36 protein-coding genes and 2 pseudogenes are annotated in these 50,021 nt (G+C 64.2%); 25 read left to right on the forward strand and 13 right to left on the reverse strand.

Annotation, left to right across the window (positions count from 1 at the left end; all coding sequences use genetic code 11):
* Window positions 1-115 precede the first annotated feature (115 nt).
* Window positions 116-991, reverse strand: coding sequence for an SDR family oxidoreductase (locus AAFX91_RS07595; protein WP_282529257.1), 876 nt, complete (start codon window positions 989-991; stop codon window positions 116-118).
* A gap of 100 nt (window positions 992-1,091) precedes the next feature.
* Here AAFX91_RS07595 and AAFX91_RS07600 point away from each other — a divergent pair, with 100 nt between their 5' ends.
* From AAFX91_RS07600 to ppc, 3 genes are all read left to right on the forward strand, one after another.
* Window positions 1,092-1,904: a crotonase/enoyl-CoA hydratase family protein gene (locus tag AAFX91_RS07600; RefSeq protein WP_130577154.1), complete on the forward strand. Its 813-nt coding sequence runs from the start codon at window positions 1,092-1,094 to the stop codon at window positions 1,902-1,904.
* A 172-nt stretch (window positions 1,905-2,076) separates the two neighbouring features.
* The gene (locus AAFX91_RS07605) at window positions 2,077-3,624 is read left to right on the forward strand and encodes an acyl-CoA synthetase (RefSeq protein WP_394566042.1); all 1,548 of its coding nucleotides are present in this window, start codon (window positions 2,077-2,079) and stop codon (window positions 3,622-3,624) included.
* A 254-nt stretch (window positions 3,625-3,878) separates the two neighbouring features.
* Complete coding sequence (gene ppc / locus AAFX91_RS07610) at window positions 3,879-6,668, forward strand: phosphoenolpyruvate carboxylase (RefSeq protein ID WP_394566043.1); 2,790 nt, start codon at window positions 3,879-3,881, stop codon at window positions 6,666-6,668.
* 65 nt (window positions 6,669-6,733) lie between these two features.
* Here ppc and AAFX91_RS07615 read toward each other — a convergent pair whose 3' ends face one another.
* The 4 genes from AAFX91_RS07615 to AAFX91_RS07630 all read right to left on the reverse strand — a co-directional run bounded on the left by AAFX91_RS07615 (window position 6,734) and on the right by AAFX91_RS07630 (window position 10,702).
* A complete protein-coding gene (locus AAFX91_RS07615; protein ID WP_130577152.1) occupies window positions 6,734-7,846 on the reverse strand; it encodes an SMP-30/gluconolactonase/LRE family protein in 1,113 nt (370 codons plus the stop codon).
* Window positions 7,847-8,098: 252 nt separating this feature from the next.
* Entirely contained in the window at window positions 8,099-9,013 is a 915-nt protein-coding gene (locus tag AAFX91_RS07620; protein ID WP_282529260.1) for an SDR family oxidoreductase, read from the reverse strand.
* Between the two features lie 131 nt (window positions 9,014-9,144).
* Window positions 9,145-10,284 (reverse strand): thiolase, encoded by a 1,140-nt coding sequence (locus AAFX91_RS07625; protein WP_130577150.1) that lies wholly within the window; start codon window positions 10,282-10,284, stop codon window positions 9,145-9,147.
* A 4-nt stretch (window positions 10,285-10,288) separates the two neighbouring features.
* Window positions 10,289-10,702 carry a Zn-ribbon domain-containing OB-fold protein gene (locus tag AAFX91_RS07630; protein ID WP_130577149.1) on the reverse strand — a complete coding sequence of 138 codons (414 nt, stop codon included), beginning with the start codon at window positions 10,700-10,702 and terminating at the stop codon, window positions 10,289-10,291.
* Between the two features lie 227 nt (window positions 10,703-10,929).
* On the opposite strand from AAFX91_RS07630, the gene AAFX91_RS07635 reads away from it, so the two are divergent.
* From AAFX91_RS07635 to alkB, 3 genes are all read left to right on the forward strand, one after another.
* A complete protein-coding gene (locus AAFX91_RS07635) occupies window positions 10,930-12,279 on the forward strand; it encodes an amidase (protein WP_394566044.1) in 1,350 nt (449 codons plus the stop codon).
* Complete coding sequence (locus AAFX91_RS07640) at window positions 12,272-12,958, forward strand: DUF2848 domain-containing protein (RefSeq protein ID WP_394566045.1); 687 nt, start codon at window positions 12,272-12,274, stop codon at window positions 12,956-12,958. The genes AAFX91_RS07635 and AAFX91_RS07640 overlap by 8 nt, the downstream gene beginning before the upstream one ends.
* A gap of 166 nt (window positions 12,959-13,124) precedes the next feature.
* Entirely contained in the window at window positions 13,125-13,775 is a 651-nt protein-coding gene (alkB, locus tag AAFX91_RS07645) for a DNA oxidative demethylase AlkB (RefSeq protein WP_394566046.1), read from the forward strand.
* 116 nt (window positions 13,776-13,891) lie between these two features.
* Here alkB and AAFX91_RS07650 read toward each other — a convergent pair whose 3' ends face one another.
* From AAFX91_RS07650 to AAFX91_RS07665, 4 genes are all read right to left on the reverse strand, one after another.
* Window positions 13,892-15,520 (reverse strand): thiamine pyrophosphate-dependent enzyme, encoded by a 1,629-nt coding sequence (locus tag AAFX91_RS07650; RefSeq protein WP_394566047.1) that lies wholly within the window; start codon window positions 15,518-15,520, stop codon window positions 13,892-13,894.
* A gap of 117 nt (window positions 15,521-15,637) precedes the next feature.
* Window positions 15,638-16,621 carry a 3,4-dihydroxyphenylacetate 2,3-dioxygenase gene (gene hpaD / locus AAFX91_RS07655; RefSeq protein WP_394566048.1) on the reverse strand — a complete coding sequence of 328 codons (984 nt, stop codon included), beginning with the start codon at window positions 16,619-16,621 and terminating at the stop codon, window positions 15,638-15,640.
* A 108-nt stretch (window positions 16,622-16,729) separates the two neighbouring features.
* Entirely contained in the window at window positions 16,730-18,271 is a 1,542-nt protein-coding gene (gene hpaE, locus AAFX91_RS07660; RefSeq protein ID WP_394566049.1) for a 5-carboxymethyl-2-hydroxymuconate semialdehyde dehydrogenase, read from the reverse strand.
* A complete protein-coding gene (locus AAFX91_RS07665) occupies window positions 18,264-18,647 on the reverse strand; it encodes a 5-carboxymethyl-2-hydroxymuconate Delta-isomerase (protein WP_394566057.1) in 384 nt (127 codons plus the stop codon). Before AAFX91_RS07665 ends, hpaE begins: the two co-directional genes overlap by 8 nt.
* A 179-nt stretch (window positions 18,648-18,826) precedes the next feature.
* Between AAFX91_RS07665 and hpaR the strand changes: the two genes are divergently transcribed.
* The 11 genes and pseudogenes from hpaR (at window position 18,827) to AAFX91_RS07720 (ending at window position 34,760) form a co-directional block, all read left to right on the forward strand.
* Window positions 18,827-19,291, forward strand: coding sequence for a homoprotocatechuate degradation operon regulator HpaR (gene hpaR / locus AAFX91_RS07670; protein WP_282529270.1), 465 nt, complete (start codon window positions 18,827-18,829; stop codon window positions 19,289-19,291).
* A gap of 298 nt (window positions 19,292-19,589) precedes the next feature.
* The gene (locus AAFX91_RS07675; protein ID WP_394566050.1) at window positions 19,590-20,735 is read left to right on the forward strand and encodes an ABC transporter substrate-binding protein; all 1,146 of its coding nucleotides are present in this window, start codon (window positions 19,590-19,592) and stop codon (window positions 20,733-20,735) included.
* An 86-nt stretch (window positions 20,736-20,821) separates the two neighbouring features.
* Window positions 20,822-21,697, forward strand: coding sequence for a branched-chain amino acid ABC transporter permease (locus tag AAFX91_RS07680; protein WP_394566051.1), 876 nt, complete (start codon window positions 20,822-20,824; stop codon window positions 21,695-21,697).
* Window positions 21,694-23,472, forward strand: coding sequence for an ATP-binding cassette domain-containing protein (locus AAFX91_RS07685; protein ID WP_394566052.1), 1,779 nt, complete (start codon window positions 21,694-21,696; stop codon window positions 23,470-23,472). Before AAFX91_RS07680 ends, AAFX91_RS07685 begins: the two co-directional genes overlap by 4 nt.
* Window positions 23,472-24,200 (forward strand): ABC transporter ATP-binding protein, encoded by a 729-nt coding sequence (locus AAFX91_RS07690; RefSeq protein ID WP_130577138.1) that lies wholly within the window; start codon window positions 23,472-23,474, stop codon window positions 24,198-24,200. The genes AAFX91_RS07685 and AAFX91_RS07690 overlap by 1 nt, the downstream gene beginning before the upstream one ends.
* Window positions 24,201-24,270: 70 nt before the next feature.
* Window positions 24,271-25,357: pseudogene (locus AAFX91_RS07695) on the forward strand (malate/lactate/ureidoglycolate dehydrogenase).
* A gap of 131 nt (window positions 25,358-25,488) precedes the next feature.
* A complete protein-coding gene (locus tag AAFX91_RS07700) occupies window positions 25,489-26,268 on the forward strand; it encodes an HpcH/HpaI aldolase/citrate lyase family protein (protein ID WP_394566053.1) in 780 nt (259 codons plus the stop codon).
* 114 nt (window positions 26,269-26,382) lie between these two features.
* Window positions 26,383-27,906 carry a UxaA family hydrolase gene (locus AAFX91_RS07705; protein WP_282529277.1) on the forward strand — a complete coding sequence of 508 codons (1,524 nt, stop codon included), beginning with the start codon at window positions 26,383-26,385 and terminating at the stop codon, window positions 27,904-27,906.
* Between the two features lie 164 nt (window positions 27,907-28,070).
* Complete coding sequence (locus AAFX91_RS07710; RefSeq protein ID WP_130577134.1) at window positions 28,071-31,337, forward strand: DUF2126 domain-containing protein; 3,267 nt, start codon at window positions 28,071-28,073, stop codon at window positions 31,335-31,337.
* A 25-nt stretch (window positions 31,338-31,362) separates the two neighbouring features.
* Entirely contained in the window at window positions 31,363-33,885 is a 2,523-nt protein-coding gene (locus AAFX91_RS07715) for a circularly permuted type 2 ATP-grasp protein (protein ID WP_130577133.1), read from the forward strand.
* Window positions 33,882-34,760 (forward strand): transglutaminase family protein, encoded by an 879-nt coding sequence (locus AAFX91_RS07720; protein ID WP_130577132.1) that lies wholly within the window; start codon window positions 33,882-33,884, stop codon window positions 34,758-34,760. Before AAFX91_RS07715 ends, AAFX91_RS07720 begins: the two co-directional genes overlap by 4 nt.
* Window positions 34,761-34,888: 128 nt before the next feature.
* On the opposite strand, the gene AAFX91_RS07725 is transcribed toward AAFX91_RS07720, so the two are convergent.
* Window positions 34,889-35,878 (reverse strand): helix-turn-helix domain-containing protein, encoded by a 990-nt coding sequence (locus AAFX91_RS07725; protein ID WP_130577131.1) that lies wholly within the window; start codon window positions 35,876-35,878, stop codon window positions 34,889-34,891.
* Window positions 35,879-36,332: 454 nt separating this feature from the next.
* Between AAFX91_RS07725 and AAFX91_RS07730 the strand changes: the two genes are divergently transcribed.
* Window positions 36,333-37,325 (forward strand): formylglycine-generating enzyme family protein, encoded by a 993-nt coding sequence (locus AAFX91_RS07730; protein ID WP_394566054.1) that lies wholly within the window; start codon window positions 36,333-36,335, stop codon window positions 37,323-37,325.
* A gap of 133 nt (window positions 37,326-37,458) precedes the next feature.
* Complete coding sequence (locus AAFX91_RS07735; RefSeq protein ID WP_245475658.1) at window positions 37,459-38,727, forward strand: sensor histidine kinase; 1,269 nt, start codon at window positions 37,459-37,461, stop codon at window positions 38,725-38,727.
* On the opposite strand, the gene AAFX91_RS07740 is transcribed toward AAFX91_RS07735, so the two are convergent.
* Complete coding sequence (locus AAFX91_RS07740; protein ID WP_245475657.1) at window positions 38,728-40,476, reverse strand: methyl-accepting chemotaxis protein; 1,749 nt, start codon at window positions 40,474-40,476, stop codon at window positions 38,728-38,730. It abuts the gene before it with no gap.
* Window positions 40,477-40,689: 213 nt separating this feature from the next.
* Here AAFX91_RS07740 and AAFX91_RS07745 point away from each other — a divergent pair.
* The 6 genes and pseudogenes from AAFX91_RS07745 (at window position 40,690) to AAFX91_RS07770 (ending at window position 48,157) form a co-directional block, all read left to right on the forward strand.
* Window positions 40,690-42,071, forward strand: a pseudogene (locus tag AAFX91_RS07745) (ethanolamine ammonia-lyase subunit EutB).
* Window positions 42,072-42,212: 141 nt separating this feature from the next.
* Window positions 42,213-43,799, forward strand: coding sequence for a B12-binding domain-containing radical SAM protein (locus AAFX91_RS07750; RefSeq protein WP_130577128.1), 1,587 nt, complete (start codon window positions 42,213-42,215; stop codon window positions 43,797-43,799).
* Between the two features lie 6 nt (window positions 43,800-43,805).
* Complete coding sequence (gene eutC / locus AAFX91_RS07755) at window positions 43,806-44,573, forward strand: ethanolamine ammonia-lyase subunit EutC (protein WP_130577127.1); 768 nt, start codon at window positions 43,806-43,808, stop codon at window positions 44,571-44,573.
* 317 nt (window positions 44,574-44,890) lie between these two features.
* Complete coding sequence (locus tag AAFX91_RS07760; protein ID WP_130577126.1) at window positions 44,891-47,275, forward strand: RND family transporter; 2,385 nt, start codon at window positions 44,891-44,893, stop codon at window positions 47,273-47,275.
* A gap of 117 nt (window positions 47,276-47,392) precedes the next feature.
* Window positions 47,393-47,656, forward strand: coding sequence for a DUF1778 domain-containing protein (locus AAFX91_RS07765; protein WP_394566055.1), 264 nt, complete (start codon window positions 47,393-47,395; stop codon window positions 47,654-47,656).
* A gap of 3 nt (window positions 47,657-47,659) precedes the next feature.
* Window positions 47,660-48,157: a GNAT family N-acetyltransferase gene (locus AAFX91_RS07770; protein ID WP_130577124.1), complete on the forward strand. Its 498-nt coding sequence runs from the start codon at window positions 47,660-47,662 to the stop codon at window positions 48,155-48,157.
* 78 nt (window positions 48,158-48,235) lie between these two features.
* Here the strand turns inward: AAFX91_RS07770 and AAFX91_RS07775 are convergent, their stop codons facing one another.
* Both AAFX91_RS07775 and AAFX91_RS07780 read right to left on the reverse strand, forming a co-directional pair.
* Entirely contained in the window at window positions 48,236-49,060 is an 825-nt protein-coding gene (locus AAFX91_RS07775) for a phosphodiesterase (RefSeq protein WP_394566056.1), read from the reverse strand.
* On the reverse strand, window positions 49,057-49,881 hold the full coding sequence (locus tag AAFX91_RS07780) for a phosphodiesterase (protein WP_130577122.1): 825 nt from the start codon (window positions 49,879-49,881) through the stop codon (window positions 49,057-49,059). Before AAFX91_RS07780 ends, AAFX91_RS07775 begins: the two co-directional genes overlap by 4 nt.
* Window positions 49,882-50,021 lie beyond the last annotated feature (140 nt).

A 50,021-nucleotide genomic window follows, 5' to 3' on the forward strand; every position in this document is an offset into this window, starting at 1 on the left:
GGACATATGGATGCAGCGATCCGATCACCTCAAAAGCTCTTGTGCCACGGGGGCCGTCCACATATGGGTCCCGGGTCGCGCTTCGCTTGCCCGGGGACGACGGCCACCGCGCGGGTCACCCCCGCGCCGCGCGATCCTTCTCGTTCTGCGCCTTGATCGAGTCGCGGGCCTGGGTCCAGTCGTCGTCGCTCCATTCGCGGAGCTGATAGAAATTGCCGCCCATGGCGAGCGCCTGGGCGCCGTCCATTGCGATGGTCTCGCCGTTGATCCAGTCGCAACCGCCGGAGATCAGGAACACGGCGAGGTTCTGCAATTCCTCCATGGTGCCGACGCGGCCCATCGGGTTCATCGCTTTGGTCCGCGCGCCGGCTTCGTCGCCCGGCTTGATGCGCTTGCTCATGCCTTCGGTTGGGATCTCGCCGGGCGCGATGGTGTTGAGGCGGATGCCGTGTTTGCCCCATTCGATCGCAAGCGACATGGTCATGGCGTGGATCGCAGACTTGCTCATCGCCGACGGCACCACATAGGGCGAGCCGTTGCGCACCCAAGTGACGCTGATCGACACCACATTGCCGCGCTGCTTGCCGGCGATCCAGCGTCGCCCGACCGCATGGGTGACGTAGAACGTGCCGTGCATCACGATATTGGCGACCGCATCGAAGCCGCGCGGCGAGAGCTCTTCGGAGCGCGAGATGAAATTGCCGGCGGCGTTGTTGATGAGGTCGGTGAGGGGGCCGCTGGTCGTCCAGATCGCCTCGACCATCTCGTCGACGGCCAGTGCATTGCGGATATCGACGCCGTGGCTGACCACGCGCCCGCCATACTGGTCCATCAACTCGGTCGCGGTCTCGTCGCAGACGATCTTGCGGCGGCCGCAGATATGCACTTCGGCCCCCAACTGCAGGAATTTGGCGGCCATGGACTTGCCGAGACCGGTACCACCCCCGGTCACGAGGATACGCCGTCCGGCGAGAAGCTGATCTGTGAACATGGTTTCCACCCAAAGGGGATTGTCAGTTAATTGGTCGATTGACTAAAACCGGCAACGGCCCTTCTGTAAAGCGCCATCAAGAACAGCGGAGGACAATTCCATGGAGCAACGCGTCACGATCTCGGTTTCCGACGGGATCGCCGATGTCCGGCTGGTGCGCGCGGACAAGATGAATGCGCTGGATGCCCCGATGTTCGAGGCGCTGGTGGCCGCGACCGAGCGCCTTTCGACCGAAAAAGGCGTCCGGGTGGTAGTATTGTCCGGGGAGGGGCGGGCGTTCTGCGCCGGCCTCGACATGGGACGTTTCGCCGCGATGAAGGAGAAGGGCGGCAACGGGATCGCCGGCGGCGAAACGCGCGACCTGACCGTCCGGACCCACGGCGAGGCCAATTTCCCGCAACAGGCGGTGTGGGGCTGGCGGCAGCTCCCGGTGCCGGTCATCGCCGCGGTTCACGGCGTAGCCTTCGGCGGCGGCTTCCAGCTCGCGCTCGGCGCCGACATGCGGTTCCTCAGCGCTGATGCGCGGATGTCGATCATGGAGATCAAATGGGGCCTGGTGCCCGACATGGCGGGCACGCCGATCCTCGCCACGCTGGTGCGCGACGACATCTTGCGCGAGCTCACCTATACGGGGCGCATCTTCTCGGCCCAGGAGGCGCTGAGCTATGGACTTGCGACCCGGGTGTGCGACGATCCGCGCGCCGCGGCCTTCGATGTCGCGCGTGAGATCGCCGGCAAGAGCCCGGATGCGGTCCGCGCGGCCAAGCGCCTGCTGAACAAACTGTCGGTCGATCCGGGTCCTGCGCTACTCGCCGAGTCCGTCGAGCAGCAGAAGCTGTTGGGCAGCCCGAACCAGACGGAAGCGGTCCGGGCCAACATCGACAAGCGCCCGCCGCGCTTTGTGGATGCGTGAGCCGCCACGCACCGCCCTCATCCCGAGGAGCCGCGCAAGCGGCGTCTCGAGGGATGGGCCGCGGGTGGGACATCCGGGGCCTCATGGTTCGAGACGGCGCTGCGCGCCTCCTCACCATGAGGGGTCATCGTCGGAGCAAGTCGACACAAGCACGCAGCAAAGAACAATAACAATGAGCGAAACCTCCCAACTCTTCCTCGGCATCATCAGCGGCGATCATAGGCGCACGCATCAGGAAGTCGCCGAGCGCACTGAGCGCATCGCCAGCGGCTTGCGGAAGCTCGGCGTCCGCGAGGGCAACAGCGTGTGCATGTTGATGCGCAACGACATCGCCTTCATCGAGGCCGCCTATGCCGCAATGCGGCTCGGAGCCTATGGCGTGCCGATCAACTGGCATTTCAAGCCGGAAGAGATCAATTACGTGCTGACGGATTCCGGCACGAAGGTGCTGATCGCGCATGCCGATATGCTGCATCCGCTGCGGGATGCTATCCCTGCCGGCGTCACCGTGCTGAGCGTGCCGACGCCGCCGGAAATCCTGGCGAATTACAAGATCAATCCCGATCATCTCGGCGTGCCGGATTTCGCTATTGATTTCGAGCCCTGGCTCGCGAAGCACCCGCGCTATGACGGCCCGGTGGTGCCGCAGCCGCAGAACATGATCTACACCTCGGGCACGACAGGCCATCCCAAGGGCGTGCGCCGCTTCGCGCCGACACCGGAGCAGGCGGCCAATGCGGAAGCGATGCGCGCCATGATCTATGGCCTCAGGCCTGGCGTCCGCGCGCTGCTGCCGGGTCCGCTCTATCATTCCGCGCCGAATTCCTTCGGCCTCCGTTCCGGTCGGCTCGGCGGCGCGCTGCTGATGATGCCGCGCTTCGATGCGGAAGATTTCCTGGCTCTGGTCGAGGAGCAGCGGGTCGACACCGTCTTCATGGTGCCGACCATGTTCATCCGCCTGATGAAGCTGCCCGAGAAGGTGCGCAGGAAATATGACGTATCCTCGCTGCGCCATGTCATCCATGCCGCGGCGCCCTGTCCGGCCGATATCAAGCGCGCGATGATCGAGTGGTGGGGGCCGGTGATCTATGAGTTCTACGGCTCGACCGAATCAGGTGCGGTGACATTCGCGAATTCCGAGGACGCGCTGAACAAGCCCGGCACCGTCGGCAAGATCTCGCCCGGTGCCGAGCTGCGCTTCATCGGCGAGGACGGAAAGGTGCTGCCGCCGGGCGAGATCGGCGAGATCTATTCGCGCATCGCGGGCAATCCGGACTTCACCTACCACAACAAGCCGGACAAGCGCGTCGAGATCGACCGCGACGGGTTCGTCACATCAGGCGACGTCGGCTATATCGACGAGGACGGTTACGTCTTCATCTGCGACCGCAAGCGCGACATGGTGATCTCGGGCGGGGTCAACATCTATCCGGCAGAGATCGAGGCGGTGCTGCATGCCGTTCCCGGCGTGCATGATTGCGCGGTGTTCGGCATCCCCGATGCCGAATTCGGCGAGGCGCTGATGGCGGTGGTCGAGCCGCAAACAGGGGCCAAGCTGGACGTCGCCTCGGTCCGCGCCCAGCTCAAGGCGTCGCTCGCCGATTACAAGGTGCCCAAGCACATCGAAATCGCGACCAACCTGCCGCGCGAGGATTCCGGAAAGATCTTCAAGCGCCGCCTCCGCGATCCCTATTGGGAACAGGCAGGCAGGAGGATTTGACTTTCCGTCGTCCCGGGCTTGACCCTCCCGACCCTCATGGTGAGGAGGCGCGCAGCGCCGTCTGGAACCATGAGGCCACGATCGTACCCGCGGCCCATCCTTCGAGACGCCGCTTACGCGGCTCCTCAGGATGAGGATGGAGATGGGGCGGGCGGCGCAACATCTCGTGTGCGCCGCCCCCAACTTCGTCTTGCGCTGCGGCAAAAAAGTTGCACACTCCGCACCTGCCGGGCAGTTGCTGGAGCGATCAGCCAATGTCTCCCCAGACCACGTCTTCCAAGACCGATGTCCGCGCCAATCGCGCTGAGGACAGCCAGGCGATCGAGGAGGATGCGCGACTGCGCAATGACATCCGCCTGCTCGGGCGCGTCCTTGGCGACACCGTGCGCGACCAGGAGGGCGCCAATGTCTTCGACCTGGTCGAACGCATCCGGCAGACCTCGATCCGGTTCCATCGGGATGAAGACCGGCAGGCGCGGGGGGAACTGGAAACCATCCTCGACAGCATGTCGATCTCGGAAACGGTGCGGATCGTCCGCGCCTTCAGCTATTTCTCCCACCTCGCCAACATCGCCGAGGACCAGAACAACATTCGCCAGATGCGGGGGCGGGGAGCAGCCGCGCCGCGTCCGAGCCTGCTGGCGCAGGCCGTGGACCATGCGCAGCGGGCCGGCTTCAGCCCGGACGATTTGCGCCGCTTCTTCAAGGGTGCCCTGGTCAGCCCCGTTCTGACCGCTCATCCGACCGAGGTCCGGCGCAAGAGCACGATGGACCGCGAGATGGAAGTTGCACGCCTGCTCGACCGGCGCGAGCGGTTGCAGATGACGCCGGAAGAGAGCGAGGCCAGCGACGAGCAGCTTCGCCGCGCCGTGGTGACGCTATGGCAGACCAATCTGTTGCGCCGGACCAAGCTTACGGTGCTGGACGAGGTCACCAACGGATTGTCGTTCTACGACTACACGTTCCTCCACGAGGTGCCGCGGCTGCATTGCGCGCTGGAGGACCGGCTCAACAAGGAAGGCGGCGAGCCCGGCGAACTCGCATCCTTCCTGAGGATGGGAAGCTGGATCGGCGGCGACCGCGACGGCAACCCGTTCGTCACCGCCGACGTCATGCGCGGCACGCTGCGGCTGCAGTCGAGCCGGATATTGAGCTTCTATCTGGAAGAGCTGCACGTACTCGGCGCCGAATTGTCGTTGGCCAAGAACCTCGCCGATGTTTCTGACGAACTGCGTGTGCTCGCCGAGCGCTCGCCCGATCCTTCGCCGCACCGGAGCGGCGAGCCGTATCGGCTCGCGGTATCCGGCATCTACGCCCGGCTGACCGCGACCGCCGAGAAGCTGCAGGTCGAGATCACGCGCCGGCCGGTCGGCAGGGCCGAGCCCTATACAAACGTCAACGAGATCAAGGCCGATCTCGACGTGCTCGACCGTTCGCTGATCGCAAACAACTCCGCCGTCATCGCGCGCGGACGCTTGCGGCTGCTGCGGCGCGCGGTGGATTGCTTCGGTTTCCATCTCGCCCGCCTCGACATCAGGCAAAACTCCGCGGTGCATGAGCGCACCGTCGCCGAACTGCTCGATACCGCGATCCCCGGCATGTCCTACATGGCGCTCAGCGAGGACGCCCGCATCAACCTGTTGCTCGGCGAGCTTCGCAGCGCGCGTCCGCTGTCGTCGCCCTTCGTGAAATACAGCGAGGAGACGCACGGCGAGCTCGCCGTGTTCCGGGCAGCCGCCGAAGCGCATGCGACCTTCGGCTCGGAGGCGATTTCCCAATGCATCATCTCGATGTGCAAAGGCATGTCCGACATGCTTGAGGTCGCCGTGCTGCTGAAGGAGGTCGGGCTCATCAACCCCTCCGGCCGCAGCGCCATCAACATCGTGCCGCTGTTCGAGACCATCGAGGATCTGCAGGCCTCGAGCGGCATCATGGACCGCATGCTGGCGCTGCACGATTATCGCCGATTGGTGGACAGCCGCGGCGGCGTGCAGGAGGTGATGCTCGGCTATTCCGACAGCAACAAGGACGGCGGGTTCGTCACTTCCGGCTGGGAGCTCTACAAGGCGGAAATCGGCCTCGTCGAGGTATTTGAGCGCCATCACGTGCGCCTGCGCCTGTTCCATGGCCGCGGCGGCTCGGTCGGCCGCGGCGGCGGCCCGAGCTACGACGCCATCATCGCCCAGCCCGGCGGCGCCGTGAACGGCCAGATCAGGATCACCGAGCAGGGCGAGATCATATCGAGCAAATATTCCAACGCCGAAGTCGGCCGCAACAATCTGGAGATCCTTGCCGCCGCGACGCTCGAGACCAGCCTGCTGCAGCCCAGGCAAAGCGCGCCGCGCGCCGAATATCTGAAGGCGATGGAGCAGCTTTCGGCGCTCGCCTTCAAGGCCTATCGCGGTCTGGTCTACGAGACCGAGGGCTTTGCCGATTATTTCTGGGGCTCGACCGTCATCAACGAGATCGCGACGCTCAACATCGGCAGCCGACCGGCGTCGCGCAAGAAGACCCGCGAGATCGAGGACCTCCGCGCCATTCCCTGGGTGTTCTCCTGGGCGCAGTGCCGGCTGATGCTGCCGGGCTGGTATGGCTTCGGCAGCGCGGTTGAGGCCTGGATCGCGGAGCATCCGGAGCAGGGCATGCCATTCCTGCAGGAGCTCTACCGGGAGTGGCCGTTCTTTCGCACGCTGCTCTCCAACATGGACATGGTGCTGGCAAAGAGCTCGATCGCGATCGCCTCGCGCTACGCCGAACTGGTGCCGGATGCCGAATTGCGTGAGAAGATTTTCGGCCGCATCCGCCGCGAATGGCATCTCTCGATCGAGACGCTGCTGGACATCATGGGCCATGAGCGGCTGTTGCAGGGCAACCCGCTGCTCGAACGCTCGATCCGCAACCGCTTCCCCTATCTCGACCCGCTCAACCACGTACAGGTGGAGCTGTTGAAGGAGCATCGCGCGCAGAACCCGGACGAGCAGGTGCTGCGCGGCATCCAGCTCACGATCAACGGGATATCCGCGGGGTTGAGGAATAGCGGGTAGCGAATGGCGAGCAGCGAATAGACGTCTCCTATTCGCTATTCGCCACTCCCTATTCGCCGACTGCGTCAGCAGTTATGCGCGCCTTGCGTCTCCACATAGACCGCATAGAGCGACTGGCTCGCGGTCATGAACAGGCGGTTGCGCTTCTTGCCGCCGAAGCAGACGTTGGCGCAGGTCTCCGGCAGCAGGATCTGGCCGATGCGTGTGCCGTCGGGCGCGAACACCTGCACACCGTCATAGCCCGGACCGACCCAGCCGGCGCCGACCCAGATGTTGCCGTCGATGTCGACCCGCAGGCCGTCGGGGAAGCCTGACTTGCCGTCGAGCTTCATGTCGATCAATTGCTTCGGATTGGACAGCTTGTCGCCATTGATGTCGTAGCTCCAGACCACGTTGTTGGCATTCGGATAGTGCGTGATGCCGGTATCGCAGACATAGAGCTTCTTGTAGTCATGGCTGAAGGCGATGCCGTTCGGCTTGAACGGCTCGTCGGCAACCTTGGTGATCTGACCGGACTGGCCGTCGACCCGGTACACCGCCTCCTTCTGGTAGGGCTGCACCGAATTGGTGTTGGCGCGCTGCCCCTCATAGATCGAGATCGCGCCATAGCCGGGATCGGTGAACCAGATCGACTTGTCGTTGGGGTGGGCCACCATGTCGTTCGGCCCGTTCAGCGGCTTGCCGTTGGCTTCCTGGGCCAGCACCGTCACCGTGCCGTTGTGCTCGAAACGCACCAGCCGCGTACGTTCGGCCGAAATCTGCCGTCCCTCGAAATCGAAGGAGTTGCCGTTGGCCTCGTTCGACGGTTTGCGGAATTGCTCGGAGATGTGGCCGTCGTCGTCGAGATAGCGAAGCTGCCGGTTGGCGGGGATGTCACTCCAGACCAGATATTGCCCCTGCGCGTTCCAGGCGGGCCCCTCGGCCCACAGGCAGCCCGTATAGAGACGCTTGATCGCGGTGTTGCCGACCTTGGCTTTGAAGCGCTTCGGATCGATCACGACGATATCAGGGTCGGGATAGCGCTGCGGCTCCGCATTGCGACCGAAATCGCGGGCGAAGGCTTCCGGCGCCACCGCCGCAGTTGCAGCAATCGCCGTTGCACTGCGCAAAAGCGTCCGGCGGTCGAGCCCGATCGAGCCGCCGTCCTGCAGGTTGGGTGAATTGTTTGGATTGTTCATGACTTCCTCCCAGGCTTTTTTGTTGTTGGGAAGGAACTCATGCGCCCGCAATCCGGCATAATGCGGGCAGCCGTGATGGATCAACCAGAGATAGGCGTCGTCCCGGCAGCGAGCCGGGACGACGTTGTCATGAAAGTATCAGCGTAGGCGGCGGCCGGTAGGGTGGGCAAAGCGAAGCGTGCCCACCATCTAACGGCGTGCTCGGAATGGTGGGCACGCTTCGCTTTGCCCACCCTGCGTCTTACCCAAGCTTCAGATCGGGTCCCAGCCGAAGATGTCGGCGGAGCGGTCGAGGTTGTAGAACGAGCCCTTGAGCGCCGGCATGCCGTGTTCGGCGATGGTCTGCGGCGTCCAGCCTTCGCCGCGGTGCACCGAGCGCAGCGGCCGCGACTGGCCCATCAGGAAGATCTCGTTCATGCGGACCGCAAAGATCTGCCCGGTGACCTCCTTGGCGGCGTCGCTGAGCAAATAGGCGCAGACCGGTGCGACCTTCTCTGGCCCCATCTGCTTCATCCTCTCCACGCGCGCCTTCTCGGCGTCGGTCTCGGTTGGAATGGTGCCGATCATGCGGGTCCAGGCGAACGGGGAGACGCAGTTGGAGCGCACGTTGAAGCGGCTCATGTCGAGCGCGATCGACTTCGACAGGCCGACGATACCGAGCTTGGCGGCGGCGTAGTTGGCCTGGCCAAAATTGCCGATCAGGCCCGAGGTCGAGGTGAAGTGCACGAAGGAGCCGCTCTCCTGCTCGCGGAACAGCCGCGCCGCGGCGTGGCTGACGTAGAAAGAGCCCATCAGATGGACCTTGATGACGGCCTCGAACGCTTCCACGCTCATGCGGTGGAAGATCATGTCGCGCAGGATGCCGGCATTGTTGACGACGCCGTCGAGCCGGCCGAAATGATCGGTCGCGGTCTTCACGATCTTGCTGGCCGGGATCGCTTCCGCAACCGACTCGAAATTGGCGACCGCGGTGCCACCGCGCTTCTTGATTTCCTCGACCACCTCCTCGGCTGGGGCGGCGCTCGATCCCGCGCCGTCGGACGTGCCGCCGGGATCGTTGACCACGACCTTGGCGCCTTCAGCGGCGCAGAGCAGCGCGATCTCGCGCCCGATGCCCCGGCCCGCGCCGGTGACGATGATGACCTTGTCCTGCAGTGATTTTGTCATGTGGGTTCTCCGCTATCTGTTTCGCTTCAAGCCGTCATTCCGGGGCGCGCGAAGCGCGAACCCGGAATCCATTTTGCCGCGCGATGGATTCCGGGCCTGCGCCTATCGGCGCATCCCGGAATGACGGGCTGTTACTTCTCGTTCGTGAAGATGATCGTGCCTGATGCCGCGAACATGCCGCCGACGCCATGGCAGACCGAGATCTTCGCGTCCTTGACCTGCGCCGGCGCAATCCCGCGCATCTGGCGCACGCTCTCCTGCAGCGCGTACATGCCGTACATGCCCGAATGCATGTAGGAGAGGCCGCCGCCATTGGTGTTGAGTGGCAGCTTGCCGCCGGGGCGCGTGTTGCCGTCCGCGATGAACTTGCCGGTCTCCTCGTGCGGCATGAAGCCGAGATCGCCGAGGCCAAAGAGCGGCAGGTGCGCAAAGGCGTCGTAGATCATGAGATGGTCGACGTCCTTGTGGGTGATGCCGGCCTCCTTGAAGGCGAGGGGGCCTGCGACCTTGAAGGCGCGCGAGGAGTTGAAGGTCTCCATCTGGCTGACCATCGGCGTTTCCACGCTCTCGCCGGTGCCGAGGATGTAGACCGGCTTCTGCGGGAAATCCTTGGCCCGATCGGCTGATGTCAGGATGAGCGCGCCGCCGCCATCGGTGACGAGGCAGCACTGCAGGAGGCGGAACGGATAGGCGATCATCCGCGAGTTCAGGACGTCGGCAACCGTGATCGGGTCCTTCATGGTCGCGCGCGGATTCTTCGCGGCCCATTCGCGCTGCACGACGGCGACCATGGCGATCTGCTCATGGGTGATGCCGTAGGTCTTCATGAAGCGCAGTACCGGGATCGGGAACATGCTCGGCGGCCCGTACACGCCGAACGGCGCCTCGAACTGGCCGTTGAGGCTGTCCGGCGGCGTGGAGCGCGGCTGCTTGCCGATCATCGACTTGCCGCTCTCGGCGTGCGTGATCAGCACGGTCTTGCACAGGCCGGCCTCGATCGCGGCCGCGGCATGGCGGACATGCAGCATGAACGAGCAGCCGCCGACCGAGGTGCCGTCGACCCAGGTCGGCTTGATGCCGAGATAGTGGCAGACCTGCTGTGGCGTCTCGACCGCGGTGGCGAAACCGTCGATGTCGGACAGCTTCAGCCCCGCATCGGCGATGGCATTGAGCGCCGCATCCGCGTGCAACTGGAGCTGCGACATATTGGGGATGACGCCGAGCTCGGTGGTCTCGGCCGCGCCGACGACGGCAACCTGGTTCCTGCGCATCTCTTTAACCCTTCGCCGGACGGAACAAAGGAAGCGTGATCTTGTCGTCGAGCTTCTCGAACGCGACTTCCAGCTTCATGTCGAGCTCGAGCGCTTCCGGCGTCTGCGGGCAGTCGATGATATTGCTCATCATGCGCGGGCCCTCATCGAGTTCGACCACCGCAATGGCGTAAGGCGGCGTGAAGCCGGGCGCGGCGGGACGGTGGTTGATGACGTAGCTGTAGAGTGTGCCCTTGCCGCTAGCCTTGAACATGCTGACCTTGCGCGAGGCGCAGGACGGGCAGAACGGGCGCGGCGGGAAATAGACATGCGAGCAGGCGTCGCAGCGCTGCAGGCGCAATTCGCCGACCTGCGTGCCATCCCAGAAATGCTGGGTTTCCGGCGTCGGTTTCGGTTTTGCGCGTGCAGCTTCGGCCATTCGGCATCCTCCCTGGATCAGGCCGTCAGGCCTCGTTCAAAAACGTGATGCGACAATTGACTATCGGTCGTCAACGGTCCAGCGTTTGCAATCGCATGGCGGTATTCCGAAGACGACAGCGCGCTTGTATGCCAGCCTGTCTCAGGCAATAGTCCGCCACGCGGCAAATCCGCCGCGCCGCGCCTTAAACAACGTTCGACGCCAGAAGAGATCTGAAATCGAAAGCCATGCCTGACAATCCGACCCTTGCCTCACTCGCCGCAGACCTCGAGAGCGGCCGCCTCACGGCCCGCCAACTGGTTGAGCAGTGCCTCGCCAAGATCGCCGATCCCGCGGGCGAGGGGCAGCGCGCCTTCATCCACGTCGACAAGGAGGCCGCGCTCGAGGCTGCCGATGCGATGGACCGCCTGCGCAAGGCGCATGCGGCGCCGTCGCCCTTCGCCGGCATCCCGGTTTCGATCAAGGACCTCTTCGACATCAAGGGGCAGGTGACCCGCGCCGGCTCCCGCGCGCTGGAGGATTCCGCGCCGGCGGAAGCCGACGCGCCGGTGGTGGCGCGGCTTCGCGCGGCCGGCTTTGTCGTGATCGGCCGCACCAACATGACCGAATTTGCCTATTCCGGCATCGGCATCAATCCGCATTACGGCACGCCGAAGAGCGCCTACAACCGCAGTGTCGGCCATGTGCCCGGCGGCTCGTCGTCGGGTGCGGCGGTCTCGATCGCCGACGGCATGGCCTTTGGCGCGCTCGGCACCGATACCGGCGGCTCCTGCCGCATCCCTGCGGCCTTCAACGGCATCGTTGGCTACAAGCCGACGCAGCGGCGCATCCCGCTCGATGGCGGTGTGCCGCTGTCGTTCTCGCTCGACAGCTATGGGCCGCTCGCCAATTCCGTCGCCTGCTGCGCAACGCTCGATGCGGTGCTCGCGAGCGAGCCGGTGACGCCGCTGCAGCCGCGGCCGGTGAAGGGCCTGCGGTTCGCGGTGCCGACCACGGTTGCCCTCGATGACCTCGATGATGCCGTGGCAAAGACGTTCGACCGAGCGCTCGCGGCGCTGTCGAAGGCGGGTGCGCTGATCGAGAAGATCGAGGTGCCGGAGTTCCTCGATGTCGGCATCATGAACGCCAAGGGCGGCTTTGCGGCTTCCGAGAGCTATGCCTGGCACCGCTATCTGCTCGCCAGCAAGGGCGACATCTATGACCCCCGCGTCGCCACGCGCATCATGCGCGGCGAGGGATATCTGGCCGCCGACTACATCGATCTGCTCAATGCGCGAAAATCCTTCATCGCACGCACCGAGAAGCGCGTCGCGCCCTATGATGCGCTGCTGCTGCCGACCACGGCCAATGCGCCGCCGAAGATCGCCGACCTCGATGACGACAAGGCGTTCACCGCGGAGAATCTGCGCGCGTTGCGTAACTGCACGTTGATCAACGTGCTCGACGGCTGCGCGATCTCGCTGCCGGCCCATCGTGAGGATGATGTGCCGGTCGGTCTGATGGTCGCGGCGGCAGGCGGATCGGATCGCCGCATCTTCGAGATCGCGGCCGCAATGGAGACCATCATCCGTGTATGACCTCGCTTTCACCATCGACGACAAGGGCATGGCGACGCCACTGACGCTCGCCATCGACCAGGCCGTGATCGCCGGCTGGACCGGCCGCGATCCGGTGGCGCGCGACAAGCATATCGCCGAGCTTGAAGCGATCGGCATTGCAAGGCCGGCCACGACGCCGATCTATTACCGCTGCTCGGCGCGGCGGCTGACCACCGAGGACACGATCGAAGTCTGCGGCGAAGATTCCAGCGGCGAGGTCGAGTTCGTCTTGATCGGCTGGCAGGGCCGCATCTTCGTCGGCTGCGGCTCCGATCACACCGACCGCAAAGTCGAGAGCTACAGCGTCACCGTCTCAAAACAGATGTGCGACAAGCCGATCGCCTCCGAACTGTGGGAGCTGGAGGATGTCATCGACCACTGGGACCAGATGATCCTGCGCTCCTGGGCCTGGATCGACGGCAAGCGCGTGATCTACCAGGAAGGCACGCTCGACGGCATGCTGCCGGTGAAGGAACTGATCGCGCGCGGCTTCGGTGACAAGGGCCTGCCCGACGGCTGCGCCATGTTTGGCGGCACGTTTGCCGCCAAGGGCGGCATCCGCCCGGCGAGCCGGTTCGAATTCGAGCTGGAAGATCCAGTGCTGAAGCGAACGATCCGCCACGCGTATGACGTGGTGACGCTGCCGGTGCGGGGGTAGATAGTCGCCCCATCGTCATTGCGAGCGCAGCGAAGCAATCCATGCCGCAGCGGGCGGAGAGATGGATTGCTTTGCTGCGCTCGCAATGACGCCGCAATATCGGAAATCGGGTGGTTGATTGTGCGCGGATCTGCCACCACCTCGGGACCAAAGCGAGCATTGTGGTTTGACGGCTGATTTATTCGATAGCGTTGCCGAGCGTCCGGCGCGGGAGGTGATCGCGGAAGGCGCGATGATCCTGCGCGGATTTGCGCTTGCGGTTGAGCCCGAGCTGATCCCGGCGTTGCGCGAGATCCTCGCGCAGGCGCCGTTTCGGCGCATGTTTACGCCCGGCGGTTATCAGATGTCGGTGGCGATGACCAATTGCGGCACGGTCGGCTGGGTCACCGATCGCAGCGGCTATCGCTACGACTGCATCGATCCGGAATCCGGAAAGCCGTGGCCGGCAATGCCGCCGGTGCTCGTGCGCCTGGCGCGCGAGGCGGCGGCGGAAGGCGGCTTTGACGGTTTTGCGCCGGATGCCTGCCTGGTCAATCGTTACGAACCGGGCGCAAGACTGTCGCTGCACCAGGACAAGGACGAGACGGATTTTGCCGCGCCGATCGTCTCGGTGTCGCTCGGCCTGCCCGCGATCTTTCTGTTCGGCGGCCCAAAGCGCAGCGACAAGACGGCTCGATATCGGCTGACGCATGGGGATGTCGTGGTGTGGGGCGGGCCGTCGCGATTGTTCTTCCACGGCGTCGCGCCGCTCGCCGACGGTGAGCACGCGGTGCTCGGCCGTCAGCGGATCAATCTGACCTTCCGCAAGACGCGATAGCTTCCCCCGTCATTCCGGGGCGCGCGTAGCGCGAGCCCGGAATCCATTTCACCGCGTTACCCGGTGGCGCCATGGATTCCGGGCCTGCGCCTTCGGCGCATCCCGGAATGACAGTGTCAGGGTTTGGCCGGATGAATAAACGCCCACGGGCTCACTTCCGAATCCGTCGGCACCTCGATCGCGATCACATAGGGCCCGCCGTCGGCCAGCGCCTTTTCCAGCGCGGGACGGAAATGATCGGGCGAGGTGACGCGCGCAGCTCCGGCACCAAAGGACTCCGCGAGCTTGACGAAATCCGGATTGACGAGGTCCGACGCCACCACGCGGCCGTCAAAGCGCTCGCGCTGGTCGCGCCGCACATTGCCATAGGAATTGTTGTTGAACACCAGCGTCACCACGCCGATGCGATACTGCACGGCGGTGGAAAGCTCTTGCACACCGAACATGAAACCGCCGTCGCCCGTGATCGCCACCGCCGGCTTGTCGGGATTGGCGACTTTGGCGCCGAGCGCGGTCGGAAAGCCGGAGCCGAGTGTGCCCTGATAGCCCGAGGTGATGAAGGTGCGCGGCTCGTAGACGGGAAAGCCATACCAGGAGGCGAAACCGACCTGCGAGAGCTCGTCGGTGACGACAGCATTCGACGGCAGCACCTCGCGGAGAATCTTCAGGTAAGCCATCTGCGGCTGGATGCGCTGGATTTCGCGCGCGGCTGCCGCGGTTGCTTCGCGAATCGCGGCGCGCCGGCCGGTGCTCTTGCCAAAACCAGTTTTGCGTACGGCCGCCAGCAACTCGGCGGTGCCGGCCTTGGCATCGCTCACGATGGCGGCATCAGGCGTGAGCCGGCGCATCTCGACCGGATCGATGTCGATGCGGATCGATTTGATGCCGTCGGGCTGGTATGGCCAGCGGAATCCTGAGGCCGGCAATTCCATGCGGGTGCCGATCCCGATCATCAGGTCGGTCGTCGGCCACAATTTATAAGCGGCCGCCATGGTCAGCCCGAGTTCATGCGCATTGGAGACGATGCCGCGGCCGCTGCGGAAGGCGACGACGGGCGCATCGATCATTTCCGCAAGCTCGAGAATTTCCTCGCCCGCGTCGATCGCGCCGCTGCCGACAAAGATCATCGGTGTCTTGCTCGCCGCGATCAGAGCGGCCGCCGCCTTGATCCTGTCGGGGTCGGGCAGTGGCGCCGGAAACGGCCCGAACGGCTCTGATGGCGCGACTGCGGCACGCTGGGTGAAGACGTCCCAGGGCATCTCGAGCGACGCCGGTCCACGCCGGCCCGACAGCATTTCCTGGAATGCGCGCGACACCATCGCCGGCGCCGCATCGGGATATTCGATGCGATCGGCCCATTTCACGAAGGTACGCAGTGTCGCGAGCTGGTCCGGCATCTCATGCAGATGGCCGCGGCCCTTGCCGAGGAACGCGGTCGGCACCTGGCCGGTGAGGCAGAGCACCGGCTCGTTGCAGCCGAAGGCGGTGAGCAGCGCCGCGCTGGCGTTGAGCACGCCGGGGCCGGGCACCACGCTGAACACGCCCGGGCGGCCGCTCGAACGCGCATAGCCGAACGCCATGTAGCCGCAGGCCTGCTCGTGCCGCGCGCCGATCACCTTGAGCTGCGCCTGATGGAAGGCGTCGAACAGGCCATAGATTTGCGCGCCGGGCAGGCCGAACACCGTGTCGACGCCGTGGGCGACGAGGCCGTTGACGATCGCTTCGCCGCCGCTGGCTGAACTCATCTTGCTATCCATCTGCTTCTTATGCTTCGTCGACAACGGCGTTGCGCAACACGCCGACGCCTTCGGCCTCGATGCCGATCGCATAGGTGGCGAGACGAGGTGGAGACATCGGCTCGCTCAATCTGCAATCGTGACGTCGGCAACGAACAGTGGCTCGCGCACCGCCTGTCCGGCGAATGGCGACCCCTGCTCGAACCAGGAGCGTGGAGCGGGCGCGCCCCACAACGTCTGCCGCCGCGGGTCCTTCAGCGACCAACGCAGTGGCTCATGGTCGTGATCTCCCGTGAAATAGTCGCTGGTGTAAAGCTCGAGCCGATGGCCGTCGGGATCCCTGACATAGAGAAAGAACGCATTGGAAATGCCGTGGCGGCCGGGGCCGCGTTCCATGTTCTTCAGGAAGCCGCTCGACGCCATAACGTCGCAGAGATGCAGGACATTCATCGCGGTCGGCACCCAATAGGCGAAATGGTGCAGGCGAGGGCCTTTGCCGTTGGTGAAGGCGAGGTCGTGCACATTGCCCTTGCGATGCATCCATGCCGCGGCGATGCGTCCGTTCGGGCCGTCTTCCTCGCCATATTCGGTGAGACGAAAGCCGAGCCGTGCGTAGAACTCGATGCTGTCCTGCAGCTCGGCGGCAAAGACATTAAAGTGATCGAGCCGTTGCGGATGGCAACCCTTATAGAGGTCGTAGCGGCGGAGCAGGTGTGGGCGCTTGTCCATCGTCGCGTAGAGCTCAAGCTGGAAGCCGAATGGATCGGAGAACTGCAAGGTGCGGCCCTGGAACGGCTGATCCGAGAAGCGATAATCGACGCCGTGCTCGGAGAAGAACGCCGCCGCCTTGTCGAGGTCGCCGTCGTTGCCGACCTTGAAGCCGAGCCGGCTGCAGGCTGCTACAGGCGCCTTGCGCAGCACCAGCGAGTGATGCTGATGCTCTTCGGAGCCGCGCAGATAAACCGTCTTGTCGTCCGCGTCCTCGACATGTAGCCCAACGGTGGTCTCATAGAACGCGCGGCTGGCGGCGAGGTCGGTCACGTCGAGCACGACGTGGCTGCAGCGGATGATGTTGAACGGCGGATCAAAGACGTGCTGCGGAACAGGCATCGATGTTTCCCTGCTTGAGGTCGTCATTCCGGGGCAGCCCGCAGGGCTGAACCCGGAATCTCGAAATTCCGGGCTCGATGCTTCGCATCGCCCCGGAATGACGGCGTACTACACTCCCAGTTTCTGTATCTTATGCGTCCCGCGTGCCAGCGAGACGTGCTTGGTTTCCATGTAGAAGTCGAACGAATAATCGCCGCCGTCGCGGCCGATGCCTGACGATTTCATGCCGCCGAACGGCGTCGGCAGGTGCCGGACATTTTCCGAGTTGAGCCAGATCATGCCGGCTTCGAGCGCATCCGCTACCCGCAGAGCACGCCCCATGTCACCGGTCCAGACATAGCCGGTGAGGCCATACTGCACGCCGTTGGCGATTTCGACCGCATCGGTCTCGTCGCCGAACGGGATGACGGTGAGGAACGGCCCGAACACCTCTTCCTGCGCCACCCGCATCTTGGAATGTGCAGCCGTAACGAGCGTCGGCTGCACGTAATGTCCGCCGCCGGGACCATCATGCGCTTTGCCGCCAACCGCGATCGTCGCGCCTTCCCGCCGTGCCACGTCGAAATAGGAGCAGACCTTCGCCAGATGTCGTTCATGGATAAGCGGTCCGATCTCGGTTGCGGGATCGAGGGGATGGCCGACCTTCAGCGCCTTGACCCGCGCGGTGAGCTTCTCGACGAATTTTTCCGCGATGCTCTCTTGCACCAGGAGACGGCTTGAGGAGGTGCAGCGCTCGCCGTTCAGCGAGTAGATCATGAACACGACGGCATCGAGCGCGCGCTCGAGATCGGCATCCTCGAACACGATCACCGGATTCTTGCCGCCGAGTTCGAAATGCACGCGCTTCAGCGTCGGCGCGCCCTGGGCCATGATCGCGGACCCGGTCGCGCTCTCGCCGACAAAGCCGATCGCCTTGATCGCGGGATGCTCGGTCAGCGCCTTGCCGGCCTCCTCGCCGAAACCGTGCACGGTGTTGAGCACGCCGTCGGGCACGCCCGCGTGCTTCGCCAGCTTTGCCAGGAGATCGGCCGTCACCGGTGACCATTCCGCGGGCTTGTGCACCACCGTGCAGCCGGCGGCGAGCGCGGGCGTGATCTTCCAGGTCGACAGCATGAACGGCGTGTTCCACGGCGTGATCACGCCGACCGGACCGATCGGCACCCGCGTGGAGATGTTCCAGTGCTCTTCGCTCGGCATGTTGAGGCCGTCTCGCGCCTCGGCGCATTTGTCGGCGAAGAAGCGGAAATTCTCGGCCGCGCGGATCGCGGCTTTCGCCATGAAGCGATGGGCCTGTCCGGTGTCGATGCATTCGAGCACCGCGATATCGTCGGCATGATCCTCGATCGTATCGGCGACGCGATTGAGCAGCTTGCGCCGCATCGAGGCCGACATCTCGCGCCACGACTTGAAGGCGAGGGCGGCCGCGGTCGCTGCGCGATCGATGTCCTCGGCATTGCCGCGCGCCACCGTTGCCAGCACGGCGCCGTCGATCGGCGACTTTGTCTCGAAGGTCTGCCCGGAGATCGATGGCACGACCTTGCCATCGATCATGTGGCCGATTCCCTCCGCCTTCAGCTTCGCCAGCAGCGGCGCGGCGCGGTCGCGGTTGGCCTGGAATAATTCGGCCGATTTCGGCCTCGCTTTATCCATGGACAGTCTCCACCTTCAGCGCATCGTGGATATTGTTGCGCTTCCAGCTCGTCTCCTTGTCGTTGATCTGCATGTCGAACGACAGCGCGAATTTACTGCTCGCGAATACCGGGTCGAGATAAGTCGATAGCGCTCTGAAGATATCTTCTCCCGCCTTCTTGCGGGTTGCGAGATCGCGGCCTTCGCCGAGCCGCAGCACCACGTCGAGAAAGCCGTAAACGTTTCGTCCGTCGGCGATCGCGTAGTGCTCGCATCTGATGGCGCGAACGCGGATGCCGCCGAGCGGGAAGATGCCGGTCTCGACCGCCGCCTTGCGCACGAGTTCGACGACTTCGCCCATGTCGAGGTGGGAATCCAGGTTGGCCGAATATTCGATGGTGAAATGCGGCGTGGCGGATCACTCATGGTGCGCTGGAATGATTAACATGTTAAGTGTATCGGCGTAAATTGATTTGCGCTTTGTTGCGCCGCAAAAGATTGGCGATGGCACGGAAGAAATCATCATTGAACGGTTCGCGGCCGCGCGCGGCGGCAGAGACGAGGCGGCGTGGGCCGATGCGTGAATTTTCCCGCTCGTTGCCGATGTCGCTCTTGCGCGCGCGTGAGGCCGTGATGCGGCAGTTCCGTCCCTCCCTGCGCTATCACGGGCTGACTGAGCAGCAATGGCGCATCCTGCGCGCGCTGACGTCGGTGGAGGCGATCGAGGTCACCGATCTCGCGCGGCTCGCCTTCCTGCTCGGGCCGAGCCTGTCGCGCATCCTGCGTGACCTCGAGGCGCGCGGGCTGATCGAGCGCCGTTCGGCGGAGGCGGACCTGCGGCGCGCCGTGGTGTCGATCTCGCCGAAGGGATTGAAGCTGATCGAAGCGGTCGCGCCGACATCGGAAGCGATCTACGCCGCCATTACAAAACGTTACGGCGCGCGCAAGCTTGCTGAACTGCAGGCCATGCTGGGCGCGCTCGAAGAAAGCCTTGCCGGCTTTTCAGGCGCGGAAGAGGAAATGGCCGAGGTCGATCAGTAAATGCAAAATTTGCATGATGATATGTGCTGGGATGCATAGCTCGCCTTTCCTGCACATCGTTTGAGCACAAAGGAATTGGCAGGTTCGCGGAATTTGCCGGAATAGTCATGATCTCGTCGGCATTAATCCTTCTTGATGCGCGCGGATAACGATGCATCTCCATCGTTAGTCGAAAACACCGCAATATCAATTTACTCCGAGACGGAGAGTCCGTAAGTACGCATGCGGTTCGCGCCCCGTCGGGGATCGCCAACAGCAAGAAGGGCCGACGAAGAAGCCCGGCCTCAGGGAGAAACCAATGAAACTGACGAGACGCGATTTCGCGGCTGGTGTCGTCGCCGGCCTTGCCGCCCCCCACATCATCACGAGCGCGAGAGCGCAGGGCGCCACGATCAAGATCGGCATGTGCGCGCCTGTGACCGGTCCCGCCGCCGAATCCGGCCGCTACGCCATCCAGGGTGCGAAGCTTGCACTCGAAGCCGTCAACAAGGCTGGCGGCATCCTCGGCAAGCAGGCCGAGTTGATCATCGAAGACGATCAGACCACCAATCCCGGCATCGTGCTGGCATTCTCCAAGCTCGCTGCGCAATCCGACATCGTCGGTTTCCTTGGTTCGATCCGGTCGACCCAGGTGCACGCCATGGCGCCCGACGTGCTCAAGCTCGGCAAGCCCGTGATGATCGGGGGAACCGATCCGAACCTCACTCACATGGGCAATCAGTGGCTGTTCCGCTTCCGTCCGAATGACAGCTATTCCGGGCGCGTCATCGCCGAGTATGGGGTCAACACGCTCGGCAAGAAGAAATGGGCCGTGCTGCATTCGACCGACGCGTTCGGCACCGCAGGCGGCAAGGCCCTGACCGCTGCGTTGGAAAAGCTCGGCTGTGCGCCCGTGCTCGACCAGGGTTATGCCAACCAGAGTCAGGACTTCACCCCGGTCGTGCTCGCGATCAAGCAATCCGGCGCAGACATTCTTGGCTCCTACTTCACCTTCGAGAACGATCTCGGCATCTTTGCCCGGCAGTTGCGCCAGCTCGGCGTCAACATTCCCTGGGTCGGTTCGCCCTCGATCGTCAATATCACCGCGCTGAAACTCGCCGGGCCTGCGCTGTACAACACCTATGGTGTCGCGGACTACGCGGAAGATTCCAGCGAAGCCTCCAAGGCGTTCGGCAAGCTCTATCGTGATGCGGTCAAGGTCGCGCCGGATAACCAGAGCTCCTGGCCCTATGACGCGGTCACTGTGCTGTCGGCGGCGATCAACAAAGCCGGCTCGACCGAGCCTGCAAAAATCCGTGAGGCGATCCTGTCGATCAAGAAATTCCCCGGCGCCGAAGGCGAGTATAATTTCGACCAGAACGGCGATGGTTTGCACGGCTACAACATCGTGAAAAACGAGAAGGGCAATATTGTCTTCGACAAGCACATTGAATTCAACGATTGACCACTTTTTCGGCCTCTTCGTTCTCCACGAAGAGGCCGAAAACCTTTCGGCGAATTCCTCAGCTCTCCTCCTAACCGAAGCTTGTCATGGATCTCGTCCTTCAACTGCTGTTTACCGGCATCGGCATCGGCGCCGTCTACGCGCTGGTCGCGCTCGGTTTCGTGCTGATCTTCCGCGCCACCAATGTGGTGAATTTCGCGCAAGGCGAATTCTCCATGGTCGCGGCCTATCTGATGGTGGTGTTCGCCGTCGATCTCGGCTGGCCATACTGGCTGTCATTCCTGATCGCGCTCGGCGGCATGGCGCTGCTCGGCGTCATCTTCAATCTCGGCGTCTATTATCCGCTGCGCCACCGCACGTTCCTGCCGGTCATCATCGCCACCATCGGCGCCTCGATCCTGCTGTCGAATTCGGTGCTGGCGATCTACGGCCCGCAGCCGCAGGTGCTGCAGGGATGGTTCGAGACGCCCGGCATCCAGTTCGGCCCGGTCTATCTCGACAGCCAGTATCTGCTGATCATCGCGGTGACGATCGCGCTCGTGATCTTCAACTATTGGTTCTTCGAGAAGACGCTGCTCGGCAAGAAGCTGCAGGCGACCTCGCAGGACAAGGAAATGGCCTCGCTGCTCGGCATTTCCGTCTCGACCATGATCATGATCACCTTCATCTATTCCGCCGTGCTCGGCGGCTTGGCCGGCATCCTGGTCGCACCGGTGCTGTTCGTCTCGATCCAGATGGGCTCGACGATCGCGCTGAAGGCATTCGCAGCCACCATCATCGGCGGCTTCGGCGACGTCGCCGGCGCCATCATCGGCGGGCTCGCGCTCGGCGTCATCGAGACTTTTGGCGCGGCCTACATCTCGGTTCCCTACAAGGACGGCTTCGCCTTCCTGGTCCTGGTCGCTTTCCTGATCTTCCGGCCGCAGGGCATCTTCGGCGAACGCGTGGCGGAGAAAGCATGAGCGCCCCCAGCGACAACATGCCGATTCCGGCACCCGCCGTCCGCTCGAGACCGCTTCTGCTCCGCCATCTGCCGTACTTCATCGGCGCGGCGATCCTGGTGGCGCTTGCCGCAGGATTGCGGTTCGACGGCTACATCCTCAACATCCTGCTGCAAGCGACGACGTTCTCGATTGCAGTGTTCGGCCTGTCGGTCGTGCTCGGCCTGTGCGGGCAGATCAATCTGGCGCAGGCGGCGTTCTTCGGGCTCGGCGCCTATGCGGTCGGCCTCGGAACGAACGACCTGCATCTCAGCTTCTGGCTGTGCCTTGTCGGTGGCTGCGTGGTCGCGCTGCTTGCCGGCGCGCTCCTGGGGATGTCGACCTTGCGGCTCGGCGGGCATTACCTCGCGATGGTGACGATCTCGTTCCAGCAGATCGTTACGCTTGTCATGATCAACGCGATCTGGCTGACGCATGGCCCCGACGGCGTCTCCAATATCCGCCGTCCCGAACTGTTCCAGACGTCGCAGAGCTATCTCGCCTTCTGCGTCGCCATGCTCGCGATCGTCGGCTATCTGGTCTGGCATCTCTCCGACACCAAGCTCGGCCGCGCAATGCGGGCCGTGCGCGACAACGAACTCGCGGCCGGCGTCAACGGCATCGACGTGTTCCGCACCAAGATCTACGCCTTCGCGCTCTGTGCGCTGCTCGGCGGCCTGGCGGGCGGCCTGTTTGCCGGCGGCTTCGCCTATGTCAGTCCCGATCAATTCTCGTTCGCGGAATCGATCGTGTTCCTGACGATGTCGTTGCTTGGCGGCGTCGCTTCGCCGATCGGCTCGGCGATCGGCACGGGGCTGCTGATCCTGATTCCGGAATGGCTGCGTTTCCTCAAGAGCGTGCCCGGGCTTTATCTGGCCATTTACGGCCTGTTCGTGATCCTGATCATTCGCTTCATGCCAGACGGCATCTGGGGCTTCGTCGCCGATGCCTTCAGCCGCTGGCGCGCGCACATCAAGGCGCCGCCTGTGGCGGCTGCGCTGCAGTTGAAGCCTGCGACCGTCGGCGGCGAGTTCGTGCTTGAGGTGACCGGCCTGTCGAAGCATTTCGGCGGCCTCAAAGCCGTCGATGGCGTCGACATCGCGGTGAGGCGCGGCGGCGTCCACGCGCTGATCGGGCCGAACGGCTCCGGCAAGACCACGACGCTCAACGTGCTCTCCGGCCTCTACGAGGCGACCTCGGGCAAGATCGTGCTCGACGGCACCGACATCACCCACATGCCGCCGCATCAGCGCACGGCCGCGGGACTCGGCCGCACCTTCCAGAACATCCGTCTGTTCCGTTCGATGACGGCGCTCGAGAATGTCGAGATCGGCGCCGAGCGGCCCGGCAACGCGATGATCGGGAAGGGCGAGGACGCGCTGACCGAGCGGGCGATGGAGGCGTTGACCTTCGTCGGCCTCGGCCACCGCGCCAACGAGCTGATCTCGAGCTTCTCCTACGGCCACCAGCGCCTGATCGAGATTGCGCGCGCGCTGGCCGCCAATCCGACGCTGTTGCTGCTCGACGAGCCGGCCGCGGGATTGAATTCGACCGAGAAGCTCGAACTGCATGAACTGCTCAAGCGCATCGCGGCGCAGGGCCTCACCATCCTCATCATCGATCACGACATGACGCTCGTCTCCGAAGCCGCCCAGCACATCACCGTGCTCAATTTCGGTCGCCGCATCGCGGACGGCGAATCCATGGCGGTGCTGCGCCATCCCGATGTCGTCTCCGCCTATCTCGGGAGCGAATGATGCCGCTGCTCGAAATCCGCAATCTCGTGGTCCGCTACGGCGAGATCGAAGCGCTGCGCGGCGTCACCATCGCCGTCGAGGCGGGGCAGGTGGTGACTTTGCTCGGCGCCAACGGCGCCGGCAAGTCCACCACGCTCCGCGCCATCTCGGGGCTCGCCAAGCCCACGTCCGGCGAAATCCTGTTCGACGGCGAGTCGATCGCCGGCCTTGGGCCGGAAGCGATCGTCCGGCTCGGCATCTCGCATGTGCCGGAGGGCAGGCGGGTGTTCCCGGGCCTCACGGTCAAGGAAAACATCATGCTCGGCGCGTCGAACCGGAAGGCTTCGTCCGCGCAGATCTCGCGCGAGGCGGATGCGATGTTCGACCTGTTCCCGGACATTCGCGCCTTCGCCGATGCGCTGGGCTGGACGCTGTCCGGTGGCCAGTTGCAGATGGTCGCCGTTGCCCGTGGGTTGATGGCGAAGCCGCGGCTGCTCTTGCTGGACGAGCCTTCGTTGGGACTGGCGCCCGTCATCGTGCAGGCGGTGTTCCGCATCATTTCGCAGATCAGGAAAGACACCACGGTCTTGCTTGTTGAGCAAAATGCGCGCATGGGACTTTCGGTCGCCGATCACGGCTTCGTCCTGGAAACGGGGCGGATCGTGCTCGGCGGCAAGCCCGACGAATTGTGGGGCAATGAGGCCATCGCCGCGGCCTATCTCGGCGGTCACGCCAAGGCCAGCGCATAAGAAGCATGATCCGGAGGTGCCGGTTTCCCGGAAGGATCATGCTCCAAACCAAGGAGCGAGTGACATATCCATGGTGACGATCAAGGTCGATAATCTCATCAATTTTGTCGCTGAAGTCTTTATCCCACGCCGAATCCTCGCCCGAAGAAGCCCGTCGCATTGCAACATATTTGACGACCGCCAATCTCACCGGGCACGACAGCCACGGCGTGATCCGCGTACCCGTCTATATCCGCTGGAAGAAGATGGGCTCCGTGGTTCCGAACCAGACCGCCGAGGTCGTGGTTGATACGCCTTCGCTGGCGGTCGTCGACGGCAAGTTCGGTTACGGGCAGACGGTTGCGCCGGTCGCCGTCAGGATCGGCATCGAAAAGTGCAAGAAGGCAGGACTTGCCGCGGTTGCGCTGCGCAATGCCGGCCATATCGGCCGCGTCGGCGATTGGGCGGAGATGGCCGCCGCCGAAGGGCTGGTGTCGGTGCATTTCGTCAATGCCGCGGGTTCGCTCCTGGTTGCGCCGTTCGGCGGCGTCGAGAAACGGCTGTCGACCGCGCCCTATTGCGTCGGCATTCCGCGCGAAGGCCAGGACCCGATCGTGCTCGATTTCGCCACCTCGATCGTCGCCGAGGGCAAGGTGCTGGTCGCAAGCCGCGGCGGCAAGAAACTGCCTGTTGGCGCGCTGGTCGATTCCGACGGTACCTTGAGTGAAGATCCGCACGTGCTGTATGGGCCATACACGCCGGACGGGCCGCGCGATCACACCAAGGGCACCGGCGCGATCCGTGCGTTCGGCGAGCACAAGGGCTCAGGCCTGGCATTCATCTGCGAACTGCTCGGCGGCGCGCTGACCGGAACGGGCGCGACCGCGCCGGACCGCCGGTTCGCCAACGGCATGCTGGCCTTCTACATCGATCCCAAGGTGGTCGATTCCGCCAATTTCTTCGACGGCGAAATCTCGCGCTATGTTGACTTCATCCGCGAGACCAAGCCGATTGCCGGTACCGATAACGTGCTGATCCCGGGCGATCCCGAAAGAAAGACCCGCGCCGAGCGCACCAGGAACGGCATCCCCTTGCCTGACGACACCTGGGCGGCGATAGTGAACACCGCGCGCGAAGTCGGCGTCAGCGAAGTCAGCATCCAGCGGGCAACAGGCTAACGAGCACCCATCATCGCGAACGGAGTGAGGCAATCCATGTCGTCACAAGCGAAGTATGGATTGCTTCGTCGCTATCGCTCCTCGCAATGACGGCATGGCCATGACGGTGAGAACAAGGGAAGGACGGCAAAGTGGCAAATAACAAGGTCAAGCAAATCTGGGCGTCGGGCAAGGCCGTGGTGAACGCGTGGCTGGCGATCCCGTCGGGCTTTTCGGCCGAAGTGATCGCGCAATGCGGTTTCGACAGCGTCACCGTCGACATGCAGCACGGCGTGCAGGATTATCTCTCGATGGTGCAATGCTTCCAGGCGATGAACGGCCACCCGGTGACGCCGATGGTGCGCGTGCCCTGGAACGAGCCCGGGATCATCGGCAAGGTGCTCGACGGCGGCGCCTATGGCGTGATCTGCCCGATGGTCAACACGCCCGAGGAAGCCAAGAACCTCGTCTCTTATGCGAAGTATCCGCCGAAGGGCACGCGCTCCAACGGCCCGATCCGCTCCGGCATGTATGGCTCGGCCGGCACCTATCAGCAGACCGCCAATGATGAGATCGTGCTGTTGCCGATGATGGAAACCAGGATCGCGGTCGAGAACATGGAAGCGATCCTCGACGTCGAGGGCATCGACGGCGTCTATATCGGTCCGTCCGACCTCGGCTTCTCCTACGGCCTGGTGCCGAAGCTCGATCGCGACGAGCCGGAGATCCTCAAAATCTACGAGAAGATCGTCAAGGAATGCGGCAAGCGCGGCCTCAACCCCGGCATCCACTGCAGCGGCGCCGAAGGCGCGGTCCGTGCGATCAACATGGGCTTCAAGCTCGTCACGCTCTCGAACGAGAGCGGCTTAATGATGACCTACGCCAAAATGCAGGTGAACCAGACCCGCAAAGAGTCTGGCGGAAAAGCGTGAGAAGCGAATAGCGAGTAGGGAATGGCGAATAGGGATAGCGAGCGCAGCAATCCTATTCGCTACTCGCCATTCGCTATTCGCCCCTCGCAGCCATTCGCCCCAAAGGAGACCCCCATGGCCCCGGCACCCGTGATCCGCCTGCATCCCGATGACAGCGTGCTGATCGCGCGCGCCAGCCTGCCGCCGGGGCTTGAGGTCGCCAACGGCGTCACCACGGTTGACCGCATTCCGGCCGGCCACAAGGTCGCGATCAAGCCGATCGCGGAGGGCGAGCCGATCAAGCGCTATGGCCAGATCATCGGCTTTGCCACAGCGCCGATCGCGCCGGGCCAGCATGTCCACACCCAGAATTGCGGCATGGGCGATTTCGCTAAGGACTATGCCTATGGCGTCGACGTCAAGCCGGTGCCGAATTTCGATCTGCCGGCCACCTTCGACGGCATCCGCCGTCCCGACGGACGCGTCGCGACGCGCAACTATATCGGCATCCTCACCTCCGTGAATTGCAGCGCCCATGTGGCGGGCCTCGTCGCCGACGTCTTCAAGAAGAATCCGTTCACCGGCGAAAATCCGCTCGCCGATTTTCCGAATGTCGACGGCGTCGTCGCGCTGACCCACAAGACCGGCTGCGGTATGACGCAGGACGAGCCATTGGCGCTGCTTCGCCGCACGCTCGGCGGCTATGCGCGGCACGCGAATTTCTCTGCGGTGATCGTGCTCGGCCTCGGCTGCGAAGTGAACCAGATCGGCGGCCTGATGCAGGAGCAGAAGCTCGCCGGCCGCCTGCGCGCGATGGACATCCAGGAAGTCGGCGGCACCCGCAAGACCGTGGAAGCCGGCGTCGCCTTCGTGCGCGAAGCACTCGCCGACGCCAACAAGGTCAAGCGCGAGAAGGTCGCGGCGAGCGAGCTCACGGTGGCGCTGCAATGCGGCGGCTCCGACGGCTATTCCGGCGTCTCCGCCAATCCCGCGCTCGGCGCCGCCAGCGATCTCCTCGTGCGGCACGGCGGCACCGTGATCTTGTCCGAGACTCCGGAGACCTATGGCGCCGAGCATCTGCTGACACGCCGCGCCGTCAGCCGCGAGGTCGGCGAGAAGCTGGTCGGCCTGATGCGCTGGTGGGAAGAATACACGCAGCGCGAAGGCGCCGAGATGAACGCCAATCCGAGCCCCGGCAACAAGGCCGGCGGCCTCACCACGATCCTCGAGAAATCGCTTGGCGCGATGGCGAAGGCCGGCAGCACCAATCTCGTTGACGTGCTGCACTACGCCGAGCCGGTGACCAAGCGCGGCTTCGTGTTCATGGACACGCCCGGCTACGATCCGGTTGCGGCGACCGGGCAGGTCGCGGGTGGCGCCAATCTGGTCTGCTTCACCACGGGACGCGGCAGCGTGTTCGGCTGCAAGCCCGCGCCCTCGATCAAGCTCGCCACCAACACACCCATGTACAAGCGCATGGAAGACGACATGGACGTCAATTGCGGCACCATCCTCGACGGCGAGGAGAGCGTGCAGGAATGCGGCCAGCGCATTTTTGATCTCATGCTGAAGACGGCATCCGGCCAGCCCACCAAGAGCGAGAGCTTCGATTTCGGCGGCGCCGAGTTCGCGCCGTGGGTGCTCGGCGCGACGATGTGAGAAGGCGAATGGTGAGTGGCGAGTAGCGAATAGGGCCGTTCCGTTCTATTTGCCACTCGCTATTCGCCACTCGCCCGCCTGCTAGGCAGGCGTGCCCGTTGTTAGTGCTTGCCGTCGGCCGGAACCAGTGTTCTGCTCAAAAAAGCTGCTGGAGTCCGCCATCCGTGTCGATCTTCGTCGCACTGCATCACGTCACGCATTACAAGTACGACCGACCGATCGACCTCGGGCCCCAGACCGTTCGCCTGCGTCCGGCGCCGCATACGCGCACGCCGATCCTGAGCTATTCGCTCAAGGTCACGCCAGCCAATCATTTCGTGAACTGGCAGCAGGACCCTCAGGGCAACTGGCTGGCGCGCCTGGTGTTTCCGGAGAAGGCAACCGAGCTCAAGATCGAAGTCGATTTCACGGCGCAGATGACCGTGATCAATCCGTTCGACTTCTTCGTCGAGTCATACGCCACCTCCTATCCGTTCCAATACACGAGCGATCTCAAGAACGAGCTCGCGCCTTATCTCGCAACCATCGAGCCGGGCCCGCTGTTTGCCGACTATCTGAAAGAGATTCCGCGCGAGGCAGACGGCACCGTCAATTTCCTGGTCGACCTCAACGCAAAGCTGCGCGAGAAAATCCGCTACGTCATCCGCATGGAGCCCGGCGTGCAGACGCCGGAGCAGACGCTGGCCGCCGGCGCGGGCTCCTGCCGTGACTCGGCATGGCTGTTGATCCAAATTCTGCGCCATCTCGGTTTCGCCGCACGCTTCGTCTCCGGCTATCTGATCCAGCTTCGTCCCGATATCGATCCGGTCGAGGGCCCGCGCGAGGTCGATAACGACTTCACCGACCTGCATGCCTGGGCCGAAGTCTATTTGCCCGGTGCGGGGTGGATCGGCTTCGACGTCACCTCGGGCATGCTGACGGGCGAGGGGCACATCCCCGTTGCAGCCACGCCGCACTACCGCTCGGCAGCGCCGATCTCCGGCACTGCCGGCTTCGCCAATGTCGATTTTGCCTTCGAGATGAGCGTCAAGCGCATCCGCGAGGCGCCGCGGATCACGCGTCCGTTCTCGGATGAATCCTGGGCGCGGCTCGACGCGCTCGGCGAGCAGGTCGACGCCGATTTGAAGACGGAAGACGTGCGGCTCACCATGGGCGGCGAGCCGACCTTCGTGTCGGTCGATGATCTCGAAGCGCCGGAATGGAACATCGCCGCCGTCGGTCCGACCAAGCGTGCGCTCGCCGATGATCTGATCCGCCGCCTGCGCGATCGTTTTGCGCCCGGCGGTTTACTGCACTACGGCCAGGGCAAATGGTATCCGGGCGAAAGCCTGCCGCGCTGGGCCTTCGGCCTCTACTGGCGCAAGGACGGCGTGCCGATCTGGAAGAATGCCGATCTGATCGCGAAGATCGAAAACCCGTACAAGGCAGAGATCAAAGACGCCGAGCGCTTCGCCGTGACCATGGCGCAGAAGCTCGAGCTGGCGGCCGACTACGTCATGCCGGCCTTCGAGGATCCCGCCTACTGGCTCCAGCGCGAAGCCGCGCTTCCGGCCAATGTCAGCCCTGAGAATTCCAAACTATCCGATCCGGAAGAGCGCTCGCGTCTCGCGCGGGTGTTCGACCACGGGCTGACGACGCCGAAGGGCTATGTGCTGCCGATCCAACGCTTCACCCCACTTGCCGGCCGCGTTCCCGCCCGCTGGCGTAGCGAGCACTGGAAGATCCGGCGCAGCCACCTGTTCCTGTCGCCGGGCGATTCTCCGCTGGGACTGCGGTTGCCGATCTCCTCGCTCGAATACGTCCCGCCGGAAGATTATCCCTACATCATCGAGACCGATCCGATGGCGCCGCGCAGCGGCCTGCCGGATTTCGACGAGGAATTGAAGCGGCTGCTTGAGGACCTCCCAGAGCCGCCGCCGGTGCGCACGGCGATGTCGATCGAAATCCGGGACGGCACCTTGTGCGCCTTCATGCCGCCGGTCGAGAAGGCCGAAGACTATCTCGAACTGGTGGCGGCGATCGAGGCGACAGCCGAAGACTTGCAGATGCCTGTGCATGTCGAGGGCTATGCGCCACCGTTCGATCCCCGCATCGAGGTCATCAAGGTCACGCCCGATCCCGGCGTGATCGAGATCAACATCCAGCCGGCGCAAAGCTGGCGCGAGGCGGTCGATATCACTTTCGGCCTCTACGAGGACGCCGCGAAAGTGCGCCTCGGCGCCAACCGTTTCCTGATCGATGGTCGCCACACCGGCACCGGCGGCGGCAACCACGTTGTGGTCGGCGGCAGCAATCCGCAGGATTCGCCGTTCCTGCGCCGTCCCGATCTGTTGAAGAGCCTCGTGCTGTATTGGCAACGGCATCCGTCGCTGTCCTATCTGTTCTCCGGCATGTTCATCGGCCCGACCAGCCAGGCGCCGCGGATCGATGAAGCGCGCCATGACGGGCTCTATGAACTCGAGATCGCGCTCGCCCATGTGCCGCCTGCGGGCGTCGAAGCGCCGCTGTGGCTGGCGGACCGACTGTTCCGGCACATCCTGGTCGATATCACCGGCAATACCCATCGCGCCGAAATCTGTATCGACAAGCTCTACTCGCCCGATGGCCCGACCGGCCGGCTCGGCCTGGTCGAATTCCGCGCGCTCGAAATGCCGCCCGATCCCAGGATGTCGCTGGCGCAGCAGCTCCTGATCCGCGCGCTGATCGCAAAATTCTGGCGCGAGCCGCAGCAGGGCAAGTTCGTGCGCTGGGGTACGACGCTGCATGACCGCTTCATGCTGCCGCATTTCCTCTGGGAAGACTTTTTGGACGTGCTCGCCGACCTCAGGCTGTCCGGCTACGATTTCTCGCCGGAGTGGTACACGGCGCAGCTCGAATTCCGTTTCCCGATGTTCGGCCATGTCCACCATGGCGGCGTTGCGCTGGAACTGCGGCAAGCGCTCGAGCCATGGCATGTGCTGGGCGAGGAGGGATCTGCCGGCGGCACGGTCCGCTATGTCGATTCTTCGGTTGAGCGGCTCCAGGTCAAGGCATCAAGCTTTGTCGAGGGCCGCCACGTCATCACCTGCAATGGCAGGCGGATGCCGATGACGGGGACCGGACGTTCGGGGGAGGCGGTCGCGGGCGTCCGCTTCAAGGCCTGGCAGCCGGCTTCCGGCCTGCATCCGACCATCCCGGTGCATGCGCCACTGACCTTTGACCTGATCGACACCTGGAACGGCCGCTCGCTCGGCGGCTGCGTCTACCATGTCGCCCATCCCGGCGGCCGCAACTACGAGACCAAGCCGGTCAATTCCTACGAGGCCGAGGCGCGGCGGCTGGCCCGCTTCCAGGACCACGGCCATACCCCCGGCAGGATCGAGCCGCCGCCGGAAGAACGCACAATTGAATTCCCGCTGACCCTCGACTTGCGGACGCCGCTCCTGCATTGATACGCATCTCGTTTCGGGAAGCGGAATGGCGACCGGCCAGGAACACAGCCAGGAGAACAAGGCCCGCCCGGGCCAGCGCCGCATGGCGCAGTGGTCGCGCGACTATGCGCGGCTGCCCGGCATTCCCGATGAATATATCGGCCCGGACGGCACCCCGCGCCCGGTCTGGACCCGCTTCTTCGATGCGTTTTCCGCCCTATCGCCGGCGGAGATCGAGCGTCGCTTCGCCGCCGCCGACCGGCATTTGCGCGACGCCGGCGTCACCTATCGTGCGCCCGGCGAGACTTCCGACCGGCTGTGGCCGCTGAGCCACCTGCCGCTGATCATCGATGACGCCGACTGGCAGCAGCTTGTTTCCGGCATCACGCAGCGCGCGCAACTGCTCGAAATGATCCTGCGCGACATCTATGGCGATGGTCGCCTTGTCACTGATGGCGCGATCCCCGCCGCCGCGATCGCCGGCAGCAGCGAATATCTGCGCGCCGTCAGCGGCATCAAGCCGCCGGGCGGGCGCTACCTCCACCTTTATGCCGCCGATGTCGGCCGCGGCCCTGACGGCCGCTGGTGGGTGCTCGGCGATCGCACGCAGGCGCCCTCGGGCGCGGGCTACGCGCTGGAAAACCGCCTGGTGCTCTCGCGCGCGTTCGCCGGCCTCTACAAGTCGATGAATGTCGAGCGCGTTGCGCCGTTCTTCGAAGCGTTCCGCGACGCCTTACGCGCCAGCGCCGACCGCGACGAGCCGCGCATTGGTCTGTTGACCCCGGGCTCGTTCAACGAGACCTATTTCGAGCACGCGACGCTGGCGCGCTATCTCGGCTTCCTGCTGGTCGAAGGCGACGATCTCGCCGTCAGCGGCGACCGCGTCCACATTCGCACAGTTGCCGGGCTGAAGCGGCTCGACGTGCTGCTGCGCCGGGTCGATTCCAATTGGCTCGATCCGCTGGAGCTCAACGCCTCCTCGCATCTCGGCGTGCCCGGCCTGATCGAGGTGCTGCGCAAGAGCGGTGTCGTCATCGCCAACATGCCCGGTTCGGGCGTGCTGGAAGCGCGGGCGCTGCTCGGCTTCCTGCCGAGCCTGTGCCGACGGCTGCTCGGCGAAGAACTGGAAATGCCGCATATCGCGACCTGGTGGTGCGGTCAGAAGGCCGCGCGCGAACAGGTATTGTCGCGGCTCGATGATTTCGCGATCGAAAGCGCCTATGGCCGGGGTGTCCCGGGCTTTGCCAGCCATGGTCCCGTGCTCGCGGGCGAGTTGTCGCCGAGCGAACGCGAGCGGCTGAAGATTGCCATCACCGAGCGTGGCATCGACTTTGTCGGCCAGGAATTGGTGCGGCTGTCGACCACGCCGGTGTGGGAGAACGGCCAGCTCACGCCGCGCCCCTTTGTGCTGCGCGTTTTCGCCGCGGCCACGCCGCACGGCTGGACGATCCTGCCCGGCGGCTTCTGCCGAATCGCCGAACAGGCGGATGCCCGCGCGGTGTCGATGGGCGACGGCGCACGCGCCGCGGATGTCTGGGTGGTGTCGGAAAAAGCAGTCTCGACCGCGAGCCTGTTGCCCGCCGGCGATACCGTGCGCATCCGCCGCATCGCCGGCGTGTTGCCGAGCCGCGCCGCCGACAATCTGTTCTGGCTCGGCCGCTATCTCGAACGTGCCGAAGCGACGCTGCGATTGATCCGCGCGCTCGGCTCGCCGATGCGCGATCCCGCGAGGTCGAATGCGAGCGGCGCGTCCAACCTGCATTCGGTCGAGCGCATCCAGCGCATGCTGGTGGCCTGGGGCGCGACCTCGCAGACGGCGCGGGCGAACCCGGCCAAGGTCGTCGCCGAAGCGTTGCAGAGCGAGGAACGTTTCGGTTCGGCGCTCTCGCTGGTGCGCTCGGCACAGCGCACCGCCACCTCGCTGCGCGAGAGGCTGTCGCCGGACGCGTGGCAGGTCATCACCGAGATAGTGGACCGGCTCGGCGAGGAGGTCGAGGATGACGATGGCGTCATCAGCGCGGCCGAATTGACGCTGCAGGAGCTGGCGAGCTTTGCGGGACTTGCGCAGGAGAACATGAACCGCGCCGCGGGCTGGCGCTTTCTTGACATGGGCCGCCGCGCCGAGCGCGCCATCAACACCACCCGCTTCGCGCGGCAGTTCGCTTTTGACGAGGCTGGTGATGAAGATCTCGACATCCTGCTGACGCTCGTCGATTGCCAGATCACCTATCGTTCCCGCTATCTGGTGACGCCTATCCTTGCGCCGGTGCGCGATCTCGCGGTGCTCGACCCTTACAACCCGCGCTCGGTCGCGTTCCAGGTCGAAAGCCTCAACGAACACATCGCGGCACTGCCGAGCCTGAAGGAATACGGGATGATCGAGCGCCCGCAGCGGCTCGCGGTTGCGCTGCAGGCGATGCTGGCGACGGCGGAAGCGGAAACTCTTGATGTCAAGACGTTGTTCTCGCTGGAGCAGGACCTGCTCAATCTCGCCGACGCTATCGGGCTGCATTATTTCCCGCACGGGCCCAATGCGAGCCGGCCGGAGAAGCTAACAGGCCTCGCGTGATCTACGATATCAGGCACGTCACGACCTACTCCTACGAAAGCCCCGTGAGTTTCGCGCGATGCTCGCTACGGCTGGAGCCGCAAAGCGGCGACGGGCAGGAGCTGATCTCCCACAGCGTCGAGATCAGGCCGCGGCCAGCAGAGCGCACGGCGCGGCGCGACTTCTTCGGCACCTTGACCGAAAGCGTCCTGATCGAGACCGCGCACCGTAATCTGCGCGTCGACTCGCGCTCGCGCGTCGCGGTCTCGCGCCATGCGCCCGGCCGCAGCTCGCCGAGCCCGCCCTGGGAGAGCGTGCGCGACGTTGCGTTCGAGGCGACGAGTCTCGGACCATCATCGCCGGTCGGCTATGTCTTCGCGAGCGCGCTGGTGCCGGTGCTCGGGCCGCTTACGGCCTACGCGTCCGCAAGCTTTCCGCGAGGAGGCGGCATCCTTGCCGGTGCCGCCGACCTGATGCGCCGCATCCGCAGCGACTTCAGGTACGATTCCAAGGCCACCGTGATCTCGACGCCGCTAACGGAAGTGTTCGAGAAACGCCACGGCGTCTGCCAGGACTTTGCCCATGTGATGATCGCAGGGCTCCGCGGCCTCGGCCTGCCGGCCGCCTATGTCAGCGGCTATTTGCGCACCATCCCGCCGCCGGGACAGCCGCGCTTGCAAGGGGCTGACGCGACCCACGCCTGGGTCTCAGTGTGGTGCGGCGCCGAGCTCGGATGGATCGGTTTCGATCCGACCAACGATCTCCTGGTCGAGAACGATCACATTATCCTCGCGGTGGGCCGCGATTTCTCCGACGTCTCGCCGGTCGACGGCATCATCGTCGGCTCGCGCAAGCAGAAGCTGAACGTCGCCGTCGACGTGCTGCTGGTGGAGTGACGCCGTCGCGCACATCCTGCCGTAGCCCGGGTGAAGCGTCAGCGTAACCCGGGTCCGCGCCAGATGTTGATCCGCTTGTCCCGGGTTGCGCTGCGCTCCACCCGGGCTACGGATTTACTGCCGATGGCTCAGCGAAATGCGGCGGCGGACGGCGGCAGTCCGCCCGCGCGCTTGCCGCGCAGCGTCTCGGACGGGTACTCGCCGAACAGGTTTCTGTAATATTGGGCGAACCGTCCGAGTTCGATGAAGCCCTGCTGCATCGCGATTTCGCCGACGGTGACCTCTCCGGGCACGCTTTCCCTCAGCATGGAATGGATGGCGCAAAGGCGTTTGTGGCGTAGGAATGTTACGGGGCCGATGCCGAACACTTCCTGAAAGGCACGGTGAAGTCCGCGCCGCGACAGGCTGAATTCGGCGCAGATTTCGGAGATATGTACCGGCCTCGGGCCCACTCTATCGAGATAGTCCTCGACGCGGCGAACGAGCTTCATCGCCGATGGCAGATGGCCGCGGTCATCGGGCGGCAGCGAATTGACGATCGTACCCGTCATGCAGTCGACGATGGCGCGCTTCCAGAATTCCGCCGCATCGTCCGAAAGCACCGACTCGTGTCGTGCGAGACCTGAAATGATCTGGGGCAGGCGGCGGGCTGCGACCATGCCGATCGCATCGTCTGTGCGATAGTAACTCTTTTCCAGCCAATGGGCGGGATCGCTGAGCCGCGCGTCGCCGCCGAACACGGAGCCGAGATGAGCGAGATCGAGCCGGACCGCTGCATAAGTGGACGCGCCGTGGAAGATCCCATCATGCTCGACCAGCGGCGGGATCACCAGGACGTCGGACGGACGCATGTCGAACGACCAGTGCGTGACACGATCTTCGGCATCCAGCAGCATGCCGACGATCAGCCGGTCATCGGTCGAAATACGCTGCGTGCGCAGGCCGAGACTGAACGAGCCGATGCTCAGCGAGAAATCCCCGATGCCGACATGAGACAGGGTCCCGCGCAGCCTGCCACGTCCGATCTGCATGACGTCGACATGGCTGCCCTTGACGCCCTGATGCATGCCCTCGAAGCCATCGAGGTTGGAGATGTTGACCGAAAGACGTTGCGCCATCTTCGCCTCCCCCACGCACGGTGGGGCAGTGCCGGTCCCGACAACAAGTCGGGGACGGTGAAGTTCCTGCCACACCATGACACCGATTTGTTGCAGCGATTCGGGTTTCGTGATGGCGCGCGTGCGGCAGCAATTGTCCCTGAATTTTCGTCAAAGCCTTCGCAACTCCCCGAGGGATCGACCACATCCGGTGCATTCGCGCGACGGCTGTGAGCAAGCTTGCCGAAAATTGGCACACTCTGCACATCACAGGCCTGCGGAGTTGGTCTATCGTTCGGTCCTCAACCGGAGCAGGCACGTGATCAGGTCGTATTGGACCGCGTCACGCGCCGCGGGAGTGGCTGCGCTTATTGCAGCCTGCGCACACGGCAAGATAGAGGGGCTAACCTGTTGTTGCCGCTGGGCTGGCGGCGCTTGAACCGGAAGGGGCGCGACACCGCGCAAAGTTGGCGCCATGTTTCGGGCAGAAACCGAGTGCAGCAGCTATCAGCCGGATGATATCAGGACCGAGGACATGGTCTGGATTCCTGGCGGCGCGTTCCGGATGGGATCGGACCATCACTACCCCGAAGAAGCGCCAGCGCATCGCGTGACGGTCGACGGTTTCTGGATCGACCGAACACCCGTCACCAATTGGCAGTTCCGCGAGTTCGTCCTCGCCACCGGCCACATCACCGCGGCGGAGATCCCGCCCAGTCCCGCGAACGATCCGGACGCGCCGCCGGACATGCGCCAAGCCGGCTCGCTCGTCTTCACCGCGCCGCGGCGGGTGCGCGATTTGCGCGACACAAGCCAGTGGTGGACGTTCACGCCCGGCGCCAACTGGCGCCATCCATATGGCCCCGAGACCCACATCAATGTGCTCGGCAGTCATCCGGTCGTGCACATCACTTACGCTGACGCATTGGCTTACGCGAAATGGGTCGGAAAGGAATTGCCGACGGAAGCGGAGTGGGAATTCGCTGCGCGCGGCGGGCTCGAGGATGAGGAATACGCCTGGGGCAACGCCTTGATGCCCGGCGGCGTCCACATGGCCAATACCTGGCAGGGCAATTTCCCGGTCCAGAATCTCTGCGAGGACGGCTATGACCGCACCTCGCCGGTGACGGCGTTCCCGCCGAACGGCTATGGCGTCTCCGACATGATCGGCAACGTCTGGGAGTGGACGACCGATTGGTGGTCGGCACGCCACGAGGCCGACGCGCAGCACGGCGTCCCGCATAATCCCGTCGGCGGCCGCAAGGAGGCCAGCTACGATCCGGCGCGACCGCGGGCTCGCATTCCACGCAAGGTGCTCAAGGGCGGTTCGCATCTCTCTGCGCCGAACTACAGCCGCCGCTATCGTCCCGCCGCGCGGCACGCGGAGGCGGTTGATGCCTCGACGAGCCATGTCGGCTTCCGGTGCGTGTTGCGCTCACCCGTTTCTCCATCTCGCCACCATTCATGATGCGCGGTCATCCTGCTGGTTGCACACCGCTGAACGTGCTACCGAGCTAGGAAAGCGTCATTGAATCGGTTCCGATGATGGGAACAAGTCTGTGCTTCCGGCAATTAGCCCACTCGGCAGCAGGGGAGGCGTGGTGTCGAATACTGCGAATGCGAGGCCGGGGGGCGAACCAGCGGCCGTCATGTTGTTCCCGCAGCCGGCGCTGCAACTGGTCTATGACACAGCGCCGATCGGGCTCGCATGCCTGTCTCCAGACTGCCGGTATCTGCAGATCAATCAACGTCTTACCGAGATATGCGGATTGTCCGTCGAGTACCATCTCGGACGCTCCGTCAGGGATTGCGTGCCGGCGCTGGCCGACTCGGTCGAGCAGATCGTGCGGTCGATCATGGAGACCGGCGAACCGGTGATCGGCGTTGAAGTCGCCGGTCAACGGGCCGATCGGGTCGATGAGCGTTTCTGGGTAACGTATTGGCACCCGTTGCGCGCCCCAAGCGGCCAGATCGTTGCCATCAATGTCGCGGCGGAGGAGATCACCGAACGGAAGCGCAGCGAGCAGGCGCTTCGCCAGGCCCGCGATGCTGCCGAGGCCGCGCTGCAAGATCTGCGTGAGGCCCAGGCGTCGCTGGTTGAAGCCGAGAAGCTTGCCGCGCTTGGTCGGATGGTCGCGGGCGTTGCCCATGAGGTCAACAATCCCGTCGGCATCAGCCTGACGGTTGCCTCGTCACTTCAGCGCAGGACCGAGCGCTTTGCGGCCGAAGCCGCGCGCGGCGGGCTCCGCCGGTCGACGCTGACCGAGTTCGTCGCCGCGATCAACGATGCATCGAACCAACTCGTGACGAACCTCAATCGCGCGGCCGAACTGGTGAGCGCGTTCAAGCAGGTCGCAGCCGACGACGATCAATCCGAGCGGCGAGAATTTGATGTTGGCGAATTGACCGGACGGATCCTCCTCAACCTGCGTCCCGAGTTTCAGGAGCGCGGCATCACGTTGAATGGATGGTGTGAGCCAAATCTTCGGATGAACAGCTATCCTGGCCCTTATGGTCAGGTCCTGACCAATCTGGCGTTCAATGTCATCGCGCACGCGTTTCCGGACGACCGCCGCGGTGCCGTCGACCTGACCGTGCGCGGCGCAGGGCCCGATCATATCGAGGTGGTGTTTGCCGACAACGGTTCAGGGATGAGTGCCGAGACCAGGCGTCGGGCGTTCGATCCCTTCTTCACGACCCGCCGCCATGAAGGCGCGACCGGTCTCGGTCTGCATATCGTCCACAACATCGTAACCGAGCGCCTGGGAGGGCGCATCAGGCTGGATAGCGAGCCCGGCAGCGGCACGCGCGTTCAACTGCTGTTGCCCAGGATCGTGGGCGAGCAGAGCGCGCACCGAAGCGCGGACTGATCACGCGCTCTTCCGCGCGCCCTCAATCGGATCGGCGCGCAAATTACCGAAAAACTTCTCGACCTCGCGCGATAGCGTCTCCGCCGTCGCAGTCAATTCGCCGGACGCGGCAAGCACGGATTCCGCGGCGACGGATGTCTTGCCCATCGCGTCGCTGAGTGAGCCGATATTGACCACCAGCGTGTCATTGCCTTGCGCGGCCGCCTGCGCATTGATCGAGATCTCGCGCGTCGCGGCATCCTGCTCGCCGACTGCGCTTGCGATATTCGATGTCACCACGTTGATCTCGCGCACGGCGTTGCCGATCTCGCGCACTGCTTCGACCGAATTGCGCGTCGAGGCCTGGATCGTGCCGATATTCTCGCCGATGTCGACGGTGGCTTTCGCGGTCTGCTCCGCCAGCGCCTTGACCTCATGGGCGACGACCGCAAAGCCGCGGCCGGCGTCACCGGCGCGCGCGGCCTCGATGGTGGCGTTGAGCGCGAGCAGGTTGGTCTGCTCGGCGATGGCCCGGATCAGCGTGAGCACGCCGTCGATGCGCTGGGTCGCGGCGGCAAGCCCTTCGATCTCGGCGACCGACCTGTCGGTGCGCTGGCCGGCCTCTTCGACCGCGCCGGCGGACTGGCGGATCTGGCGGCCGATCTCCTGCACCGAGGCCGAGAGTTCTTCGGCCGCGCTGGCGACGGCGGAGACATTATCGGCGGCCTGCGTGGTGGCGCCGGCGGCCGTCACCGCGCGATCGCTGGCATCGGATGCCACGCTGGCAATGGCCTGCGCGGTATCGCGCATCGAGGCCGCATTGTCGTTGACCGCGCGCAGCACCGCGCCGATCGCCTCGCGGAATGCTTCCACCGAGGCTTCGATGTGCCTGGTGCGCTCGTCGCGTGCCTTCGATTCCTGCAGCACCTGTGAATTGAGGTTGCGGTTGCGCTGCATCGCCTCCCGGAAGATCTCGATTGCGCGCGCCAGCGCGCCGATCTCGTCGCCGCGCCCAGTGTGAGGAACCGCGACGTTCTCCTCGCCTTCCGCGACCTGCCTGATCGTGGTGGTGATCGCGGACAGCGGGCGGGCGACCGAGCGCGAGATGATCAGCACGCCGAGCACCACCAGAACCAGCGCCAGGCCGCCGAGGCCGGTCAGGACGAGCGCCAGGGTGCGGTTGGTGTCGGTCTCCTGCGCCAGCTTCTTGCTGCGCTCGGCATAGACCTTCGACAGCGCCTCCAGATCCTTGTTCAGCGCCGTGCGCACGTCGCGATTGGCGTCGTTGTCACCCCATTCGCGGCCCGCGGCGGCGCCGATCTCGACGCCGCGGCGCACGAGCTCCTTGCGGAAATCAACGAACTGCTCGATGCGCTTCTTGAATTTGGCGAACTGCTCGGCATCGTCGGCCCGGACGATCTGCTCCCAGTTCTTGACCACGGCGAGGATGCGCTCGTTGAACTTGAGCAGCCCATCGCCGTATTTCTTCACCGTGGCCGGATCCGTCGACATGTAGATGCCGCGGGATTCCATCACCACCGCATAGACGAGCGAATTGACCCGCTCGACGTTCAGCGCCGCGTGGCTTGCCGTCTCCACAGCCTCCGTGAGCTCCGCGTTCCGGCGGCTGTTGTAGTCGGACAGGAAGGTGATGGCCGCGGTCAGCACCGCGAACAGTGCAAAGATCGCATACAGCTTGGCAGCAAGCGAAAGCCGGGACGCCATGGCGCGGACAGGGATGGGGCGGGGAGAGGTCGTGATTTCAGCCATTCGCGGCACTCCAGATGGGCCGGGGAGCACCGACGGCCGGTAAAATCATCTAGAATCTTGATGGACAATTTCTTAATGCGCGAAGTTTTCCGCATTGCAACCAAAGGCAAGCGACCCAGGCGGCGTCCGGCCCGGATAACCGATCGGCACCGGTTCTTGCATGGTGATAGGCTGTTGATCCAATGAAGCGCGGCCAGCGCGCGGGAACTCGTCATGGTCTATCGCCACGTCATCGGTGCCACTTCTTACGTATTCGGCGATCTGCGCGACCTGCTCGCCAAGGCCACGCCGCCGCGCTCCGGCGACCGCCTTGCCGGGATCGCGGCTGGCAGTGCGGAGGAGACGATCGCGGCGCGGATCGCACTCGCCGATGTGCCGTTGAAGCGGTTCCTGAACGAGGCGGTCATTCCTTACGAGGACGACGAGGTCACCCGCCTGATCCTCGATACCCATGATGCCGCAGCTTTTGCGGCCATCTCGTCGCTGACCGTCGGCGGCTTTCGTGACTGGCTGCTGTCGGATGCCGCGAGCACCGACACGCTGCAGAAGTTGTCCCGCGGCATCACGCCCGAAATGGCGGCCGCGGTGTCGAAACTGATGCGCAACCAGGACCTGATCCTGGTCGCGAAGAAATGCGAAGTGACGACCCGCTTCCGCAACACCATCGGGCTGCGCGGCCGGATGAGCACGCGACTGCAGCCCAACCATCCCTTCGATGACCTCAAGGGCATCACCGCCTCGATCCTCGATGGGCTCCTGCTCGGATCGGGCGACGCCTGCATCGGCATCAATCCAGCAAGCGATGACCCCAACGTCATCGGCGGCCTGCTCAGGCTGCTTGACGACATCATCACGCGCCTTTCGGTCCCAACCCAGGGCTGCGTGCTGACCCATGTGACGACGACGCTGGGGCTGATCGGGCAGGGCCTGCCGGTCGACCTGGTATTCCAGTCGATCGCCGGGACGGAAGCCGCCAACCGCAGCTTCGGCGTCGATCTCGTGCTGCTCGGCGAAGCGCGCGAGGCGGGGCTGTCGCTCCGCCGCGGCACGGTCGGCGACAACGTCATGTATTTCGAGACCGGGCAGGGCTCGGCGCTGTCGGCCAACGCCCATCATGGCGTCGACCAGCAGACTTGCGAGGCCCGCGCCTATGCGGTCGCCCGCGCCTTCGATCCTTTGCTCGTCAACAGCGTGGTCGGCTTCATCGGCCCGGAATATCTCTACGACGGCAAGGAAATCATTCGCGCCGGCCTTGAGGATCACTTCTGCGGCAAGCTGCTCGGCCTGCCGCTCGGCGTCGACGTCTGCTACACCAACACGCCGAGGCCGACCAGGACGACATGGACAATCTCCTGACGCTGCTGGCCGCGGCCGCTGTCACCTTCATCATGGGGGTGCCCGGCGCCGATGATGTCATGCTGAATTACCAGTCGACGTCGTTCCACGACGCGCTCTATGTCCGGGACGTCTTCGGCCTCAAGCGGGCGCCCGAATTCGACGACTGGCTGTTGCGCGCCGGGCTCGCGGGGAACGACTTCCGGCTCACCGATCGCGCAGGGCTGCTGCCCGAATTTGCCTCGCGCCTGATCGCCTGAAACTCGGCGTTCCCTCTCGCAGTGCTCTTTGGCAACGACCCGTTCCCCGCGCGTGTGCGCCGCCACAATCTTGAAGAATTTCTGGCCCAGCGTCCGATGCCGTGCTTACATTTGGTTTAGGCTCGTCTTAAGGAAGTTTGGATGAGAGCTGAGGGCATCGAGGCGGCACGACGCATCCTCTGCGTCTTCCCGCGCTACACATCGGCGTTCGGTACGTTCGAATACGCCTATCCGTTGACCGACGGCGTCAAGGCTTTCATGCCGCCGCAGGGGCTCTTGCTGATCGCGGCCTATCTGCCGGAAAACTGGCAGGTCCGCTTCATCGACGAGAACATCCGTCCCGCCACCAAGGCAGATTTCGAGTGGGCGGAGGCGGTGTTCGTCAGCGGCATGCACATCCAGCGCCACCACATGAACGACATCTGCCGCCGCGCGCACGCCTTCGATCTTGCCGTCGCCCTTGGCGGCCCGTCGGTCAGCGCATGTCCGGACTACTATCCGTCCTTCGATTATCTCCATGTCGGCGAACTCGGCGACGCCACCAATGAGCTGATCGCACGGCTCGCGCGCGATACGTCGCGTCCCGCTGAGCAGGTGGTCCTGAAGACCGTGGACCGTGTGCCGATGACGGAGTTCCCGATTCCGGCCTACGAGCTTGCCGAGACCAAACGCTATTTCCTCGGCAGCATCCAGTTCTCCAGCGGCTGCCCCTATCAGTGCGAGTTCTGCGATATCCCCGGCCTCTACGGCCGCAACCCGCGCCTGAAGACGCCGCAGCAGATCATCGCCGAGCTCGACCGGCTGCGCGAATGCGGCATGACCGACACGGTCTATTTCGTCGACGACAATTTCATCGGCAACCGCAAGGCGACGCTGGACCTGTTGCCGCATCTGATCGAGTGGCAGAAGAAGACTGGTTACGTCGTGCGGCTCGCCTGCGAGGCGACGCTGAACATCGCCAAGCGGCCCGAGATCCTCGAGAAGATGCGCGAAGCCTACTTCGTCACGATCTTCTGCGGCATCGAGACGCCCGATCCCGACGCGCTGAAGGCCATGCACAAGGACCACAACATGATGGTCCCGATCCTGGAAGGCGTTCAGACCATCAATTCCTACGGCATGGAGGTCGTCTCCGGCATCATCATGGGCCTGGACACCGACAAGCCCGAGACCGCGGACGCGCTGCTTGCTTTCGTCGATGAATCCCGGATTCCGCTATTGACGATCAACCTGCTGCAGGCGCTGCCGAAGACGCCGCTCTGGGATCGGCTCGAACGCGAGGGACGCCTGGTCGAGGACGACAGCCGCGACTCCAACGTCGAGTTCCTTCTGCCCTACGATCAGGTCATCAGCTCCTGGAAGCGGTGCATGGAGGTGGCCTACGAGCCCGAAAAGCTGTTCGCTCGTTACGAGCACCAATGCGACTACACCTACGCCAACCGCGTGAAGGTCCCGGTCAACCCGGAAATGAAGAGCTGGGCCAATATCAGGCGCGGGCTGATCATGCTGCGCAACATCTTCTGGCAGGTCGGCGTGCTCGGTGACTATAAGCGGACATTCTGGAAGTTCGCGCTCGGGCGGCTTCGCCGCGGCGACATCGAGGGATTGATCGCATCGTCGATGATCGCGCATCACCTGATCACGTTCGCGCGTGCGGCCTCGAGCGGCCAGCAGAACGCGTCGAACTATTCGATCCGGTTGCGCGAAGCTTCCGTGCCTGCCGAGTAGCCGGAAATGAAACCACCGGCGCCGCCCCTTTCGCTGACGCGCCTGCGCGAATTGACGCCGGCGCGCGTCGGGCTCGGCCGTTCCGGCGCCAGCCTGCCGACCGAGGCGCTGCTGGGCTTCACGCTCGACCATGCCCGTGCGCGCGACGCCGTTCACGCCGCTTTCGATCTCGATGGCCTCATTGCAGGATTGAACGAACTCGGCCTGCAGCCGCTCCAGGTGTTGAGCCAGGCGCGCGATCGCCGCGACTATCTCAGGCGTCCCGATCTTGGACGCATGCTCGATCCCGAATCGCGGCGCGCCTTGGAGAGCCTCGGCAGCACGTCCAGCCAACTGGACCTTGTGATCGGCGATGGCCTGTCGCCGACCGCGGTCAATGTCCATGCGGTCGAACTGATTCGCCATCTGCTGCCGCAGCTTGCGGCCGGCCGGATCAATATCGGCGGGACCGTGATCGCCTCGGGCGCCCGCGTCGCGCTGGGCGACGAGATCGGTGCGCTTCTCAACGCGCGCATGGTCCTGGTGCTGATTGGCGAGCGGCCCGGCCTGTCCGCGCCCGACAGCCTCGGCGCTTACCTGACCTTCGCGCCGCGGATCGGCCGCACCGATGCGGAACGAAACTGCATCTCCAACATTCACCGCGCGGGCCTCACCTACGCGGAAGCCGCATACCGAATCGCGTGGCTGGTCCGCGAGGGACTGAGCCGCCAAGTCACTGGCGTTGCGTTGAAGGACGAGAGCGGAGGCATTCCGCCGCAGTTGGCCGCGCCCTGAGCTCATGATCCGGGGAGGCGGGACCGGCCCTCCGAAAAGATCACGTTCGAACAAAGAGATGAGAGCAGGACGGCTTCAGCCCGATCCGCTCCTGCGCTGTGACAAATCAGATACTTAATGGCGATTTTTGTACCGCACACGCCGATTTGACCTCTCCCTCGTGCTTGCGAGGCGGGGGAGGGGCCTGTAAAACCGGCGGCGGTCAATACTTCCGTGTTTTCAAAGGCTAGCGCCGATTGGAAGTGGCCGTAGAGCGTTGTTCACGCCCGTAAAACCCAAGCTAGACAATTCGCGCCGATTTCAGAACTGGACAGGGCATGCTCGAAAAGAATTCCGAAAGTCAGGTCCACGTCGGAAAGGTCGAGGAGCCGCCGCAGGGGGCCAGCATCGCTTTCGGGCTGGAGCGCATCGGGCTGATCGCGGTCAAAGCCCCGGTGGTCTCGCTGATCGTGCTGGTCGCGCTGATGATCGCGGCCGTGTTCGGCGTCCAGCGGATCAAGATCGATGATTCGCTGTCGCAACTGTTCCGTTCCAACACCAAGGACTACAAGCAGTACGAGGAGGTGACGAAGCGCTTCCCGGCGACCGAGTTCGACGTGCTGGTCGTGGTCGAGGGCAAGACGCTGCTGGCGCGCGACAACCTCGAGAAGTTGCGCGACATGGTCACCGACCTGCAACTGGTCGAAGGCGTGCGCGGCCTGATCTCGCTGTTCTCGGCGCGGCAGGCGCCGGAGCCCGGCAAGTTGCCGGCGGCGCTGTTCCCCAACGAACTGCCGGAAGGCGCGGCCTACGACAAGTTCGTCGAGACGGTGAAATCCAACGAGATCATTCGCGGCAAGCTGTTGTCGGAGGACGGCACGCTGGCGCTCGTCGTGCTGTCGCTTGATCCGGAAGTGGTCTCAAGCAACAAGCTGAGCACCGCAGTCGGCGAGATCCGCAAGGTCATGGCCGACGATCTCTCCGGCAGCGGCCTCAACGCCCAGCTCTCCGGCGTGCCGGTGATGCAGCTCGAGATCCGCAACGCTGTCGAGCGCGACGGGCTGACCTACAACGTCCTCGGCATCCTTGCCGGCTGCGTCATCGCGATCATCTTCTTCCGCAAGATCTCCTTCATGGTGGTGGCGGCATTCCCGCCGATGATTGCGATCCTGCTCGCGCTCGGCGCCCTCGGCTGGGCCAATTTCAATCTCAACATGTTCCTGAACGTGATGACGCCGCTCATCATGGTGATCAGCTTCTCCGACTCGATGCAGCTCACCTTTGCGGCGCGCGACCGGCTGATCGCGGGGCAGGACAAATTGAGCGCGTTCACCAATGCCGTCCGGGTGGTGGGGCCGGCCTGCGTGCTGACGCACGCGACCGCCGGCATTTCCTTTATCGCGCTGCAGTTCTCCGATTCCGACCTGATACGCAAATTCGGCGAGGCGGGGCTTGCCGCCACCATCATCGCGTTGCTCGCGGTGCTGTCTTTGGTGCCGGTATTCGGCGTATTGTTCGTGCGCAACGAGCGCATCTTCGCGGTCAAGTTCCAGAGCGCGGATGCCGGCGTGCAGGCGCTGCGCAATTTCTGCTACTGGATCGCGGTGCGCATGGTCAGCCGGCCTGGGCTGTTCAGCCTGGTCGCGCTGATCTTCGTCGGCGGGCTCGGCATCATCTATGCCAATCTCGAGCCGCGCTATCGGCTGGCCGACCAGGTGCCGAACAAGCAGCAGGCGGTTGAGGCCAGCAATCGGCTTGACGCGAAGCTGACCGGCGCCAATCCGATCGATGTCCTGGTCGAATTCCCGAAGGGCGCTTCGCTCTACTCCGCCGAGACCTTGAAGGTGATCGCGGAGGTTCACTCAACGGTCGAAGGCGCAGCCGGCGTCGGCAATGTCTGGTCGCTGGAAACGCTGCGCCGCTGGCTTGCCGAGAAGGCGGGCGCGACCGACGTGGCGACGCTGAAGGAATATGTCAGCGTCATCCCCGAACATCTGGTGCGGCGCTTCATTTCCGCGAATCAGGATGCCGTGGTGGTGTCCGGCCGCGTGCCCGATCTCGATTCAAGCGAGATCCTGCCGGTGGTCGACAAGCTCGATCATGCGCTCGACAAGGTGCGCGCCGAGCATCCCGGCTACGAGATCGCCGTCACCGGCCTGTCCGCGATCGCCGCGCGCAACAGCGCCAGCATGATCGAGAAGCTCAACCACGGGCTGACGATCGAATTCGCCCTGGTCGCGATCTTCATCGGGCTCGCCTTCCGCTCCGTCGTCGTGATGTTCTCCTGCATCCTGCCGGGAATCTTCCCGGTGGTGCTGTCCGGCACGGTGTTGTGGCTGCTCGGCGAAGGCCTGCAATTTGCGAGCGTCGTGGCGCTGACGGTATCGTTCGGCCTCGGCCTCTCCGCGACCATCCACTTCCTCAACCGCTTGAGGCTCGAGCGCAAGCCCGGCATCACCGCCGCGCTCGCGGTGGAGCGCGCGACCGTCCTGGTCGGACCCGCGCTGATCCTGACCACGGTGGTGCTGGCCTGCGGCCTGGTGGTGACCGTATTCTCCGACCTGCCGTCGCTGCGCCTGTTCGGCTGGCTCTCCGCCTTCTCGATGATCGCAGCCCTCGTCGCCGACCTCTTCATCCTCCGGCCGACCGCGATGTTCCTGATCAACCTGTCGGAGAAATTGCGCGGGACGGCAACGCCACCGCAGGCGAAAGCGGCGGAGTAGACGCACGAAGCCTACCCTTGGCTTTTGTATTGCAAAACGCGCTACAGAATTCTATATATTCTGTCAGGGAGACCACTCATGCCCCGAGCCATTAAGCGCAAGGAGCACCCGCTTTCGATGCGGCTGCCCGAAGCCGACATTGCGATCGTCGATCGGGCAGCAGCGCTGCGCGGCCGTTCACGAACCGATTTCGTACGTGACGCGGCCGTAAGAGCGGCCGAAGATGTGCTGATGGAAACGGCGCCAATTCGGATGAGCGCCGCAGGCTTCAAGGCCTTCACGGCGGCATTGTCCAAGCCTGCTGCCGCGGTCCCCGAAATGGTTGAGCTCTTCCGGCGTGCGGCCCCGTGGGAGACCAGCGGTTCAAAGACCGGGAAGTAAGGCTTGGCGGTCTCCGAGCCTGAGTTACTGACGGCAGCCCACGATCTTGCCGAGTTCTCCTGTGGCAAGCCGTCGCTCGACCGCTGGCTCAAAACCCGAGCGCTATCCAACCAGGAGAAAGGCTTTACGGCTGTTCTTGTCGTCCATGAAGCCAATCGTGTGATCGGTTATTATGGTCTCGCGCCAACGGCAATCGTGCCTTCAGTACTGCCGCGATCTATCCGAACGGGTCAACCGCCCGACCCGGTCCCCTGCCTGCTGCTGGGACAGCTTGCAACTGATCAGAACTGGATTGGCAAGGGAATTGGCACTGGCCTGCTCAAGCATGCGCTGCAGCGCTGCGTCACGGCCGCCGGCCTGATCGGAGGCCGCGCACTGATCGTCAACGCCGTGGACGTCGAGGCTGCATCGTTCTGGCACCGACGGGGCTTCATTCCCTCAAAGGACAATCCACTTATCCTTTTCAGATCGATCGCCGATATTGCGGCATCGCTTCGCTGAGTTATCCTCTCGGGAGCGGCTCGGCATTCATTTTCGAACAAGAAGAGCTTCCGTTCTGATTCAATCAGAATCGAAGCGCTACCCCAGCGCGCCGTTCAGCGCCGCTTGGTCGTGCAGCGAGAAGCGCGGTCCGGCATACATGAACGAGCATTGGTGGATCACGATCTGTCCACCGCTCACCGTGACATGCGAATAGTCCGGCGCCTCGTGCGAGCCGGGAATGTGGCCCTCGGTCTCAAGGTCGAAAGCGACCTGGTGCGCCAGCGCGCGCCGGATGTGGAAGGGGATGCGGTTCCAGAGCCCTGCGATCGGCCGGTGCAGATGGCCCATGAACAGATAATCCGGCCGGCGCGTGCGCGCGATCACCGCCCACTCGGCGTCCGGATTGGCGAGTCGAATGGTGTCCATGTAGCGCAGGCCGGTGTCGAACGGCGGGTGGTGCTGGAACAAGAGCAGCGGGCGGTTCGTCGGCGCCGACATCAGCGCATGCTCGAGGAAGGCGAGCCGGCGCTCGCAGAGCAGGCCTTCGTGGTTCGGAGCCGCCTCGTTCAGCGTGTCGAGGGTGACGATGGTCGCGGCGTCGAACACCTGCACGGATTGCACAAAACCATCTGCATCGCGGGCGGCGCCCGGAAAATAGCGAGCAAACGTATCGCGGCGGTCGTGGTTGCCCATCATCAGGATGGTCGGCGCGTTCAGGCGCGCCAGCGCATCGGCAAGATGTTCGTAAGCCGCGTCCTCGCCCCAATGGGCGAGATCGCCGGTGACGATGACAAAGGCGAGGTCGGGATGGTCGCGGTTGATGCGGGCGATCGCGGCAGCGAGCCGATCTGCCGGATCGAGGCCGTAGATCCTGCGGCCGCGGGCGACGAAATGGGTATCGGTCAGGACGACAAATTTCACCGGACCATGGTCTCCCGGTTCCAGGCCTGGTAGTCGGGCGAACCCTCGATGCGGATCGGACCGTCGTAACCGAATTCCACCATGTGTACGGTGACGTAATCCTCGCCCAAGAACACAACGCCATAGGCTTCAGGCAGATCCGACGCGCAAAGGACCTCTGTTTCGGCGAATAGCGGATAGCTCGCATGGTTGGTGCCGCGCAGCGAGGAAACGGGAACGCCGGCGACCGATCCCGCGAGCGGCAGGTGGCAATGGCCGAAGAAGATATGCCGGATCCGCTCGCGGTGCCGCGCCACCAATTTCCGGAACGCGGCGTCGTCGAGCAGACGGATCTGATCGAGCGGCGCAATGTGCGTCGGCATCGGGTTGTGATGCATGAAGAGGAGGAAGGGCCCGTCATGCTCGGCGAGCCGCGCCGCAAGCCAGCCGAGCCGTTCGTCGCAATAGCGGCCGGCGTGTGTCCCGGGATGCGCGGTGTCGAGGAACAGGCAGCGTGCGGCGGGCAAGTCATGGACACCCTGCACGAAGCCGCCTTCCGCGGCGAGGTCGGGAAACACGCTGAGGAAGTTGGCGCGGTTGTCGTGGTTGCCGATGCACAGCCGCACCGGGATCGGGAACTGCTCGAGGCGTTGCTTCAGCCACTGATAGTCGTCGCGGTCGCCCCAGTCCGAGAGGTCGCCTGTGATCACCATCAGTTCGGCGTCATGGTGATCCCTGAGGATGTGGGTCAGCGCGCGTTCAAAGTTCTTCCGCGGATCGCGGCCACCGATGGTCGAGCCCGGCGCAGTCAGGTGGATATCGCTCATGTGGATGAGTTTCATGGGGGCGCTCCGCAAATGAGCTGCGGGGCGCATGATACGCCCCGCCGCGGGTTTCGAAAGGCTTTAGGCCGTGTGGACAGTTACCTTATCCAGAGCAGAGTGGCGGCAATGGCGACGACGGCGAAGTAGTTTCGCGCGGT

It is taken from the genome of Bradyrhizobium sp. 31Argb, from assembly GCF_043638955.1.
In the GTDB taxonomy this organism is placed as follows: domain Bacteria; phylum Pseudomonadota; class Alphaproteobacteria; order Rhizobiales; family Xanthobacteraceae; genus Bradyrhizobium.

Coding starts and splice junctions, on each gene's coding strand:
- AAFX91_RS07605 (WP_394566042.1), top strand. CDS start 2,077: ATGAGCGAAACCTCCCAACTCTTCCTCGGCATCATCAGCGGCGATCAT.
- AAFX91_RS07630 (WP_130577149.1), bottom strand. CDS start 10,702: ATGGCCGAAGCTGCACGCGCAAAACCGAAACCGACGCCGGAAACCCAG.
- AAFX91_RS07705 (WP_282529277.1), top strand. CDS start 26,383: ATGGCCCCGGCACCCGTGATCCGCCTGCATCCCGATGACAGCGTGCTG.
- AAFX91_RS07690 (WP_130577138.1), top strand. CDS start 23,472: ATGCCGCTGCTCGAAATCCGCAATCTCGTGGTCCGCTACGGCGAGATC.
- eutC (WP_130577127.1), top strand. CDS start 43,806: ATGAAACCACCGGCGCCGCCCCTTTCGCTGACGCGCCTGCGCGAATTG.
- hpaE (WP_394566049.1), bottom strand. CDS start 18,271: ATGGATAAAGCGAGGCCGAAATCGGCCGAATTATTCCAGGCCAACCGC.
- ppc (WP_394566043.1), top strand. CDS start 3,879: ATGTCTCCCCAGACCACGTCTTCCAAGACCGATGTCCGCGCCAATCGC.
- AAFX91_RS07615 (WP_130577152.1), bottom strand. CDS start 7,846: ATGAACAATCCAAACAATTCACCCAACCTGCAGGACGGCGGCTCGATC.
- AAFX91_RS07760 (WP_130577126.1), top strand. CDS start 44,891: ATGCTCGAAAAGAATTCCGAAAGTCAGGTCCACGTCGGAAAGGTCGAG.
- AAFX91_RS07650 (WP_394566047.1), bottom strand. CDS start 15,520: ATGAGTTCAGCCAGCGGCGGCGAAGCGATCGTCAACGGCCTCGTCGCC.
- AAFX91_RS07780 (WP_130577122.1), bottom strand. CDS start 49,881: ATGAAACTCATCCACATGAGCGATATCCACCTGACTGCGCCGGGCTCG.
- AAFX91_RS07635 (WP_394566044.1), top strand. CDS start 10,930: ATGCCTGACAATCCGACCCTTGCCTCACTCGCCGCAGACCTCGAGAGC.
- AAFX91_RS07740 (WP_245475657.1), bottom strand. CDS start 40,476: ATGGCTGAAATCACGACCTCTCCCCGCCCCATCCCTGTCCGCGCCATG.
- AAFX91_RS07595 (WP_282529257.1), bottom strand. CDS start 991: ATGTTCACAGATCAGCTTCTCGCCGGACGGCGTATCCTCGTGACCGGG.
- AAFX91_RS07625 (WP_130577150.1), bottom strand. CDS start 10,284: ATGCGCAGGAACCAGGTTGCCGTCGTCGGCGCGGCCGAGACCACCGAG.
- hpaR (WP_282529270.1), top strand. CDS start 18,827: ATGCGTGAATTTTCCCGCTCGTTGCCGATGTCGCTCTTGCGCGCGCGT.
- AAFX91_RS07685 (WP_394566052.1), top strand. CDS start 21,694: ATGAGCGCCCCCAGCGACAACATGCCGATTCCGGCACCCGCCGTCCGC.
- AAFX91_RS07725 (WP_130577131.1), bottom strand. CDS start 35,878: ATGGCGCAACGTCTTTCGGTCAACATCTCCAACCTCGATGGCTTCGAG.
- AAFX91_RS07600 (WP_130577154.1), top strand. CDS start 1,092: ATGGAGCAACGCGTCACGATCTCGGTTTCCGACGGGATCGCCGATGTC.
- AAFX91_RS07715 (WP_130577133.1), top strand. CDS start 31,363: ATGGCGACCGGCCAGGAACACAGCCAGGAGAACAAGGCCCGCCCGGGC.
- AAFX91_RS07620 (WP_282529260.1), bottom strand. CDS start 9,013: ATGACAAAATCACTGCAGGACAAGGTCATCATCGTCACCGGCGCGGGC.
- hpaD (WP_394566048.1), bottom strand. CDS start 16,621: ATGCCTGTTCCGCAGCACGTCTTTGATCCGCCGTTCAACATCATCCGC.
- AAFX91_RS07730 (WP_394566054.1), top strand. CDS start 36,333: ATGTTTCGGGCAGAAACCGAGTGCAGCAGCTATCAGCCGGATGATATC.
- AAFX91_RS07680 (WP_394566051.1), top strand. CDS start 20,822: ATGGATCTCGTCCTTCAACTGCTGTTTACCGGCATCGGCATCGGCGCC.
- AAFX91_RS07750 (WP_130577128.1), top strand. CDS start 42,213: ATGAGAGCTGAGGGCATCGAGGCGGCACGACGCATCCTCTGCGTCTTC.
- AAFX91_RS07675 (WP_394566050.1), top strand. CDS start 19,590: ATGAAACTGACGAGACGCGATTTCGCGGCTGGTGTCGTCGCCGGCCTT.
- AAFX91_RS07765 (WP_394566055.1), top strand. CDS start 47,393: ATGCGGCTGCCCGAAGCCGACATTGCGATCGTCGATCGGGCAGCAGCG.